This is a genomic window from Micromonospora sp. NPDC003241 (assembly GCF_053589795.1).
In genome coordinates, this window is record NZ_JBSFSO010000001.1 from 169,906 (window position 1) to 226,562 (window position 56,657).

Genomic DNA, 56,657 nt, shown 5'->3' on the forward strand with positions numbered 1-56,657 from the left:
CGACGCCCTTGGCCCACCGGGGCATCTGGTCCGCGAGGGCGCCTCGGGTGCGGGCACCGTCACCAAGGACCATGTCGACCTGGGACGCCTCGGTCAGGCCGAGCGCGATGCGGGTCGGGAACAGGTCCCGGAACGGCAGCACGTCCTTACGCGGGTCCTGCAACGCGGCCACCACCAGGACGCCGACGCCGGCCCCTTGGGACAGCAGCAACCCCAGGGACGAGGCGATGCGCTTACGCAGCTCGACATCTTGCAGGTACGCGGTCAGTGCGGCCATCTCGTCGACGACGACCACGACCAGGGGGTCAGCCTCGGTCGGCGTGTGCACCCGCACCGTGCCCGCCAATCGGGTCTGCCGCTCCCGCATCACCGTCACGGCCTCGTCGAGAAGGTCGGCCATGGCCTCGAACGACTTGCAGGCGAACCGGGCGAACATCGGACGGCCGAGCGCGAACTCCATCCCGCCCTTCGGGTCGATCACCCAGAGCCGGACGAGACCGGACGCGATCCCGCCGCCGAGGACCCGCACCAGCGACCACAGCACCGACCCCTTACCGGAGCGGGTCGCCCCACCGACGAGGACATGCGTGGCGAGCAGGTGCAGCGACCAGGGACGCAGATCCTCCCGCCGGGCCAAAGGCAGCGCGGTGAAGTCCGGCACCGCCGGCACGTCGAACGGCGGCACCACCGTGCGCAAAGCGTCGGTCCGCACCACCGCCAGGTAGACCAGCGTCGGCCGATCCCGGAACCGCACCCGATCCACCAGCCGCAGCAGCCAGGCCGCGTGACCGGTGCGGGTGGGCGGGTCGCCGGGACGTTCCGAGTAGACCCGGACGTGTCGCCGGCCGAACGCGTACGCCAAGTTCGCGGAGACCGCCTGGAACTGTTCCGGCGTCTGGCCCCGCACCATGCGGACGGTCAGCACGTCGAGCGCCTGATCCGAGCGCACCCGCAGCAACTGCGGCAGGACCGGCCGAAGGTCGTAGGTGTCGGCGAGCCCGCACAGCGTCATGGCCTCCCGCCACACCCGCCGGTACACGAACACGCGCCGGAACGAGCCGAGCAGCGGACCCGCCAACCAGGTCCACCAGGACGACTCGTCCCGCCACCGCCACACCGCCGAGGCCGCCGACCCCAGCACCAACGGCACCACCAGCCCGGACCAACCGAACTCGACGAACAGCCACAACGCCAGCACCGCCGTACCGGTGGCCACCGGATGCCGCAGACACCACCAGATGGCCCGGCCGGACCAGCGCAGCACCAGCCCGAGCAACACCGCCCAGAGCGGCAGCGCAAACCGCTTCGGCCGGAACACCACCAGATCCCCGGCCGAAGTCATCACCACGTCACCGCGAGGCCGCCCGAACATCAGGCACCCCGCAACGACACGAACCGGCCCGCCGCGTCACGCACCGGCGAGAACGGAAGAACAAGCTGCCCGGCGCAGCACCCACACCGACCGTCAACACCAGTAAATAGTGCGAACCGGACCTGACACGCGACACACCGAGGCCAGCCACGGCCAGCCCGACGCCTACCCTTGGACACGTCACGACCTCTCTCGACAGAGCAGGGGAAGAGACACCAGGGGGCGGGGCTGCCGTCCGCCAAGACCAGACAGCCCCGCCCCCACCAGATGCGGCTACGCCGCCGCCTTCTTGCCGCCGACCACCGGTGCCCGCAGCCCGGTCGCCCGCAGCGAATACGCCATCCGACCGTTGTTCGCCACGTACGGCGTCACCGTCATCCCGTCGAACTCCACCGCCTCGAACGGCGCACCCGACGGCGGCACCGGCTGATAGTCAGCCGAGATCTTCACCGTCGTCTCCCGCGACCGCTTCCCCAGCTCAGGGTCAAGGTCCATCACCCGGACCTGCCACACCCGCTGACCAGTCAATTTGTCCTTCGTCGGGGACCGCCGGCCCGTCTTCTCGTCGTAGTCCTCGACCTCACCCAACGACTCGGGCACCAACGCGCACCCCGCCGGGAACACGTCCTCGAACCGCACGGCGAACCTCGTACCGCCACGCAGAGCCATCGCTCAACCTCCAACTTGTTGACTTGTCTGCCAAGTTGCAGGGTCCAAGGTAGACGGCACTTGGCAGACAAGTCAACAAGTTCGCCCGGTGGCATCCGCACACCCTGCGGCGACAGCACGTCTAAAAAATCTTGGGGCGGAAGCCCCAAAAAATCGGTCTGGTTGCCGTGTCATACGCAGCGGGCAAGTGCCCTCAGCTCCAGCCGCTGGAGCTGGAGCGCAACCGAAGGAGAGAGCACTGAGTGCTCTGAGCCATCCGGGGGGCCGCTATCACCCCTCGGGGAGCCGGCGGCAGCCGGACTCCGACGAGCTTCTGGTCGATGCTGCGGGCCTCGTCCCTGAGCAGCGGCGTGTCGGCGACCAGCTGGCACACAGATGGGAGGGCCTTGACGCTGAACAGCGTCATGATCTCCATGATGAGTTCGAGCAGTGGTACCGGGAAACTGGACAGTCTTCACTGATGCGGGCCGGTCACAGCATCTGCGGACGCGAGGGCTACAGGATCGCCTGCGACGCTGCGGTCAAGATCTGGGCGCGCTGGCCGGACGAGCACATGCGGAAGTCGTTCACGACGAGTCCCCGCTACATCTATCGATTGGTGCGGAACCTCTTCCTGGATGACCTTCGCTTGAGCCACAGCCAACACGAACGGACGGCTGGGCTTCCGGGAGGCAGCGAGGACGGGATTTGGGAGGACGGAGCTGGGGCGGACCCCGGCTGGGAAGTGAGGCACGCCATAAATCTCCTTGATCAGGAGAAGGCTGAGCTGATCTTCCTCCTGTACTGGCTGCGGATGAAGTTGAGCGAGGCGTCTCGACACATGGGCGTCACTCGCAGCAAAGCCGAAAGGCTGCACAACTCCGCAATCAGCGAGCTGAGGTGCCTGTTGAGAGAGGAGGCCTGAGTGAGCGTTGAGGAGCGCTTGCTGAACCTGGGCGCCTCCTTCGCGGATCAGGTGTCCAAGGAGGACGAGGACCGGTTCACGGCGCAGGTGTTCGCCCGCATCGGCGTAGCTGCGCCATGGACCAACGGGTCTTCGTATAACGCCGAAGGGGCCGGCCCCATACGGGTCGGCCCCTCCGGGGGTGGTCACCGCGAAGGAAGGTAACAGTCGGACCTTTAAAATGGGTCATATGGGTAATGACCGAACTGGCTTGCAATCTGGATCTCATTAACCGGAGTGCGACCCAGGTGGCAACACCGCCGGTTTGATAGCAGCCGGCTGAGAAATCGACACCTCATCCAGCGGGAGGGGTCGAATGCGAGACAGACTGATCTGACCCGTGACGAAGGGAAGAAATGAAGACATGCTTGAGAGATCGTGACCGAAGGAGGGTTGCGGACCGGCGAGTGCGGCTAGAGCAAATGCCGGCAGTGTTCTTGACAGCGCTTGTGGCAGCCCTATCGCGTGGCAGGATGTTCGGGGAGCCTGCTATCCGCGAAATGGGCCTTTCGCTAACCCTCATGCGATAGGAAGCAGTTGAAGCGAGGCCCCCCGGCAGAGTTGCCGGGGGGCCTCGCCCTGTAAACAGCGCCACCTAAAGTTGCCCCATGGCGAAGAATCAGCCCTCACCATCGTCTCGCATATGAGACAGCCGCCTGTCACGGATATCCAGCGATCCCAACCGGGAGACACTAAATGCGAGACAGAATCTTTTTCTTCTCACTCGTCACATTCGCTGCCTTGACGACATCTCCCGTTCTTGGCATCTTTGCAGTATCAATAGCCTATCTGGCAGGCATGCGAGATGAAGGCCTGGTCGTCCTGTTCGGTACCGCAACAGCAGGAACGTTCGGCGCACTCATGATGTTGTCCGGGTTGGCAGCCACGCTATTCTTTGGACCCCAGAGAACACTAGACGAAAAGCCTGACTAAAGACTCTCGAAACTGAGTCAAAGCCTGGACTAAGGAACAGGCCGATGGTTCAACGGCACATCTACCAGGCAGAAATCAGCGATGCTGCCGGCACGTGGCATGCCAGGGGCAGAGGCTACGCCAAAGGAGCGACCGACAGTCCACTCGGAAGCATCGAGGCTAAAACCACAGCTCTGGCTTCGATGATTTTCATGCGGCCTTCGTACTCGGCGGGTTCGCGGTGGGCGGCTTGGCTGGTGACCTGTCCGGGCCACTTGCGGTACAGAAGGCCGTGCTCGCGAGTGAAGTAGCCCTCGCTAACCGCATTGGCGGCCAGGAGGAGGCCCGTGTCCTCGGAGGCCGGGAGTGCCATCCAGCCGCCGAGGGCTAGGAGCAGATCCCGGCGGATGCAGAGGGTGGCGGGGTGCACTTGGGCGCGGTAGCCGTTGGCTTGCCAGAAGGCGAGGACGGCACCACGGCCGATCGGTCCGCCGTCCGGGTCTTTGTCCCATCCGACGGTTGACCCGTCGGGCATCAGGTCGAGGACGCGGGAAGTCGTCCAGCCGATCTTCGGGTGGGTGTCGAAGGCGACGATGTCCCGGGCGAGTGCGCCATCGGTGAGTTGGTCGTCCGCGTCGAGCACCTTGACCAGGTCGCCGGTGACGCGGGAGAGAGCCAGGGTTCGTGCGACGCCGGGGCCGCCGGGGCGACCACCGCCGAGACTGATGCGAGGGTCGTCCGACAGAACCCCGTTCAACGCGCCGGTCTGCCCGTCCTCCTGGACGAGCCACTGCCAGTCCCACCCGTCGGGCATGTCCTGCTTGACCAACGAGTCGTACGCGCCGGCCAGGTACTCGATGCTGGGCGCGTGGACCGGGGTGATGACCGAGACGAGGTGCGTCAATTTTTCCACCGTTGAAGTTTGTGGGAGTACACCAGCTCGGTCCGGTCCCCCGGCATCACCACGTCGGCCACCTCGACGACTCGGCCAGTGGTGTCGATGGAGGTCTTCCGCACGGTGAGCACGGAGACGCCGGGGTCGATGTCGAGAAGTTCGGCCTCATCCGGCGACGGCGGACGCGCCCGCACCTCGTCCTCGATCCGGTCCAGCTCAACGCCGATCGTGTAGAGCTGGTGTTGTGAGCCGCCGGGCCACGGCTCGTTGCTGGCGTCGAGCAGGTCCGGGTTCGCGGCCACCAGGTCATAGGGCAGGTACGAGTACGACATGGTTAGCGGCGCGTTCTCGTGCCGCGACGAGGTCCAGTAGACCCGGCGCAGCAGCGTCGTACCCGGCTCCACCTGCAACGCTTCTGCCATTTCCGCATCGGCCTCGACGCGGGTGTACTCGGCGTGGAACTTGAGGTCATCGACGGTCAGGCCGGTGTCATGCTCGGTCGCGCCGGTCTTGAGTCGCTCGTCCTGGTCAAGCAGGACCCGGTCCTTTTCCCACTGGTACCGCTCCGCGTTCCGACGCCGTACGCGCTGGCGGGGTGCTCGTACGTAGGTACCGCGCCCCTGCTCCGCGCGGACCAAGCCCCACTCACGGAGCTGGCGGATGGCGTTGCGGACACTCGTCCGTGACAGGCCCGACGTGTCGGCCAACTCCGTCTCGGATGGCATCAGCGTGCCGGGGGCGAGTTCCCCGCTCGTGATCTTGGCCCGCAACTCTTCGGCGAGTTGCAGGTAACGAGGGCGCCAGTCCCGGCCATGCACACCGGTCACCGTACCCCCTAGACGTTCCAACGACTGCCAGGTGGTCCCACCCGCCGGCCGCTCCGGGACCGGTTCCACGGCCACCACCGGCCGTCGCGGTCGACGCGCGGGCACCGGAGTACGGCGGGAGCTACGGTCAGTGGTGGTCATAGTGTCCCTCCAACGGTTGTCCCTTGGTCATGACCCGCCACCGGGCGTAGGTCAGTTCGTAGATCAGCCGATCGAGCTGCACCCGCGACAACAGCACCGATTCCGTGCCGCCGGAGCGGGTCGCGCTGACCTTGACGGCCGGTTCACGCCGCCGAAACCGGTCCAGGAGCAGTTGCAGACTCACCCAGCCGCCACCCTCACTACCGATCGTGGCCAGCAGCCCCCGATGCATCGGATCGTTCGGCCCGCAGCCCCGGCACCAGTCAGGACACGACACCTCGTCGGCAGTGTTGCGCGTTCGGGCGTTGGTCGGCTCGTCACTGGCGCCCATGCTCGCCCTCCCCCCGACTGGCAGCTTGCGTCAGGAGCGAGCCGAGCTGGCCAACCAGCTGCACCGCTTGCGGAAGGGTGAGTTCGGCCCAGCCAGCGCCAGCACGGCAGGAGGCGTGCACCGCGACCGACGGCGGTTCGTCGTCGGAGCCGATCAGGTACGACACGACCAGCCCGGACGACCGGACCTCACCAACCCGCAGCAGCACACTCCGATGGCGTCGCGCCATGTGCGCCAGCACCGGCGGCACCAGATGCCCGCACCGATCCGGCGCACACCACGAAGGATGCTCCACGGCAGGCCGCCGACCCGTCTGACTCATCGCGGCCACCGCCCACTGTTGCCCCGAAAGATCTGGCCACGGGTCAGCAACGGCGCATGACGCAGCGCCGGCAGCTCACGGGTCCGCTCCATCGCCCAGCACAGCGGAGCAACGTTGCGAGCAGGAGCGGAATCGCTGGATCGGCTACCGGCTCCGGATCCTGCCTGGTCCGGCTGTCGGCGGGACCGCCAGAACGAGAACCAGAGACGTCGACGATGAGAGCCAGGCATCGCACCTCCAGGTATTAGGAGAGCCTGCAACCGACCAAGGGGAATCAGCCGACCACCGGCCCGACAGAGGCACGGCGCAATGCCCCGACACCGGACGGGTCGGATATCACCGGGCCACCTCGCACGCGCGACTACCGCCACCGGCCCACCAGGACGCCGCGCCTCACCCACGACCAGGCCGACGCAGCACCACCCCTGATACGCGCCGTCATCCCAGCCGCACAGTGAGAAACGTACCTACAAGTGGATGACTTGTCCACACGACAAAACGACCCCTCGGTTGGCAGTTGGTAAGACAAGTGCCAGGTACGGTAAGCGGGTGCCCACCCCGAGTTACGGACTGCCACGTTATAGATCGATTGCTGACGAGTTGCAGCGGCGGATCGACGAGGGGGAGATACAAGCAGGAAGTCTCTTGCCATCCGAGGCGGCGCTGTCTGCCGAGTTTCGAGCAAGTAGAGGAACAATCCGGAAGGCAATAGCCATTCTGCGCGATACCGGCAGTGTGACCACAGACCACGGGAGAGGGACTTGCCTAAAGGCCCCTCTTCCTGAGCGAATCGTGAACGATCCCCTACCCGAAGTAGTGCAGGCCAGGCAAGTCAGTGCCCCACCTGAGGTGGCTCGGCTGTTTGGCATTCAGCCAGGCGCTTTCCTATTAGAGGAAGTGACTGTTACCCAACGTAGCGGAAGAGTGGAGGTCGTGTCTAAAACCTACCGACGCCCGCGTGAGTCCACTACTTAGAGTAAGTCCGCTGTGCGGAATCGAGAATCTGCAGAACGAAAGACTGAGCCTTTTCCTGTTTATGTGCTCCCTTCCTTAACGCCGCCGGTAACCACTCCTTCCCTTTAGCGACGTCAAGACTCTTCGCAAACCCCTCAAGTTCACCAACAGAAACGGGAACGACTCCGCACTCAGAAAAGTCAGAAAGAAGGCGTCTGGCAGCCTGCTCTGCAGCCCCACTGAAAGCCTCAACCCCGAACCGCTTGAGCAATGCCCATCGGCTTTCCCCTGCCCTCATCGCGTAGCTCAGCTTTTCCTTGAACTTCTTATCATGCTGCGCATGGGGATTCTCTTCGAGTCGTTCATCGATCAGCTTATTCAGTGCCTCCCGAACATATTCCAACGGAATCCGATCGGGCGGTTGCCGAAAAGGTTCAGTGGACCTTCGATAATCAGCACTCATAGAGGCCCAGTCACCTCCCATGACTTCCACCAGTCGCTCAGTCTTTGTCTGCTCGTTCAGAATATCCATATCCGGGCACACAACCACTGGAACGGCAGCAGCTCGCAGTACCGACGCAAGCCGGGCCATTCCATCCTTGCCGTTAGATGGCACGAATAGCACATCAGAAGAAGGGATTGTGGCGGCACTTCCAGAGCGCTCGTCGCAGAAATGCTCAAGAGCAGCTTGATAGAAGCGACAGTCTCGCTCACCCTCCGCCACAACCACCAGGCGATGAAAAAGCCCATCGAGAACATTACTATACTGCAGAACAGGGTCGCTCCACAGCATTGCTAGCTGATCGCCCGACAACTGAGAAGCTGCGGCCGACTGACCATCACGGTTAAGTCGTATTACCGAAAGGGGCACACTGGACGCGACTAAGCCACCAATCAGGTTTCGGTCATGGGTAGCCAGGACAATTTGCGCTTTAGAGGTGACCGCCAATTCCCCCAGCGCCAAGCCTAGAGAATACGCTTGCGGCGGATGAAGGAAAACCTCCGGCTCATCAATGATGAGCATCGGATAAGCTGAGGCAACCACCGGAATCATTATCCCGAGAAGGGACTTCATTCCGTCGCCCTGAAACTCAAGGGGTGACAACCTACCCAAAGCATCGCGGTACGCACGCTGGCTTTCAGCTGGCCCCGGAGGCGGTACGTCAGGAACACCCACCCGGAGTCTGACACTCCGACTATAATCGTCTAACGTCAGCCCCTGCTGGAAGATGCGGCGGCATATGGCATCGAGCCTAGCAAGTACAGTGACATCGTCTTGAAAATGATGAAATGGATGCTCGGGCAAGTCCGCCGAATTTTGCCGCTGCTCGACACCTTGCACATAATGAAACCTACCCTCCGAGCGAACAAGGAATACTAGGGCGCCAGTTGGCAGCGACCTAGAGCTACCACCTGACTTCCAGCCACTCACTAAAGACTCGACCGGATAGCCCTGCTCTCCGATATAGAAGTGCGGACTGCGATCGTAACCTAGTCGATATTCTGCCCGCGTGGCGACCCAGGAAAGAAAATCTTCCACAGTTCCACCACGCTTGATCGACACATCGGATACAACTTCTACACTGTCAACAACTTGATGCCCGCGCATCTTCGTATCGAGTTGCTGGAGCAGAGTTGACTTGCCAGCATTATTTCCGCCAACAATAGCGGTCACACCGGGCGCAGGCAGCTTGAAATGGTGCCGACCGAATAGCTGAATAGATTCCGCCCAATAAAATACCTTACCTGGATCACCTGGCTGCATGTCCAAACTTTGCGCCCACTCAGGCCGAGCCTCCGTGTCATCGGTCTCCATGTCTGGATCCTATCCGCAGGGTGAGACACAGTTCTGACTCAGATCTAATCGGATCGAAGGTTGCCGAATAGCCCTGTTCTGGATCAAGGCACCGCGCTCCGCGCGGTGCAGGGCGGTGAGCCCGGCCGGCGGCAAGCCGCCCCGGCCGCCTGCGGCGCCGGGGCGGTCAGCCACCGACAGCCGCCGGGCAGCCGCCCCCACGACAGAGATCCCGACAGCGCCGCACCGGCTCCAGGCGGTACGGAAGCCAACCACTGGGCCCAGGAAGCCGCTCAGGGCTTCCGGCTGCCGCGCCAGTCCACACCCCGGACTGGCTTGCCACCGGTCCGTCTCCCGCAGCCACAGACCGCCTCAGCCGTCCAGGCAGCGCCGCGCGCAACGCCAGCGCCGAACCACCGAACACCTTGATCAACCCGCCCACGGTGTGCCCACGGCGAGTCGCAACGGGCTGGACTCAGCCGGACTCGGCTAGATCAACGACAACGGCCCCCGATCAGCATCTCTGCTGGTCAGGGGCCGTTGTCGCACCTGGTGGCGGGTAGAGGATTCGAACCTCTGAAGCTTTCGCGACGGATTTACAGTCCGCTCCCATTGGCCGCTCGGGCAACCCGCCAGGGCGTGCCACCGCGCCGTGGCGCAGCAGCGGAAGCAAGGATAGCGGCTACCCCCGGCTCGGCTGCAACCGGGTACCGTCAGGGAGTCGTACCCCTGGGCATCGGGGGCAAAGGATCACAAACCAGCCAGACAGCAGGAGCATGAGCATGGCAGCGAACCCGTCGTTCGACATCGTGAGCAAGGTCGACCGCCAGGAGGTCGACAACGCCCTTCGCCAGGCGGAGAAGGAGCTCGCGACGCGGTTCGACTTTCGGGGGACCGGCGCGGAGATCTCCTGGTCGGGCGAGGAGGCGATCAGCCTTCAGGCGGAGACCGAGGAGCGGGTGAAGGCCGCGCTGGACGTCTTCAAGGAGAAGTTGGTCAAGCGCAACATCTCGATGAAGTCGTTGGACGCGGGCGACCCGCGCCCGTCGGGCAAGATCTTCAAGATCGATGCCAAGGTGATCCAGGGCATCGACCAGGAGAAGGCCAAGGCGATCAGCAAGAAGATCCGCGACGAGGGCCCCAAGGGAGTCCAGGCGCAGATTCAGGGTGACCAGCTTCGGGTCACCGGCAAGAAGAAGGACGACCTGCAGGCCGTCATCACGCTGCTCAAGGGCGAGGACTTCGGCGTCGCCCTGCAGTTCAACAACTACCGCTGAGGCAGCGGCCCACGCTGTCGGCCGCCCCCGAGGAATACCCGGGGGCGGCCGGCGGGGCCTGTTCCGCCGAGCCGGTGCCGCGCCCACACCGCCGACGGCGCCGCTCAACCGGTCGGGCCGGCGAGGTCGGCGTCGACTGTCCCGCCATCGCACCGCACCGCCGACCCGGCCGGACGCGAGGCGTCGCCGTGGGGTCAGGTGTACGCGGCGGGGTCAGCCGGGTGCCTGGCGGCTGAGAGTCTCCCACGCCCGGTACTCGTCGACTCTGGCCTGTTCCATCTGCCTGACGATGTCGTAGGAGCTGCTGCCGACGATGAGGCGTAGCGGCGGCTCGGGCAGGTCGACCAGCTTCATGATGACCGGTGCGGCGGTCTCGGGCGGTGGGCCGGCGTCGTCGCCCCAGAGTTCGGCCAGTTTCGCCCGCAACTGTGCGTACGCCGGTTGGGGCTCGGTCGTGGTGGTGCCCGTCGTGTAGAGGCCGGTGTCGTAGCCGCCGGGCTGCACGATGCTGACCCTGATGCCGAAGGGCGCGAGTTCCATCGCCAGAGATTGGCTGAGCGCGTCGAGTGCGGCTTTGCCGGCCGCGTAGAAGCCGACGGAGGCCACGCCGCCTCCGCTGCCCATCGAGGTGACCTGGAGCAGGCGGCCGCCGCCCTGGGCGCGCAGGTGCGGGATGACGGCCTGGGTGACCCAGACGGCGCCGAAGAAATTGACGTCGAAGTGCTGGCGGATCTGTTCCTCGGTGGCTTCCTCCAGCATGCCCAGCAGCATCCCGCCGGCGTTGTTGAGGACGACGTCGAGCCGGCCGTACGTCTCGGCTGCGCAGTCCACCGCCCCCGTGACGGCGGCCCGGTCGGCGACGTCCAGTCGCAGCGTGGCCAGCCGGTCGGGGTGGCGCGCGACCAACTCGGCCAGCGGCCCGACGTCGCGGGCCGCTCCGACGACCCGGTCCCCTGCGGCCAGGGCGGCCTCGGTGACCGCCCGGCCGAGGCCACGGGTGGCTCCGGTGATGAACCACACGCGAGAATCCGCCACCTCGCACCTCCCCTGATCAGATGAGACGAGACGGATCGTCTCGCTTGACGGTTCGAGTGTGCTCGGCCAGAACCAATCCGTCAAGACGGACCGTCTCGTCTCACTGTCGATATGCTCAGGCCCATGTCTCCGGCCCCGAGAAACACCGACCCAGCACCCGAGACGGCCCCGAAGCGCCCGGACCCGGCGCGCCGCAGTGAACGGTCCCGGCAGGCCGTGCTGACGGCCACCCGGGAGCTGGTCTCCGAGGTCGGGTACGCGAAGCTCTCCATCGAGGCCATCGCGGCGCGGGCGAGGGTCGGCAAGCAGACGATCTATCGATGGTGGCGGTCCAAGGGGGCGGTGGTCTTCGACGCGTTCCTGGCGTTGAGCGAGGAGGCCGGCAGTGTGGTGCTGCCGGACACCGGTGACATCGAGGCCGACCTGAGGACGGTGCTGCGGGCCACCGTCGCGGAGTTCGCCGACCCGGCGTTCGAGGCGCCGATCCGGGCGCTCAACCTGGAGATCGCGGCCGATCCGGAGTTGGCCGCGCAGTACCGGGAACGGCTGGCGGCTCCGGTGGACGAGGCCAAGCGGGAGCGGCTGCGCAGCGCGCAGCGGGCCGGGCAGATCCGCGCCGACGCCGACCTGGACCTGGCGCTCGAACTGCTCTACGCGCCGTTGTACCAGCGGTGGCTGCTCCGCCTCGGGCCGCTCACGGACGAGTACGCCGACGCGCTGGTCACGCACGCGCTCCGTGCGTTGCGCCCCTGACCGTGAGCGAGTGCCCGGGACTGGGTCAGACGGCGGCCGGGGCTTCCAGGCGTACCGTGTCGGCTTCGGCGCGGGCGATGGGGCCTGCGGGCAGGGCCGCGACCCCGGCCCCGACGGCGACCGCCGCACCGGCGAACAGGAAGGCCCAGGGCACTCCACCGGCCTGGTCGACGATCAGGCCGGCGACCGCGCCACCGGCCGCGCTCGCGCCGACCGACATGGTCACCACCCAGGTGTACGCCTCGTTCAGCATGCCCAGCGGCGCGATCCGCCCGACCAGGGTGTTCTCCAGGGTCAGCGCGGGTGCGATGGCGGCACCACCGATCACCAGGGCGACGCCCAGCGCGCCCGCCGTGGGCATCACGGCGAACACCACGAAACTGCTCGCCACCCCGCCCAGCAGCCAGGCGAACTGGCGGGTCATGTTGAGGGCCGGACGGCGCAGGCCGAACCAGAACCCACCGATCGCGCTGCCGATCCCCCAGACGGCCAGCAGCACACCGGCGAGGCTGTCCGGATCGTCGGCGGCGTAGCGGGTGGCGAACGCCGGCACGGTCACGCCGGTCGCGCCGAACGCGATGCCGAGGCTGGCCACGCAGAGCAGCAGCGCAGGGAAGCCGGGGACCCGCAGCGGGCCGAGCCCTCGGGTGCGGTGCTCACGGGAGTGCGGCTGCCAGCCCCGCATGGTGCTGCCGAGCGCCACCGCCACGGTGCCGACGAGGGTGACCACCGCCGCGCCGATCAGGGCCGCCCCGGCGTCGGCGAACAGGATGAACCCGGCGACGAGCAGCGGGCCGAGCACGAAGACGATCTCGAACAGCGTCGTCTCCGCGGCGAGGGCCGTGTTGCGCAGGTGGTAGCGGCCCGAGGAGACGCTGGTCAGGTCGTTCCAGGCGCCCCGGATGGCGGCGGTCAGCGGCGGGTACGACCCACCGGCCAGCGCCGAGGCCACCAGCACCCACGCGAAGGGCAGAGTGTCGGAGCGGGCCGACAGGAGCAGCCCGATCAGCGCCAGCGGGTGGGCGATCGCGGTGCCGACCAGGACCGGGGTGGGGCCGATCCGGTCGGCGATCCGTCCGGCGACCGGACTGAGCGCGGCACCGGTGAGGGCGTAGCAGCCGCCGGCCAGGGCGGCCAGCGAGTACCGGCCGGTGACCTGCTCCACGACGAGCAGCAGGGCCAGCGGCGTCATGCCGATCCCGAGTCGCCCGAGGATGCCGGTGATCAGCAGGGTCGGTGCCCCTGGGATCTGCCAGACGCTCAGATACCGGCGCAGCCCGACCACCGTTGACCCCCACCGCAGATGTAATGAGCAAGATTCGTTTAGACCCTAACGCCCCGGTGGTGGCGCGCAACATGGTTATCGCGCTCACACGGGCGTACGGAAGCGCCGCCCGCGCCGGTGACCCGGCGCGGGCGGCGAAGGGGTTGGGTGGCGCGTCAGCGCTGGTAGCGGACCGGTCCGGTCTGGGCGGCCATCCGCTCCAGTCGGGCCACGCGCTCCTCCATCCGGGGGTGCGTGGCGAACAGGGCGGAGATGCCGCCGCCCTTGAACGGGTTGTCGATCATCAGGTGGGCAGTGCTGGTGAGCTGGCCCTCGGCCGGCAACGGCCGACGCTGGGTGCCCATGTGGATCTTCCGCAGCGCGCTGGCCAGGGCCAGCGGGTCGCGGGTCAGCGCGGCGCCGGAGGCGTCCGCCTGGAACTCCCGGCTGCGGCTGATCGCGAGCTGGATGACGGTGGCGGCGATCGGGCCCAGGATGATGGTGAGCAGCAGCACGATCGGGTTCGGGCCGTCCTCGTCGCTGTTGCCGCCGAGCGGGATGAACAGGGCGAGGTTCGCCAGCATGGTGATGATGCCGGCCAGCCCGGCCGCCACGCTGGAGATGAGGATGTCCCGGTTGTAGACGTGGGACAGTTCGTGGCCGATCACGCCCCGCAGCTCGCGGTAGTCGAGGATCTCGACGATCCCCTGGGTCACGCAGACCGCCGCGTTCTGCGGGTTACGGCCGGTGGCGAACGCGTTGGGCTGGGCGGTCGGGCTCACGTAGAGGCGGGGCATGGGCTGCCGCGCCTCGGCGGCCAGTTCCCGCACCATGTGGTATAGCTCCGGGAACTGCGCCTCGGTGACCGGCTGCGCCCGCATCGAGCGCAACGCCAGCTTGTCCGAGTAGAAGTAGGTGAAACCGTTCATCGCCAGCGAGACGAGGACGGCGACGACCAGTCCGCCACTGCCGCCGAACCAGTAGCCCACCGCCAGGATCAACGAGGTGAGCAGGCCGAGCAACGCGGCGGTCTTCAGACGGTTGTGGTGCACGATCACTCCTTCGGTGCACGGATGACGGGATCCGCTGACCGGTACAACAACCCGGTACCCGTGAACCATCCGCTTCATGACTGAGAGTTACCTGAGTGGCAGTCATGACCAGGAGTGCGATCGCGATCAGCCTCCGGCGAGATCCAGCACGACCTGCGGTGCGAACCCGACCACCACGGCGAGGAGCGTCGCCACCGCCAGCGCGGCGATCACCGCCCGTCCCGGCCGGACGGCGGGCGCGGCGGTGTCCCCGGGCGGGCCGTAGAGCGACGCCGCGACACGCAGGTAGTAGGCCAGGCCGATGACCGCGTTCACCGCCACCACCAGGGCGAGCCAGTTCGCCTCGCCGCCGAGCAGCGAACGGACCACCGTCACCTTGGCGAACAGCCCGGCCAGCGCCGGTGGCAGGCCCGCCAACCCGACCAGCGCGAACGCCAGGCCACCGCCGATCCACGGGTGCCGGCGAGCCGCACCCCGCAGGTCGTCCAGGGTGCCGCCGTCCGCGCCGGCCGGGCGCAGCGCCACCACCCCGGCGAAGGCCGCCAACTCCAACAACACGAAGAAGACCGCGTACGCCAGGGCGGCTGCGTACGCGCCGGTGCGCGCGTCCGGATCGGCCAGGGCCAGCGCGCCGAGCGGAGCGAGGATGTACCCGGCCTGCGCCACCGAGGACCAGGCCAGCAACCGCACCGTACGCCGCTGACGCAGCGCCACCAGGTTGCCCACGGTCATGGTCAGCACCGCGACCGTGGCCAGCACCGGGCCGGTCACCTCGGCCGGCAACGCGTGCTGCACGACGGCGAGCAGGGCCACCACGCCACCGAGCTTCGAGGCCGTCGACAGGTACGCGGCCACCGGCAGCGGCGCACCGTCGTAGGTGGCCGGCGCCCAGACGTGGAACGGCACCGCCGCCACCTTGAACGCCAGTCCCGCCACCACGAGCGTCACCGCCACCGTGGTCAGCGGCACGTCGAGCAGCGCCCCGTCGGCGAGCAGCCCGCCCAGCCGTTCCAGGTGCAGCGCGCCGCTGACCGCGTAGAGCAGCGCGGCACCGAGCAGCGTCAGCGTGGTGGCCACCACGCTCACCACGAAGAAGGTCACCGCCGCCTCGGCGCTGGCCAGGCTGCCCCGGCGCAGCCCCACCAGCACGTACAGCGGCAGGGTGAGCACCTCCACCGCCACGATCAGGGTGATCAGGTCGCCGGCCGCGCCGAGCACCACACCACCGGTCATCGAGCAGGAGAGCAGGAAGCAGTACTCCCCCACCGGAGTCCGCCCGTCGCGCAGCAACGACCCGGACAACGCCAGCACCCCGACCATCAGCAGCGCCACCAGCGCCGCGACCAGGGCGGCCCGACCCCCGAAGACGTACGAGCAGTCGGCGCCGACGCAGAACGTACGCCGGTCCGACAGCGTGCCGACCGCCGCCGCTCCCACGGCGGTGGCGACCGCGCCGGTGACCGCCGCGGCCACCGTCGCCGCCGGACGGGCCAGCAGCAGGTCCACCAGGAGCACCAGGACGGCGGTCCCGGCGGCCAGGTACGCCGGAAGCAACGCGACGTGGTCCACACTCTGCACCATGCTCATGCCGGCACTCCGCTCATGGCAGCACTCCTACCAGGGCGGCCACCGGTGCTTCGGCGACGCCCAGCACCAGGGTCGGGGCCAGCCCGACGGCGAGGGTCAGCAGCACCAGCGGCACCCAGGCCGCCAGCTCGGGCCCGGCGATCCCCGGGCCGAGGGCGCGCACCGTCGGTGTCGGTGGGCCGTGGGTGACCCGGCGCAACAGCCGCAGCAGGTACGCCGCCGTCAACGCCCCGCCGAGCGCCGCCAGCACGGCCAGCGTGGTCCAGAGTGCGCCGCCCACCTGGATCGCGGCGACCACGGCGAACGCCTCGCCCCAGAAGCCGGCCAGGCCGGGCAGCCCGAGCGAGGCGACCGCCGCGAAGGCGAGCAGCCCGGAGAGCCGGGGCGCGGTCTCCCGCAGCCCGGACAGCTCGCTCAACGCGCCGGTGTGGGTCCGGTCCTTGATCGCGCCGGCCAGGAAGAAGAGCAGGCCGGTGATGATGCCGTGCGCCACGTTGCCGATCAGCGCCGCCTGGATGCCGGTGGCGGTGAGGGTGGCGATCCCGAGCAGCACGAAGCCCATGTGCCCCACGCTGGAGTACGCGATCAGCCGTTTCAGCTCGGTCTGTGCCAGGCAGACCAGCGAGCCGACCAGGATGGCGGCCACGGCGAGCACGCCGAGCACCGGCGCTGCCCAGCGGGCACCCTCCGGGGCCACCCCGACGGCGACCCGGATCAGGCCGTACGTGCCCATCTTGAGCAGCACACCGGCGAGCAGCACGCTGCCGACCGTCGGCGCCTGGGTGTGCGCGTCGGGCAGCCAGGAGTGCAGCGGCCAGAGCGGACTCTTCACCGCGAAGGCCACCGCGAGCAGGGTGAACGCGGTGAGCTGGGTGGTCCTGGACAGTTCCGTGCCGCCGGTCAGCGCCACGATGTCGGCGGTGCCGGCGGCGGCCACCACGACGTACACGCCGACCAGCAGCAGCACCGAGCCGAACAGCGTGTAGAGGGCGAACTTCCGGGCCGCCCGCCGCCGCGCGTCGACCGCCGCCAGGTCGGTGCTGTCGCCGCCCCAGCCGACGATGATCGCGTACATCGGCAGCAGGACGACCTCGAAGAAGAGGAAGAAGAGGACCAGGTCGAAGGCGAGGAAGGTGCCGAGGATGCCGACCTCGACCACCAGCAGCAGCGCCACCAGCGCTTTCCCGCTGCCGCCGGTCGGCACCCGCCAGAGGCTGTAGCCGCAGCAGAGCAGCGTGAGCAGGGCGGTGAGCACCACGAGCGGCCAGGAGATGCCGTCCACTCCGAGGTGGAAGCGCAGGTCCAGACCGGGTACCCAGGGCAGGTCGACGGTGTGCCAGGGCAGCACCGCACCGGCGTTGCCGTCCGGCCGGTACGCCGACCAGCCGGCGTCCCGGCCGGCGAGCAGCGCGACGGCCACGACCAGGGTCAGCGCGGCGACGACGGTGCCGAGCACCCGCGCGCCCCGGTCGTGCGGCGTGGCCGCCACCGCCAGGGCACCGAGGGCCGGCAGCGCGAGAACCGCCACCAGCAGGACTTCCCCGGACGTCATGCCGCTCCTCCGATCAGGACGGCGGCCAGGCCGAGCAGCAGCGCACCGGCGAGCACCGCGACGACCGCCCGGGGCAGTGCCGACCGGTGCAGGGTGCCCAGCCCGCCGCCGAGCGCTCGGGCCGCCCGCCCGGTGCCGGTGACCGCGCCGTCCACCACCCGCTCGTCGGCGGTACGGGCCAGCCGACCCAACGCGGTCGTCGGGCGTACCACCAGGGCGTGCTGGACGTCGTCGAGCCGGAACGCGCGGGCGAGGACCGGCCGCAGCGGACCCAGCGTGGTGGCCGGGTCGACCGCCGGGTCACGCCGCCAGGCCAGGGCGACCCCGACCAGCAGCAGCGCCAGCGGCAGCAGCATCAGCGGCCCGACGTGCACCAGTTCCGGAACGCCCAGCCCGCCGAGGGCGCCGGAGAGCAGCCGGTCGGTGAACCAGGACGAGAACCCGGCCAGGCCCAGCAGGACCGTCGGCACCGCGAGCAGCAGCAGCGGCCAGCGCAGGGCGGCGGGCGGGTCGTGCGGACGGAGCTGCGGGGTGCGCAGCGTGCCGAAGAAGGTCCGCAGCAGCAGCCGGGTGGCGTACCAGGCGGTGATCGCCACCCCGACCAGCCCGGAGACCAACACCAGCCACGCCACCCAGGTCGGGGCCGGGCCGCTCTCGGAGGTCGCGTCGGCGGCGGCGGCCAGCACGCCCTCCTTGCTCCAGAACCCGGAGAGCGGCGGTACGCCGGCCAGCGCGCCCAGCCCGATCAGCATGCACCAGAAGGTGACCGGCATGGTGTGCCGCAACCCGCCCATCCGGGACATCAGCGCGGTGCCGAGAGCGTGGATCACCGCACCGGCGGCGAGGAAGAGCAGCGCCTTGAAGGCGGCATGAGTGAGCAGGTGGAACAGGGCGGCGGACGGCGAACCGACGGCCAGCGCACCGGTCATGTAGCCGAGCTGGGAGACCGTGGACCAGGCCAGCACCCGCTTGATGTCGTCCTGCGCGGTGGCGGCCAGCGCGCCGAGCAGCAGCGTCACCGACGCCATCACGCCGAGCACGGCCAACGCGACCGGCGTGGCCTCGAACAGCGGCCACAGTCGGGTGACCGCGTACACGCCGGCGGCGACCATGGTGGCGGCGTGGATCAACGCGGAGATCGGAGTCGGGCCCGCCATCGCGTCGGGCAGCCAGGTGTGCAACGGGAACTGGGCGCTCTTGCCGGCCACCCCGGCGAGCAGCAGCAGGCAGGCGGCGGTGAGCGTGGCGGTGCTGTGCGAGTGGACGAGCACGTCGTGGATCCGGAAACTGCCCGCCGAGACGCCGAGCAGCGCGATACCGAGCAGGAAGCCCACGTCGCCGACCCGGGTCACCAGGAACGCCTTCGTCGCGGCGGCCGGGGCCTCCGGCAGCCGCCGGTCGTGCGCGATGAGCAGGTACGAGCAGAGGCCCATCACCTCCCAGCCGACCAGCAGCAGGATCAGGTCCCCAGAGACCACCACCAGCAGCATCGCGGCGGTGAAGAGGCTGATCTGGGCCGCGTACGGCGGATAGCGGTGGTCGACGTCCCCGTCCTCGCGCGGGCCACCGGTCAGGTAACCGGTCGAGTAGACCTGCACGGCCAGGGCCACGGCGGTGACCGCGACGGCGACCAGCGCGGCCGCGCCGTCGAGGCGTACTCCGAGGGTGACGGCGAGACCGCCGAGGTCGATCCAGCTGGTCGACGCCTCCACCGGGTCGTCCAGCGTGACCAGCAGGGCCACCGCCAGGGCGAGAGCACCGGCCGCACCGGTCACGCCGAGCGCGACGGCCGCCCGGCGGGCCGGGTCCGCACCGAGGGCGGAGCCGCGCGGCGAGGGCGGCAGCAGCAGACCGCTCAGGCCGGCGACCAACGGGACGACCGGCAGCAGCACACCCAACAGCGTCGTGGTGCTCACCGCTCCCCCTCCGCGACCACGCCGCCGGCCGGACCGGCCGTCACCGGCGTCGGCTCGTCAGGAGGGCGCTCGGCCAGCGGGATCTCGTCCACCGCCACGCTGGCCCGCATCCGATAGAGCTGGAGCACGATCGCCAGGCCCACGCCGATCTCGGCGGCGGCCAGCACGATCACGAAGAGGGCGAAGACCTGCCCGCCGTGCGGCAGCAGCGCCTTCGCCGTGGTGTCGGCGGTGATCAGGATCAGGTTCACCGCGTTGAGCATCAGCTCCACGGCCATCAGCACCAGCACCGCGTTGCGCCGCCGCAGGACGCCGTAGACGCCGAGGCCGAACAGCAGGGCGGCGGTGACGTACGGGATGACCGGTCTCACCGCGACCGCCCCTGGGCCGTGCCACCCTGCGACGCCCCGCCGTCGGACGTCTCCGCCCGGTCGCGTGGCACCCGACCGATCTCCGGGCGGGACAGCACGATCGCGCCGACCAGCGCGGACAGCAGCAGCACGGAGAGCACCTCGAACGGCAGCACCCAGCTCCCGAAGACCTGCTCACCGATGCGCTCGGCGTTGCCCGGCTCGGGCAGTTCCACCGCGGTCCAGCGGTACGCGTCGACCAGCAGGGCGGACAACCCGAGCCCGACGCCGCCACCGATCAACGCGGCGGGCCAGCCGGGACGGTCCAGGTCGTCGGAGGCGCCGATCGGCGCTCGGGTCAGCATCACCGCGAACAACAGCAGCACCACCACCGCGCCGACGTAGATCAGCACCTGCACCCAGGCGACCATCTCGGCGGAGAGCACCAGGTACATCCCGGCCAGCGCGCCGAGGCAGACCACCAGATAGAGCCCGGCCCGGACCAGGTGACTGGTCGCCACCACCAGCACCCCCGACCCGACCGCCACCGCACCGAGGGCGAGCAGCAGGGCGTCCACCCCGGTCACGCGGGAGTGCCTTCCCCGGCATCGGTCTCGGGCGTACCCGCACCTGCGGCACCGGGCTCCGCGGGGGGCTCGGCGGCGGGTGGGCGGGCGGCGGGGCGGGGCTCGGGGCGTACCGCCGGGGCGGTCGGCCGGGCGGCGGACGCGGCGGGGACCGCGGCCTTGCGCGCGGCGGCGGTCTCCTCCTTGGCCGGCTCACCCTGCGGGTCGTGCGCGGGCGGCGGCGGCACGGTCGCCACCCACTCGCCCAGGTGCTCCTTGTCGTGCAGCAGGTCCTTGATGTCGTACTCGGAGTACTCGAACTCCGGCGACCAGTGGAGCGCGTCGAAGGGGCAGACCTCGATGCAGATGCCGCAGTACATGCAGAGCGAGAAGTCGATGTCGAACCGGTCGAGGACGTTGCGCTGGCGGGGGCGGGCCGCGCCAGGCACCGCCACCTCCTCCTTGTGCGAGTCGATGTAGATGCACCAGTCCGGACACTCGCGGGCGCAGAGCATGCAGACCGTGCAGTTCTCCTCCATCAGCGCGATCACCCCGCGCGAGCGGGGCGGCAGATCGGGCGCGACGTCCGGGTACTGCTGGGTGGTGGAGCGCTTCGTCATCGTCTTGAGCGTGACCGCCAGCCCCTTCACCAGGCCGCTGCCGGGTACGCCGGCCGACTCGCTTCGCTCGCTCATGCGCAACATCCTGCCCTGTGGCCACGGCGCGCGCGACCACCACCCGAAGGATCTCCACCGTCCGGCCCGGACCGTGGCGTCCGGCGGCTCCCCGCGCCGGCCCGCGCATGATCGGCCATGATGGGAGCCAGGACGACGCGGCGACACCTTGGGGGCGGGATGGGCGAGGGCGGTACGAGCACCGGCGGGAAGTACGTCGAGCAGGGCGAGTTCAACCGGGACCAGAACTACATCACCACCCGGATCACGGTCGACGCCCGGGACGGCTACCCGGTCGAGTCGGGCCGCTACCGGCTCGCGGTCAGCCGGGCCTGCCCCTGGGCGAACCGGCTGATCATCGTCCGGCGGCTGCTCGGGCTGGAGGACGCGATCTCGATGGCCGTCGCCGGGCCGACCCACGACGCGCGGAGCTGGACCTTCGACCTCGACCCCGAGGGGCGCGACCCGGTGCTCGGCATCGAGCGGCTCCAGCAGGCGTACTTCGCCCGCTACCCGGACTACCCGCGCGGCATCACCGTGCCGGCGATCGTCGACGTCCCGACCGGTCAGGTGGTGACCAACGACTACAGCCGGATGAGCCTGGACCTCTCCACCGAGTGGACCGCGCACCACCGTCCGGGCGCGCCGCAGCTCTATCCCGAGCACCTGCGCGACGAGATCGACGAGGTCAACGCGCTGGTCTTCAGCGACGTCAACAACGGGGTGTACCGGTGCGGCTTCGCCGGCAGCCAGGAGGGGTACGAGAAGGCGTACCACCGGTTGTTCGACCGGCTCGACTGGCTCAGCGAGCGCCTGGCCGGGCAGCGGTATCTGGTCGGGGACACCATCACCGAGGCCGACGTGCGGCTGTTCACCACGCTGGTCCGCTTCGACCCGGTCTACCACGGGCACTTCAAGTGCAACCGGCAGAAGCTGAGCGAGATGCCGGTGTTGTGGGCGTACGCGCGGGACCTGTTCACCACGCCCGGCTTCGGCGACACGATCGACTTCGACCACATCAAGCGGCACTACTACGAGGTGCACCGGGACATCAACCCGACCGGGGTGGTGCCGGTCGGCCCCGACCTGTCGAACTGGCTCGCCCCGCACGACCGGGAGTCGCTGGGCGGTCGGCCGTTCGGCGACGGCACTCCCCCGCCGCCTCCGGCGCCCGCCGAGCGGGTCGACCCCGCTCACACCCCGCTGCGCTGACCGCCCGCCCGCATGGCGGCGGCGTGCCGTCGTGCGGCGAGAGATGTTAGGAAGGGACCCCTGCTATACCGGAGACGGTAGTAGGGGTCCCTTCCTTACAGCGCCACCCGTACGGCGGCGGTCAGCACGAGCTGGGCCAGTGCGGTCGGCACCAGCACCAGCCAGCAGAGCCGCTGCAACTGGTCCTCGCGCAGCCGGGGGTAGGAGACCCGCAGCCAGATGATCACGAAGCTGACGGCGGCCACCTTGAGCAGGGTCCAGAGCCAGCCGAGCTGGTCGTCGGCGAACGGCCCCTGCCAACCGCCGAGGAACAGCACGGTGGTCAGCGCGGCGATCACCACGATCCCGACGTACTCGGCCAGCAGCAGGAACGCGAACCGCAGGCCGGTGTACTCGGTCATGTACCCGAACACCAGCTCGGAGTCGGCCACCGGCATGTCGAACGGCGGCCGGCGGATCTCGGCCAGGCCGGCCACGAAGAACACCACCATCGCCGGGGCCTGCCAGATCAGCCACCAGGGCTGCCACGCCTCGACGATGCCGGAGAGACTCAACGTGCCGGCGGCCATCGCCACCGACGCGGCGGCCAGCACCAGCGGCAGCTCGTAGCCGAGCAACTGGGCCGCGCCGCGCAGCCCGCCGAGCAGGCTGAACTTGTTGGCCGAGGCCCAGGCGGACATCAGCACGGCCAGCACACCGACGCCGACCACCGCCAGCACGAAGAACAGACCCACGTCGAGCGGCTGACCGACCAGGTCGTTCGGGCCGAGCGGGATCACCAGCAGGGCGAGCAGGTACGGCACCAGGGCCACCGCCGGAGCCAGCCGGAACACCGGCCGGTCCGCCGCGCGCGGGGTGACGTCCTCCTTCTGCACGAACTTCACGCCGTCGGCGACGAGCTGCGCCCAGCCGTGGAACGCGCCCGCGTACATCGGGCCGAGCCGGCCCTGCATGTGCGCCATCACCTTGTGCTCGGCCTGCCCCACCAGCAGCGGTAGGACGAGGAAGGCGGCCACCACCCCGCCGATGCGGATCACCAGTTCCAGCCAGAGCGGCATCAGGGCGTACCCTCCTCGCCGGCCCGGGGCTCCGCCGGGTCCGCAGCGGGGCCGCCCCCGGACGCCGCCGGGTTCGCGGGGCGGGCTTCAGGCGCCGCCGGGCCCGGGGCAGGACCGGCTGCGGGGTCTGCGGCGGCGTCGGCCGATCGGGGGGTACGCGGTGGACGCGTACCCGGTGCCGGCCGGGCCGGACGCTCCCGGGCGGGCCGCGCCGGGGTCCCGCCGCGCGGCCCCTCCCCGGCACCGCCGGCCCCGGCCGGGGTCGGCACCACACCCCACTCGCCCGGTGCGGGTACGCCCGGTGGCCGGATCGGCCGCCGACCGCCACCGGCCTCGGACTCGCCCGGCTCCTTCGCCCCCGGCCAGGGCTTCGCGACCCGGGAGGCGAGCACGAACTCCTTGCGCAGCGGGTGGCCCTCGAACTCCGGCGGCAGCAGCAACGGCCGCAGGTCGGCGTGCCCGGCGAAGTCGATGCCGAACATCTCGTGGGTCTCCCGCTCGTGCCAGGCGGCACCCGGGTAGACCGACACCACCGAGTCGACCGTGGGCGTGGCCCGGGGCACCCGGGTACGCAGCAGCACCCCGTGCCGGTGCGTGGTCGACCACAGGTGGGCCACCACGTCGAAACCGTCGGCCAGTTCGTCGACCGCGGAGAGCCAGTCGAAATAGTCGCAGGCCAGCTCCGGGTCGTCGCGGACGGCGAGCAACGCCGCCCGCCACTGTTGCGGGGGTACGTCGACGGTGGCCCGGGAGTGCGCCTGACCCCCGGAAACCGTCGCGGTGGCCTCGACGGGGGCGAGCAGCGTGACGAGCCGCCGGCCGACCTCTTCCGGTGTCATGCCGCTGATCCTAGGGCGTGTCCGGCCGCCCGTGCCCGGCTGCGAGCCCGGTCCTGCGGTCGGTGCCCCGGCCCACGGCCCGGCTGGTGGTGCGCGGCCGGGTGGAGATCCCGGCTTTGCCGGCGGTGGCCCGTCGACGCCCGACAGGATGGGCCCGTGCGCGCTGTGACCGTGACCCCGGGAGTGCCCGGCTCGCTGCGACTGCTCGACGACTACCCGGAACCGGCCACCGAGGAGGGGGCGGTCCTGGTCGAGGCCGTCGCGGTCGGCGTCTGCGGCACCGACATCGAGATCATCGACGGGCAGTACGGCGAGGCGCCGCCCGGTGCCGAGCACCTGGTGCTCGGGCACGAGTCGCTGGGTCGGGTGCTGGAGGACCCGACCGGCACCTTGCAGACCGGTGACCTGGTCGCCGGGATCGTCCGGCACCCGGACCCGCTGCCCTGCCCGAACTGCGCGGTGGACGAGTGGGACATGTGCCGCAACGGCCTGTTCACCGAGCACGGCATCAAGGGGCTACCCGGGTTCGCCCGCGAACGCTGGCGGCTGCAACCCCGGTTCGCCGTCGGGCTCGACCCGGAACTGGGCGAGGTGGGCGTCCTGCTCGAACCGACGAGCGTGGTGGTCAAGGCGTGGGACCACATCGACCGGATCGGCCGGCGGGCGGAGTGGCAGCCGCGTACCGCCCTGATCACCGGTGCCGGGCCGATCGGCCTGCTGGCCGCCCTGCTGGCCAGCCAGCGTGGTCTGTCGGTGCACGTGCTGGACCTGGCCACGGACGGGCCGAAGCCGGCGTTGGCCGGTGCACTCGGTGCCACGTACCACTCGGGGCCGGTCGAGGAACTCGACTTCGAGCCGGACGTGATCGTGGAGTGCACCGGCGCGCCGGTGGTCGTCCTGGAGGCCATGTGCAAGGTCGCGCCGACCGGGATCGTCTGCCTCGCCGGGGTCTCCAGCGGTGGCCGCATCATCGACTTCGACGCGGGTGCGCTCAATCGCACCCTGGTGCTGGAGAACAACGTCGTCTTCGGGTCGGTGAACGCCAACCGGCGGCACTGGGACGCCGCCGCCGAGGCGCTGGCCCGCGCCGACCGGGACTGGCTCGGCGCGCTGATCACCCGCCGGGTGCCGCTGTCGGAGTACGCCTCGGCCTACTCCCCCGGCCCTGAGGACATCAAGGTCGTCATCGACTTCACCGCCTGACCCTTCGGTTCCTACACCCCCGGCAGTTCGCCGTTGCGGAACAGGTCCACGAAGAGCTGGTGGTCCTGCCGGGCCCGTACGCCGTACGCGTGGGCGAAGTCGACCAGGTGCGCGACGAAGCCGGCGGGGTCCGCGTCGACGGCCGCGACGATCGCCTCCTCGGTGGAGTAGTCGACCAGGTCGTGGCTGGACTCGTCGTCGGCGACCGAGTGCATCCGGGCGACCGCCCGACCGAGGTCGGCCAGCACCCCGGCCAGTTCCTCGGGTTCGTTGACGTCCGCCCAGTCGAGATCGGCGGCGTACGGGGAGACCTCGGCGACGAGTTGACCCACGCCGTCCAGCTCGGTGAAGCCCACCCACGGGTCGGCGTGTGCCTGGAGGGCGCGCTGCGACTCGGCCGTTCGGTGACCCTGGTGGCGGAAGTAGCCCCGGACGCGCTCGTCGTCGATGTGGCGGGCGACCGCCGGGACCTGGGCCTGCTTCATGTAGATCAGGACGTCGTTCTCCAGCGCCTGGGTGTGCCCCTCCAGCAGGAGGTTGTACGACGGCAGCCCGGCCGACCCGATCCCCACGCCCTTGCGCAGCACCACGTCCTTGATCTGCGCCGCCACCGGGCGGGTCCGGGTGCTGGCGGGCAGCGTGTCCAGGTAGTCCTGGAAGGCCGCGCAGACCCGGTCCCGGACGTCGCCGTCGACCTCGTACACGCCGTCGCGCAGCGAGAACCGCCGCTCGTACTGGTCGACGGTGGTCTGCTCGCGCAGCAGGTCGACCCGGGTGTTGAGGCGGGCCTGCTGGAGCACCCGGCGCAGTACGCCGTCGGCGTTGTCCAGCGTGATCGAACCGATCGCGTCGTCGCCACCGGCGGCGATGGCCCGCAGCTCGGTCAGGTAGTGCTCGGCGAAGGTGGTGACCAGGTCGCTGATCACCCGGTCGGAGAGCGCCTTGGTGTAGCCGATCAGGGCCACGCTGGCCACGAAGCGCCGCAGGTCCCAGGTGAACGGCCCGACGTACGCCTCGTCGAAGTCGTTGACGTTGAAGACGAGCTGGCCGGAGCCGTTCATGTAGGTGCCGAAGTTCTCCGCGTGCAGGTCGCCGTGGATCCACACCCGGCTGGTCTGCTCGTCGAGGAAACGCTCGTCGGTGAAGTCGCCGCGCTGGTCGGCGTAGAAGAGGCTGGCACTGCCCCGGTAGAACGCGAACGGCGACGCGGCCATCTTGCGGAACTTGCGCCGGAAGGCGGCCGGGTCGAGCGCCATCAGGGTGCCGAACTCCTCGGTCAGCACCTTGACGATGAAGGCGGAGCGCGGCTCCGCTGAGTCGGTCATGACCGGCACGCTAGCGCCTGGACGCCACTGCGGCGGCGACCGCGCCGAGCGGGGTGCCGCGTCGACCCCGATCGGTCGTCGCCGCGCGTTTCAGGAGGTCGGAGGCCGTACCGGCGGGGCGGTGAGGGAAGCCGCGTCGCGCGGTGGCGCGCCCTCGGCGGGCCGCGCGTCGGCCGATGGCGCGCCGGCTGCGGGCGGCGCGTCGGTCGGCGGGGCGAGCAGGTCGGGACGGGATACGCCGCCGATGCCGGACTGCTCGGCGGCGATCTTCTCCTGTAGGCGGAGGATGCCGTGCAGCAGCGCCTCCGGCCGGGGCGGGCAGCCCGGCACGTAGACGTCGACCGGGATGAGCTGGTCGACACCCTTGGTCACCGAGTACGAGTCCCAGTAGGGGCCGCCGCAGTTGGAACAGGCACCGAACGAGATGACGTACTTGGGCTCGGGCATCTGGTCGTAGAGCCGCTTGATCGCCGGGGCCATCTTGTCGGTGACCGTGCCGGAGACCACCATCAGGTCGGCCTGGCGGGGCCCGTGCGCGAACGGGATCACGCCGAGGCGCATGAAGTCGTGCCGGGACATGCTGGTCGCGATGAACTCGATGGCGCAGCAGGCCAACCCGAAGTTGAAGACCCAGAGCGAGTAGCGCCGACCCCAGTTCAGCACGAACCGGATCGGCTCGCCGAGCACCGCTGGTAGCTGCACCTCGGCCTCCCTCGTCTGTCCCCGATGTGACAGTCAATCACAGCACCGAAGCCGCCGACCTCCGCAACCCTCGCCCGTGCCGCAGCGTGTGATCGGACATCGAGCGCCGACACTGGTCCGGGACGGGGAGGAAGCATGATGGTGAGCAGGACGCCTCGGCTCGGGGAGCCACCTCCGGACGAGGCGGAGGAGCCGCCGCCACCGGCCGAGGGGATCGGCTTCGACGAGCTCTACCACAATCACTTCCGGTCCCTGACCCTCCAGCTCGCCGCGTACTGCGGTGACCTTCCGCAGGCGCAGGACCTGGTCCAGGAGGCGTTTTGTCGGGCGTACGCCCGCTGGTCGCGGGTGTCGCGGTACGACGATCCGGTGGGCTGGGTACGCCGGGTCGCCTGGAACCTCGCCACCAGCCGCTGGCGGCGGGTACGGACCGCGCAGTCCTGGTTGCGTCGGCAACGGCCGGAGCACGTGGCGGGACCGGGGCCGGACCGGGTGGCGCTGATCGCCGCCCTGGCCCAACTGCCTGCCGCCCAGCGCCGCGCGATGGTGCAGCACTATCTGGCGGATCTCAGCATCGCGCAGATCGCGGAGCAGGAGGGGGTACCGGTGGGCACCGTCAAGTCCTGGCTGCACCGGGGACGGGCGGCACTGGCCGCGCAACTCAACGACAACAGGGCGGTGAGCTCATGACCGAGTCCGAGGAGATCCTGGTCAGCAACGAGTTCGACGCGTTCCGTTCGGAATACGGCCCCGCGGTGCGGCCGGCGGGGACGGACGCGGTTCGGCGCACGGTGCGCCGACGGCGGCGGGTGGCGGTGGCCGTCGCGGCGGCGGCGGTGCTCTCCGTCGTGCTGCCGGTCGGCGCGTACGCGGGATTGAACCGCACCGGCCCGGCTCCGACGCCGGGGCAGACCGGCGAGCCGTCCGCCCCGCCGACCCCGTCGGGGTCGCCGACGCCGTCGGCGACCCCGAGTTCGGCACCGACCACCACCGGTTCCCGCACCGACGGGCCGGACGGCCGGATCAGCCGGACCCAGCTCCTCGCGGCCCGTGTCGACCTGCCCGACTGGTCGTCGTCCGTCCCGCCGACCTGCACCACGGACGGCGTCCGGCTGCGCGAGCCGGACCAGGAGAGCCGGCCGGAACTCGGGGACGGCATCCACCACGGCGACGTCGACGGGGACGGCGGCACCGACACCGTCGCCCTGGTCGCCTGCCGGCTCGGGGAGGCGCTGGACAAGCAGGTGGTCGCCTTCTCCCGGGACGATGCCGGCCGGATCGTCACCCTCGGCCAGGTGGTGGGCACCCGGGAGGGGCTGGACGACATCACGGGTGTCGCGCTGACCGCCGACGGCAGGGTCCGGGTGGAGGTGGCCGACATCCAGCCGTGCTGCGGGGTGCCCGACTGGTGGCCGCAGAAGCAGTGGCGGACGTACGCCTGGAGTGGCGGAGGTTTCGACCAGACGGCGGGGCCGACGAGGTTCGAGGTCGACCCCCGGCTGACCGATCTCACCCTGAGCGCGGACGAACTGGTGCTCGACCCGCCCGACGCCGACGGCGACCGGTACGCCTCGGTCACCGTCACGGTGACCAACAAGGGGCCGGTGGACGTGCCCCGGCTCGGTTTCGACAACCTCTCCACCATCGGCGAGCCGGCCGGCGGTGACCTGTCGGAGTGCCGGACGGTGCAACCGTACGAGTCCTGCTCGCTGGACGGGCTCGCCGCAGGCTCGCAGCGGAGCTTCACCTTCCGGTTCCGGCTCGACGCGACGTGGGGGGAGGTGACACCGAGCCTGCTGGTCGAGCACCTCGACGAGCAGGACCGGAACTGGCCGGACCGGAAGCGGTCGGACAACTCCGTCACACTGCGGACGAGCCGCTGAGCGCGGGCGTGGCGGCTCCGGCCGTCACGCCCACCGCCCGCGCAGCGCGACGCCCGGCCTACCAGGTCGGGCGTTGCAGCAGCCCGACGAACTCCACGAGCAGCCGCTCCCGCAGCCGCACCGGGGCGGCGTCGAGCAGGGTGTTAACCACCGCCATCCGGTCCGGCGGGCCGGCCCGCCCGGCCAGGTCGAGCCCCTCGGCCAGCCCGGCGACCAGCTCCGGGGTGAGCGCCTGCGGGGTGAGGCTGCCGGCGAGCCCCAGCAACTCCGGTGGCAGCACCACCGGGCCGGCGGCTCGGGCGGCGGCCGCCGCCTCGGCCAGGGCCGGTCCGAACTCCGCCACCCGGGAGGCCACCGCCGCGGTCACCGTCAGGTGCACGCTGCGCGGCAGTCCGGCGTACGCGAGCTGCGGCTGGGTGTGCCAACCACGCGCGGTCAACTCGTCGACCAGGACGAAGAGGTCGAGCGCCGGGTCGGTCGAGGTGAGGCAGACGACGGTCGACTCCGGCTCGGCCACCAGCCGGAGCCCGTCGACGCCGCGCACCGCGTCGGCCAGCACCCGCACCGCGTCCCGGGTCCGGCGGGCCAGTTCCAGGTAGCCGTCGTCGCCGAGGTGCCGCAGGGTGGCGTACGCGGCGGCGATCGGGCCGCCGGACCGGGTGGAGGAGATCACCGGGTTGACCATCGTGTACCCGGGCCAGTCGGCGTACGCGAAGTACTGCGGCGCGCGCAGCCCGGCATCGCGGTGCAGCAGCACCGAGACGCCCTTCGGCGCGTACGCGTACTTGTGCAGGTCCACCGAGATCGAGGTGACCCCGGCGACGGCGAAGTCGAACGCGGGCACGTCGACGCCGAGACGACGCAGGTACGGCAGGGTCCAGCCGCCGAAGCAGGCGTCCACGTGGCAGCGCACCCCGGCGGTGGCCGCCGTCTCGGCGATCTCGGCCACCGGGTCGACCACGCCGTGCGCGTACGAGGGGGCGGAGCAGACCACCAGCACGGTCTCCGGCCCGATCGCGGCGGCCACGTCGGCGACCGAGGGCCGGAGCGTGGCCGGGTCGACGGGGACGGTGTCGAGCGCCACCCGCAGGTAGTGGGCGGCCTTGGCGAACGCGGCGTGGGCGCTGGCCGGCACCACGATCCGGGGAGCGGTGATCTCGGGCCGGGCGTCACGGGCCGCCTTGACGGCCAGGATCAGCGACTCGGTGCCGCCGCTGGTGACACTGCCGACCACCTCCGGCGCGCTCGTGCCGGGTCCGCCACCGAGCACCCGTGCCGCCGCGCCGACCAGCGCGTTCTCCATCGCCAGCAGCGAGGGGAAGGCGGTCGGGTCGAGCCCGTTGACGTGCGCGCTCTCGGCGTACGCGGCGGCGGTCAACTCGTCCAGCCCGGCGACGGCGGGGTCGTACACGTACGCGAACAGCCGTCCGCCGTGCGTCGGCCGGTCGGCCTCCCGCAGGCTGCGGATCTCCGCCAGCACCTGTTCCGCCGGTACGCCGTGCGTCGGCAGCGCCGACCCGCTCTCGTCGATCATGGAGTAGTGGTGCCCTTTCCGTGGTTCTCGACGGCATTCGTCCCCACCACAACTCCATGATCGGCGCCGGAGTCGCGGGGAGCGTCGGGGGCGTCGGGGGCGTGGGAGGGGTGGAGGGTGGCCAGGAGGGTGGGGGTCAGGTCGTAGGGGCGGAGCAGCAGGGTGGCCAGGCCGATCAGCAGGGCCGGGAGGAGGGTGAAGCCGAGCAGGACGCCCAGGCGGGCGGTGTCGGACTGGACGGCGGCGGTGCCGGTGGTGGAGGAGACGTAGCCGGTGAGCGCGAGCACCAGACCGAAGACGCCCGGCCCGAGCGCCAGGCCGAAGGTCTCGCCGGCCGTCCACAGGCCGGTGAAGACGCCCGCCTGCCGTCGGCCGGTGCGCGCCGTGTCGTACGCGATACAGTCCGGGAGCATGGCCAGCGCGAACACCTGCTGACCGGCGTACCCGACGCCGAGCATCGCCACCAGCAGATAGACCACGACGGCGGGCAGCACCGGCGCGGCGACCAGCGCCAGTCCACCGGTGGCCAGGATCAGCGAGGCGGCCACCAGCGCGGCCAGCTTGCCCAGCCGGGCGCCCACCCGCGACCACAACGGCATCACCACCAGCGCCGGCCCGACGAAGCAGAGGAAGAGCAGCGTCGGACCGGTCGTCGGGTCGCGCAGGATCTGGTCCGCGAAGTACTGCACCCCGGCGAGGATCGTGGCCACCCCGGCGGACTGCACCACGAAACAGAGCAGCAACGCCCGGAACGGTCGGTTGCGACCGGCGACGGCGAGCTGGGCCCGCAGACTCGGCTCGCTCTCCCCGACCGAGCCCTGCGGAGCCGACCGGGTGCCGAGGAACGCGCCGACGGCGCCCACCGCGATCAGCGCGGCCACGAACACACCCATCCAGCGGTGCCCCGGCACGCCGCCACCGGCCGCGTCGCGCACCAGCGGGGCCACCGCACCGGCGACCAGGATGGCCAGCGCCAGCACCGCGATCCGCCAGGTCATCATCCGGGTACGTTCGGCGTAGTCGTCGGTCAGCTCGGCCGGCATCGCCACGTACGGCACCTGGAAGAAGGCGAACGCGGTGGCCGTGGCCAGGAAGGCGATCGCCACGTACGCCCCGGCGGCCGGTCCGGCGCCGAACGGCGCGGCGAAGATCGACCCGAACAGCACGGCCAACGCCAACCCGCCGACGAGCAGGTACGGCCGTCGGGCCCCCCATCGCGACCGGGTCCGGTCGGAGATCCGCCCGGCCACCGGGTTGACCAGCACGTCCCACGCCTTCGGCAGCAGCACCAGCAGGGCCGCCACCCCGGCGGCCACGCCGAGCGTGTCGGTGAGGTACGGCAACAGCAACAGCCCCGGCACGGTGCCGAAGGCTCCCGTGGCCAGCGAACCGAGTGCGTACCCGGCGTGCACCTTGCGCGGCAACCCGGCCGCCCCTGACCCACCCGGCGACGCGTTCATGGCGCCGAATGTTACTCACGTTATGGCGCGGGTCACATCCCCTCTCCGGGCTGCCACTGCGCCGCGCGCATGTCGACCCGGCCCGCGCGCAGCGGCGTACCCTCGCTCAGCCAACGGGCCCGCGCCTCGGCGACGAGGCGGGGCGGCATCGTGCCGGTGGCGTTGACCACGCGGTGCCAACCGACGGCCCCACCGTGCCGCGCCATGATCGATCCGACCAGTCGGGCGGAGGCCCGTCCGGAGCGCTCGGCGAGCGCGTCGGCCACCCCGCCGTACGACATCACCCGGCCCGGCGGTATCCGGTCGACGAGTTCCAGTACCGCCTCGACGTACTCGTCTGGTGTCACAAGCGGCCAGACTATGGGAAGGCCGCCGGGCCGTACCGCGCCGACCACGCAGAATAGGCGGGTGCGAGACGCGGTAACGGCGGCCCGGCGGGTCGTTGTCAAGATCGGTTCCTCCTCGTTGACCACCGCCACGGGCGGTCTGGACGACGGGCGGGTGGACGCGTTGGTCGACGCCCTCGGGTCACGGACGGCCGACGGACGTGAGGTCGTGCTGGTCTCCTCCGGCGCGATCGCCGCCGGCCTGGCCCCGCTCGGGCTCTCCCGGCGACCACGGGACCTGGCCACCCAGCAGGCCGCCGCGAGCGTCGGCCAGGGCCTGCTGATCGGGCGGTACGCCGCCGCCTTCGCCCGGCACGGCCGGACCGTCGGGCAGGTGCTGCTCACCGTCGACGACGTGACCCGACGGGCGCACTACCGCAACGCGTACCGCACCCTGCGCAAGCTGTTGGATCTGCGGGCGGTGCCGATCGTCAACGAGAACGACACGGTGGCCACCGAGGAGATCCGTTTCGGCGACAACGACCGGCTGGCCGCGCTGGTGGCCGCGCTCGTCGACGCCGATCTGCTGGTGCTCCTCTCCGACGTCGACGCGCTCTGGACCGGTAACCCGTCGCGCCCCGGCGCCCGCCGGATCGCCGAGGTACGCGACGAGTCGGACCTGGCCGGAGTCGACATCGGCGGTGCCGGGCGGGCCGGAGTCGGCACCGGTGGCATGGTGACCAAGGTCGAGGCGGCCCGGATCGCGACCGGATTCGGCATCCCGGTGGTGCTGACCTCCGCACCGCAGGCCCTCGCGGCGCTGGCCGGTGAACCGGTCGGCACGTTCTTCCACCCCAGTCTCAGCCGCCCGGCCGCGCGGCTGTTCTGGCTGGCACACGCCACCGCGCCCCGGGGACGGCTGCACCTCGACCCGGGCGCGGTCGCTGCGGTGGTGGGCCGCCGCAAGTCGCTGCTGCCGGCCGGGATCACCGCCGTGGACGGGGCGTTCACCGCCGGTGACCCGGTCGACCTGGTCGACACCACCGGTGCGCCGGTCGCCCGGGGACTGGTCAACTACGACGCGGTCGAACTGCCGGGTCTGCTCGGCCGGTCCACCTCGGACCTTGCCGCGGCGCTCGGTCCGGCGTACGAACGGGAGGTCGTCCACCGCGACGACCTGGTGTTGCTGTGAGCGGACGATCCGCCGGCGTGAAGTGATTGCAGGGGGCCCTTCCTATGCACGAGGCGTTAACAGGGGGCCCTTCCTTACATCGAAGGAGCGTGTAATGAGCGTGAGCGAGCAGGCCCGGCGGGCACGTACGGCGGCGGAGGCGCTGGCCGTGGCGACGCGTACGGCCAAGGACGCAGCGCTGCACGCGATGGCCGACGCGCTGGTGGCGCGTACGCCGGAGATCCTCACCGCGAACGAGGCGGACCTGGCGGCCGGGCGGGAGGCCGGGCTGAGCGCGGCCGTGCTGGACCGGCTCGCCCTCGACGAGTCCCGGGTGGCCGGCATCGCCGACGCGCTGCGCCAGATGGCCGGGCTGCCCGACCCGGTGGGTGAGGTGGTCCGTGGCTCCACCCTGCCCAACGGTCTGGAGCTGCGGCAGATCCGGGTGCCGTTCGGCGTGGTCGGGATCATCTACGAGGCCCGGCCGAACGTGACCGTGGACGCCGCCGGCATCTGCCTCAAGTCGGGCAACGCGGCGCTGCTACGCGGTTCCTCGTCCGCCGCGCACTCGAACGCGGCGCTGGTGACGGTGCTGCGGGACGCCATCGACGGTGCCGGACTGCCCGCCGACACGGTGCAGTTGCTCGACGCCGCCTCGCGCGACTCGGTCAAGGAGCTGATGCGGGCCCGGGGCCTGGTGGACGTGCTGATCCCGCGCGGCGGCGCGTCGCTGATCCGGACCGTGGTCGAGGAGTCGACGGTGCCGGTGATCGAGACCGGGGTGGGCAACTGCCACGTCTATGTGGACGCCGCCGCCGACCCGGTCAAGGCCGTCTCGATCGCGCTGAACGCCAAGACGCAGCGACTGTCCACCTGCAACACCGCCGAGTCACTGCTGGTGCACCGGGAGGTGGCGGACGCCGTACTGCCCCCGATGCTGGCGGCGTTCGCCGAGGCCGGGGTGACGGTGCACGGCGACGCCCGGACGGCGGCGTACTCGGACGCGGTGGTCGCCGCGACCGACGAGGACTTCGCCACCGAATACCTCTCGGCCGACATCTCGGTGGCCGTGGTCGACTCGCTCGACGCGGCGGTGGCGCACATCCGGCGGTACGGCAGCGGCCACACCGAGGCGATCGTCACCGACTCGCAGTCGGCCGCCCGGGAGTTCGTGGCCCGGGTGGACTCGGCGGCCGTGATGGTCAACGCGTCGACCCGGTTCACCGACGGCGGCGAGTTCGGCTTCGGCGCCGAGATCGGCATCTCCACCCAGAAGCTGCACGCCCGTGGCCCGATGGGCCTGCCGGAGCTGACCAGCACGAAGTACGTGGTCACCGGGGACGGTCACCTGCGGAGCTGACGCCGACGGCGGCCGGAGGTCATGCCCGGCACGGCCAGCGGCGGTCGGAGCCACGCCCGGCACGGCCGACGGCGGTCGGAGGTCACGCCCGGCACGGCCAGCGGCACCAGGACGGCCCGCGCCAGGCCGGATCAGCGGAAGGCGCGGATCACCGCCAGGGTGGCGTGCACGTCGAACTGGTGCCCGTCGTCGCTGCTCCAGCCGCCGTCGCTGCGTTGGGTCTCGGTGAGCCGGCGACGGGCCGCGACCATGGTCCACTCCTGCTCGTCGACCTCGACCCGACGCAGGGTGGAGGCGAGCCAGGCGGCGTCGGCCGGGGACGCCTCCGGCATCCGCTCGGCGAGCAGGGCCTTGATCCGCGCGGACTCGTAGAACAGCTGCTGCCGGTGCAGGACCGCCGCGCTCAGCCAACCGGCGGCCAGGAAGGACGGCCAGCTCCCGTCGGGGCGCAGCTGCGCGGCGAGCGCCTGCCCGGCGGCGTGCACCACCCCGGCGTACGCGCCGCCGACCCGGTGGTCCAGCGGCCCGGCGGCGCGGGCGTCCAGCCCGGCCACGGTGAGCCAGAAGGCGGCGTTGGCGGTCAGGTAGAGCCGCGCCTCCGGGCTGCCCGGCCGGGCCCACTCGGGGGCGGTCTCGGCCAGCGCCGGATCCTCCTCCCAGCAGCCGTCCCGCTGCTGGCCGGCGGCGAGCCAGTCGAGCGCGCGACGGGCGGCCGGGCGACCCAGCGCACCGAGGTCGTCCAGCTCGGCGAGACGGAAGCAGGTGGCGTCGACCGAGGCGACCGGGTCGCCCCAGGAGGCGGGCCAGCCGCCGCCCGAGGTCTGGCCGATCTCGGCACTGTCCAGCGTCTCCGGTGGCGGCGGCGTGCCGGTGCGCAGCCAGGAGAGGCGGGCACGTTCGACCGTGTCCCCGTGTGCCACCACGAACCCGATCGCGGCGTCGATGTCGACCACGGCGGTCACGCTACCGGCGGAAACATGATCCCGCCTCGGTACAACGGGCAGGTGGGACCGGCCGTCGGCCGGGTGGCGTGACCGGCCGTCGACCGGGTGTTAGCAGGGGTCCCCTGCTATACCTGAGGCGTTAGCAGGGGACCCTTCCTTACATCAGTACGCGGGCAGGGAGGGATCGATCTGCTTGATCCAGGAGAGCACGCCGCCCTGGACGTGCACGGCGTCCCGGAAACCGGCCGCCTTCACCGCGGCGAGCGCCTCGGCGGAGCGGACCCCGGACTTGCAGTGCAGCACGATCTGCCGGTCCTGCGGGAGCTTGGACAGCGCCTCGCCGGAGAGGAACTCCCCCTTGGGGATCAGCGTCGCGCCGGGGATGCGGACGATCTCGTACTCGGCCGGCTCCCGGACGTCGACCAGGAAGATGTCCTTGCCGGCGTCCTGCCACTCCTTGAGCTCAGCGGCGGTGATCGTCGCGTCGACGGTCGCCTCCTGGGCCTCCTCGGAGACCGCCCCGCAGAAGTCCTCGTAGTCCTCCATCAGGTCGGTCAGGGTGGCGTTCTCGCCGCAGAGCACGCAGTTCGGGTCCTTGCGGACCTTGATCTTGCGGTAGCTCATCTCCAGGGCGTCGTAGACCATCAGCCGGCCGACCAGCGGCTCACCGATGCCGGCGAGCAGCTTGATCGCCTCGTTGACCTGGATCGAGCCGATCGAGGCGCAGAGCACGCCGAGCACGCCGCCCTCGGCGCAGGAGGGCACCATGCCGGGCGGCGGGGGCTCCGGGTAGAGGCAGCGGTAGCAGGGGCCGTGCTCGGCCCAGAACACCGACGCCTGGCCGTCGAACCGGTAGATCGACCCCCAGACGTACGGCTTTCCGAGCAGCACCGCCGCGTCGTTGACCATGTACCGGGTGGCGAAGTTGTCCGTCCCGTCGACGATCAGGTCGTACTGGGCGAAGATGTCCCGGACGTTGTCCCGGTCCAGCGCGGTGTTGTGGATCTCGACGTTGACCAGCGGGTTGATCTCGCGGATGCTCGCCGCGGCGGACTCGGCCTTGGACCGGCCGATGTCGGAGACCCCGTGGATGATCTGCCGTTGCAGGTTGGACTCGTCGACGGTGTCGAAGTCGATGATGCCGAGCGTGCCGACACCGGCGGCGGCCAGGTACATCAGCGCGGGCGAGCCGAGACCACCGGCGCCCACACAGAGCACCCGGGCGTTCTTCAGCCGCTTCTGCCCGGTGACTCCCACGTCGGGGATGATCAGGTGACGGGAGTAGCGGCGGATCTCGTCAACGGTCAGCTCGGCGGCAGGCTCGACGAGCGGGGGCAACGACACGGTGGACTCCCCGGGATCGATGTGGCGGTCAACCGAGCCATTGTTGCTCGCCGCCCCACCCGCCGACCATGAGCAGCGACACGTCGCCCGGCATGCGGGAGCGGGAATAACCCGGATCGGGTGACGGCCGAGGTCAGGTGGCCGGGTCGCCGACGTACCGGACGCCGTCGAGGAAGGGCCAGGCGTACGCCAGGCAGCCGTCCAGGCCGTACGTCTGCTGCTGCATCACCGGTGCCGGTCGGCCCGGGCCGGGGCACGTCTGGTGTCCCTCGCCGAACTCGTGGCCCACCTCATGGTTGATCACGTAGGCCCGGTACACCGCCAGCGGCGCCCCGTAGTCGGGTACCGCCTCCGCCCAGCGCGCCAGGTTGATGATCACCTGTCCGGGCAGCCGGCACGAGGTGTAGCCCTCGGTGGTCAGGCCACCGGTCGCGCACATCGCCTCGGAGGTGGCCGGGGTGGCCAGGTAGACGGTGAAGTCGGCGTACTCCGGGTCGTCGATCCGGCGTACCCGCAGCTCCCCCGAGCCGATCCAGCTGCGCGGATCGGCGAGCACCGCGTCGACCTCGGCGGCGAAGGCGTCCGGGTCCCGGCCGGTGCCCTGCTCGACGGCCACCCGGTAGTACACGACCGGGCCGTCCAGGCCGTGCACCGGGGACTGGCCGCCGGCCGCCGCGAAGCTGCCCGCGCCCACCATCGGGTACGCGGCTCCCGGTTGCGCGGTCGTCGTGTCGTACGTCCGGCCGGCCGGTGCCGTGCCGGTCGAGCGGTCCTCGGCCGGGGCGATCCGCAGCACGAGCGTGACCGCCAGGGCCAGCACCACCGAGAGGGTCACGGCCAGCCGACGTCGACGCCGCCGGGCCGCCGGACGGTGCCGTGGCGGCCCCTCCGGCCGGGATTCCGGCGGATCGTCCGGCAGCCCGGGGCGGCCGTTGAGGGGCGAAGGCGGCATGACGCCATCGTCGCACTATAACCGGGCATATCGGCGCATTACCGTGCGGTCGGCTCACTTTTACAGTGGCGGACCGGCGTACCGCTTCCCGTCCAGGTACGGCCAGGGATTGGCCACGCACCCCTTGAGGAAGAGGGTCTGCTGCATCATCACCGGGGCCGGTTCACCCCGCCCTGGACAGCGCTCGTGGCGGTTGCCCAGCTCGTGCCCGACCTCATGGTTGATCACGTACGCGCGATAGACCGAGAGCGGCACCCCGGCCTCGACGAAGTGCGGCACCGACTGCCGCCACCGGTCCAGGTTGATGATCACCTTCCCGGGTGCGCGGCACGAGGTGTAGGGACGGCCTCCGACCCGGATGTCGACCCCACCGGCGGCACACATCCGACCCGCCGTGGTGGCCGTGGCCAGATAGACGGTGAAGTCGTACCGGGAGGCGGTCTCCACCTGCCGCAACCGCAGTCGCCCGCTGTCCACCCAGCTCCCGGGGCCGGCCAGCGCCGTCCGCACCGCCAGCGCGAACTCACCCGCGTCCACGCCCGCACCGGACTCCACCGCCACCCGGTACCGCCGGGCGTCACCGGCCGTACCCAGCACCGGCCCGGTCCGGTCGTCGTAGTCGAACCGGCCCGGCCCGGCCGACGGAACCGGCCCGGACTCCCGCAACACCGGCTCGGGCGACGGGACGACCGCCGACGGCGACACGGGTACGGACGACACGGGTACGGGCGACACCGAGGGCGACACGTATTCGGATGGCGGCGAGGGCGACACGTGTTCGGGTGACGGCGAGGGCGGCACCACCGGCGGGGACGTCACCGCCGCCACCTCGTCGGCGGAACCGGCCGAGGGCCGGGTCCCGCCGGCCACCAGCGCCGCGCCCGCCCCGAGCGCGACCACCAGCACGGTCAGCCGGCGCACCACCGCACGCCGCGACGTGGTGGTCGTGACCGACTCCGGCGAGCGGCTGTGTCGGCCGGTGGCGTGCGACCGTCGACGACCACCAGGACTGCGCATTCGCGTCATCCTGCCAGGTCGGACCGCCCGGACCCATTGACCGACTCGGTAAGAAGCCCGACCACGGCCCGCGCCACCACACGCGGCACCTCCAACTGCGCGACGTGACCGACGCCGTCGAGCATCAGCAGCCGACTGTCCGGGATCACCCGCGCGGTCTGCGGTGCCACGCGTACGTCGACCAGCCGGTCCTGCCGGCCGCCCACCACCAACGTGCGGGCTTGCACCGAACGGGCCATCCGCCACAGCGACCCCGACCCCGGCAGGTACGACCGCAGGAAGCTGGAGACGATCCCCCGGAACGTCCGCACGTACGCGGCGGCGTAGTGGGTCGCCTCGTACCGCACCCGGATCTCCTCCACCGCCTCCTGCCGGCGCTGCTCGGAGATCCGGCTGAGGTCGGCCACGCACGCCTCCATCGTCTGCTGCGCCATCACCTCCGGCGCGAACTGGGCCAGCCGCCAGGCGGCCAGCCGCTCGGCGCGGGGGATCGCCAGCAGCGGCAGCATCCGACCCTGCAACGACCGTCGGAAGTCGAGGAACGGCAGGGCCGGCGACACCAGGGTCAGCGTGCGCACCAGATCCGGCCGCAGCGCGGCCACCCGGACCGAGATCGCCCCGCCCAGCGAGTTGCCGAACAGGTGCACCGGGCCCCGGTCGGAGTACTCGATCCACCGGATCACCCGGTCCGCGAAGGACGGCACGGTGTAGCGCAGGCCCGGCTCGCTGCGCCCGAACCCCGGCAGGTCGATCGCCTGGCCGTCGAGGCGGTCGGCGAGCAGGCCGGCCAGGTCCGTCCAATTCTGCGAGGACCCGCCCAGGCCGTGCACGTACAACGCCGGCTCCGCGTCCGGGCCGGTGGCCGGCGTCTCCCGGACGTAGGTCACCGTGCCGTCCAGGCGTACCTGCCGACCCGGCCAGGGCGGCGGCATCGAGGGCGCGGGCAACAACCGATCGGGCCAGAGGGTGGCAGGCTTCACCACTCCAGTCTGCCCCGAACGGCTCAGGCCAGCAGAGCCTCCAACCGTCGGTTCACCGCGGCCAGGCTGGCGCGCACCACCGCCTGCCGGGGGTCGCCGGCCACCAGCGCGGACCCGGCCAACTGCTCGACCCATCCGTCGCAGACCAGCAACACCACGACGGTGGCCACCTCGCAGTTGCCGAACGGCACCACGGCGGCGTGCTCCACGAAACAGCGTCCCCGCTCGGCGGTGGGGTCGGCGCTGCGCAACAGCTCGTCGATGGCCGCCGCGGCGGCCACCGCGCACAGCCGCAGCACGTACCCGTCGACGGCCGGACCGGTGGCGTACCCGGCGGCGCTCTGGTCCCCGGCGAGCAGGCGGACCTCGACGGTCGCGTCGAGACCGAACGTGCTGACCTGGACGTGGTCGAGCACCACCCGGGGGCCGGGCACCCCGCCGGTGTCCAGCGGCCGGGACGGCGCGGACTCGGTCGTGGTGAGCTGGCCGCCCGAGTAGGAGGCGCCGAGCGTGGCGGGGCTGCCGGTCGGGCCGGGTTCCTCGACGACGGCCCGTCCCCTCGGCGGGGCGGGCGTCGGGCGTCGGCGGCGGGCGGGCTCCGGCTCGGTCCGGGCCGGCGGGGCCTCGGTCCGGGCCCCTGCCGGGCGGGCCGGTGGGGCCTCGGTCCGGGCCCCTGCCGGGCGGGCCACCGGGCGTCGGGGCTCGGCGGGCGGACGCGACTCGCCGCCGTCGCGGGTCTCGGGAGACCGGCGGCGCACCGGCGTGGCCGGTGGTCCCGGCACTCCGCTCGGCGCGGCGGCCAGCCCCATCCGCTCCTGGAGCAGGCGGGCGACGTGCCGGCTCACCTCGGCCGGGTCGGCGCCGTCGGCCAGGTCCAGGCGCAGGCTGTGGGCGCCGGCCGGGGTCCGCCGCAGGGCCGCGTCACGGACTCCCTCCACGCCCCGCACCGCGTCGAGGATCGCGTTGACGTCGAAGCCCTCGGGCCGCTCACGCAGCGGCGCCGGTTCGTCGTCGCGACGCAGATGGGTGGCGATCCGGGCGAGTTCCGGGGTTTCGGCGGGTGGGTCCACGGCTGGCGGCTCCGGCACGACGGGCACGTCCGGCTCGGCGGGGACGCGCTGCGGCAACACCGCCGAGGTGCCGTCCAACGACCGGTCGCCAGGCGTTTCGAGGTCGGGGGCGGATCGGCGGGCCGCGTAGGGGGCAGCGCTCGTCGGGGCGGGCGCGGACGGGGTGCGTTCACGGTGCGTGGGCACGTCGGACGCCCGGGCTCCGGGCGCCGGCTCGGTCGGGGCCGGGGCGGCGGGCGGGCAGGGCGAGGCGGGCGGCGGAGCGGTCGGCCCCGGGTCGCTGGGCACCGGTCGGAGCCGGAACGGCCGGTAGGCCGGGCCACCGCCGGAGGCGCTCGCGGCCTCGGTGACCGGCGGCGTGGACGGCTCGGGTGGAGTCGTCTCGCGTGGTCCGGCCGGTGTGGCGGCCGGTGGCGCGCTGGCCGGGCCGAGCGCCCAGGGCAGGCGGTCGTCGGCGGGCGGCGGACCACCCACGCGCGCCCCCCAGGGCAGCCCCTCCTCGGTGCGGGCGCCCCAGGGCAGACCCTCGTCGGTACGCGCACCCCACGGCAGACCCTCGTCGGCCGGAGCAGCGCTGACCGGGCGGGCTCGCCAGGAGGCGCGCTCGTCGGCGGGGACACCGCTGACCGGCGAGGCCGACCAGGCGGGCGGCTCGTCGGCGGGCGCGCCGCTCACCGGCGACGTCGACCAGTGCGGCCGCTCGTCGGCCGCCCACGCGGGGCGCTCCCGGGCCGGTGGCGCGGCGGTCGGTTCGCCGGGCTCCCGCACGGGACGCCCGTCGACCGGCGGCGCACTGGTCGGCGCGGCGGCCCACGAGGGCCGGTCGGTGGACTCGGGCGATTCGGCCGGGGTACGCGGCGCGACGGCCTCCGGCCGGGTCGGCTCGTACGGCCGGGGCCGCTCGACCGGCACCGGCTGGTAGGGACGGGTCGGCTCGGCCCGGACCGGCTCGTACGGCCGGCTCGGTTCGCTGGACCAGCTCTGCCCCGGGGTCTCCCGCCCACGTCGGCCGCTCTCGTCCTCACCGCGCGCCCAGGACGGCGCCCAGTCGCTCGGCGGGCCGGATCGGGCCCAGCTCGGCCGCTCGTCGTCGGCGGGATCGGCGTCCGCCGTCCAGCCGCCGCGTCGACCGGTCCCCGGTGGCGGCCAGCCGGCGTGGTCGGCGCCGTACCCATGGTCGCCGGACGGCCCGGAGGTGTCGGCGGGATGGGACGGACCGGTCGACTCGGCCGGGTACGGCTCGTCCCAGCCGTGCGACCGGCCCCCGGCGGACGAGTCGTCCCCGGCCCGCTCGGCGGTGGGCGCGTGCACGCCGGGCGGCATCTCGAAGCCGGAGGCGGCGGTGCCGACGGGCGGCACCTGGACGGCCGGCGGTGCCGAGGTGGGCAGGCCGGAGGTCGAGGTCACCGGCTGCTCACCGGCGGGGGCGGGACGCGGCGCGGGCACCACCAGCCGGTCGTGACCGGCGTCGCCGCCGGACTCGCGCAGGCCGGGCGGGGCGCTGACCGGAGAGTACCGACCGGCGGACGTCTCGTCCTCGGGGTGCACGCCGTTGACGTGGTGTCCGTTCGTGCGCGTCGCGCGTTCCGGCTCCGGCTGGTCACCGGCGGGAGGCGGCAGGTCGGCGTAGCGTGGTGAGGCGGTCGCCCAACCGGAGGGCGACTCGGGGCGACGCCGGGGCGCGCCGAGGTCGCGGGGACCTTCCGCCCCCCACGACCAGTCGGCCGCCGACGGTGCCCACCCGTTGCCGGAACGGGCCAGGTCATCCCGCTGACCCGTCCCGTCGCCGTGCTCTCCCGGGGTGGCCGCACCGGGTTGCCCTGCTTCACTCACCGCGCGCTCCTTGGTCGCCCCCGCTGAGGCTACCGTGTGGCGACAGTGGCGATAAGTTACAGCGGCGGGCCAATTCCGCACGGGGCCATGGCGGCCCTGAGCGGTTCGGGCGAAATGCGGCCCGTCTACAGACTCGGAGGTTCCCATGACCGCTGTGGGGAACGGCGCCCAGACCACCGGCAGGCCGACCCGCCTGCCCCGTTCGGCACGCCGCAAGCAGCTACTCGCCGCTGCTCAGGAGGTGTTCGTCGCGCAGGGCTATCACGCCGCCGCCATGGACGACATCGCCGAGCGGGCCGGGGTCTCCAAGCCCGTGCTGTACCAGCACTTCCCCGGCAAGATGGAGCTGTACCTCGCCCTGCTCGACACGCACTGTGACGCAATCGTCGCCAAGGTGCACGACGCGATGGCGAGCACCGCCGACAACAAGGAGCGGGTCAGCGCGTCGGTGCGGGCGTACTTCGACTTCGTCGACCACGAGAGCGAGGCGTTCCGCCTGGTCTTCGAGTCGGACCTGCGCAACGACCCGGCCGTGCGGCAGCGCGTGGAGCGGGTCGAGCAGGGCTGCATCGCGGCGATCACCGACACCATCATCTCGGACACCGGGGTCAGCCGGGCACACGCGGAGCTGCTCGCCTCCGGCCTGGTCGGCGCCGCCGAGACGGCGGCGCAGTTCTGGCTGGCCCGAGGGCGGCAGGTGCCCAAGGCCGAGGCGGAGGCGTTGGTGGCCGCGCTGTCCTGGCGGGGCATCGCCAGCTTCCCGCTGCAAGGTGAGTCAGCCTGAACTCCCACCTTGTGATCGGATAGCCTTCGCACGGCGACCATTTCGCCCGACGGAGGAGGCACAGTGGAGGTCAAGATCGGGGTGCAGTACGCACCACGCGAGCTGGTCCTGGAGAGCGCGCAGTCGCCGGCCGAGATCGAGCAGATCGTGACCGAAGCGATGGCCAGGAGCGAGGGCGGCACGCTCTCCCTGACCGACGAGAAGGGCCGGCGGGTCATCGTGCCGGTCAGCAAGGTCGCTTACGTCGAGATCGCCGAGGCGTCCCCTCGGGCGGTGGGCTTCACCGTCCGCTGACGATCAGTTGTTGAGGCCGGCGGCGGCCATCCGCGCGGTGTGCGCGGCGGTCAGCCGCCGGAACAATCCGGGTACGTCGGTCCGCCCGTCCGCGACGATCAGGGCGGTCAACGCCCCCTGGTCGGCGGCGACCACCCGGCCCGCCTGGGACAGCGCCTCGCCGACCAGCCGCCGGGCCCACATCGACAACCGCCCGGCGACCTTCGGATCCGCCGCCACGGCGTGCCGGATCTCGGCGGCGGCGAACTCCGCGTACCGCGACTCGTGCAGCACGTCCAGGACCAGTTGCCGGTCCGGCTCCCGCAGCGCCTCGGCGGTCTCGCGGAGGAAGTCCTCGGTGATCCCGTCCCCCACGTACGCCTTGGTGACCGCCTCGGCCCAGTCCCGGGGCTCGGTCGAGTCGTGGTATCCCTGCAACGGCTCGACGTAGGCCGCCATCGCCTCCTCGACCGGTACGCCGAGCACCTCCAGCCGGTCGGCCAGCCGCCGGTAGTTCGCGATCTCGGCGGCGGCCATCTCGCCCAACGCGGCCCGACGGCGCAGGTCCGGGGCGAACCGGGCATCGGCCGCCAGACGTTCGAAGGCGAGCAATTCGCCGAGGGCCACCAGGCCGAGCAGGTCGGCGATGGGATGCTCGGGCGCGACGGGGGCGGACATCCGCGCAGGCTACCGCTCGCCGGCCCGCCCGAGAGCGCCCGACGGGACGCCGTCCGACCGGTTGACCAGGCAAGGTCGACCGCATACGTGTGATACAGCTCACACAGAAGCCCTTCCGGTGACTCTTGCCGGGCTGGAATCGGGACGGCCTCACGCCCGTTCAGGTAACATGGACGAGTTGCCGTAGGCGCCGATCCCGACCGGATTCAGATCCAACCCGGTCGACGTCCGACCCACGGCGCGCGTGCGGCCCGGTCCGCCCGGCATCTCTGCCGCCGACCGTGTGGCCCGCGCCAAAACCGAACGCGCCCTGAGGACATGATGGGGCGCACCCACGAGAGGGCACCCCCACATCCACATGAGTGAGCCGATTCAAGACCTCACAGACGGCCAGGAACTGGCCCCGACCGCCCCGGTCCGACCGGAGGCACCGACCTTCGCCGAGCTGGGCGCACGCGCCGAGACCGTCGACGCGCTGGCCGCGTCCGGCATCACCCGCGCCTTCGCCATCCAGGAGTACGCGCTGCCGATCGCGCTGCGCGGCGCCGACCTGATCGGGCAGGCCCCGACCGGCACCGGCAAGACCCTCGGCTTCGGCGTACCACTGCTGGAGCGGGTCTTCGCCCCGAACGAGGGCAGTGACGGCGTGCCGCAGGCACTCGTCGTCGTACCCACCCGTGAACTGGGCATCCAGGTCGCCAAGGACATCGCCGCCGCAGGCCGCACCCGGGGCGTCCGGGTGCTCCCGATCTATGGCGGCGTCGCGTACGAGCCGCAGGTCGACGCGCTGCGCAAGGGCGTGGAGATCCTCGTCGGTACGCCGGGTCGCCTGCTCGACCTGGCCAAGCAGAAGCACCTGCGCCTGCACGGCGTACGCGCGCTGGTGCTGGACGAGGCCGACCGGATGCTCGACCTGGGCTTCCTCGACGACGTCGAGCGGATCCTGGCGATGCTGCCGGAGGACCGGCAGACCATGCTGTTCTCCGCGACCATGCCGGACCCGATCGTGACGCTGTCCCGCCGGTTCCTGCGTCACCCGATCACGATCCACGCCGGGCACACCGCCGAGACCGGTCCGTCCCCGCAGACCGAGCAGTTGGCCTACCGCACCCACTCGATGAACAAGATCGAGATCGTCGCCCGGATCCTCCAGGCCGAGAGCCGTGGCCTGACGATGATCTTCACGCGGACCAAGCGGGCCGCCGACCGGGTCGCCGAGGACCTCGACTTCCGGGGCTTCGCGGTGGCGGCGGTGCACGGCGACCTCGGGCAGGGTGCCCGGGAGCGGGCCCTGCGGGCGTTCCGCGCCGGCAAGATCGACACTCTGGTCGCCACCGACGTCGCGGCCCGGGGCATCGACGTCAGCGGCGTGACCCACGTCATCAACTACGACTGCCCCGAGGACCAGGACACCTACACCCACCGGATCGGCCGGACCGGCCGGGCCGGGGCGACCGGTGTGGCGGTGACGTTCGTCGACTGGGACGACATGCCCCGCTGGCGGATCATCGACAAGACGCTCGGGCTGGACATGCCCGACCCGCAGGAGACGTACCACACCTCTGCGCACCTCTACACCGACCTGCACATCTCGACCGAGGTGACCGGCACGCTGCCGACCGCCGAGCGGACCCGCGCCGGGTTGGCCGCCGAGGTCGAGGAGGACCTGGGCGGCGGTCGTTCCCGCCGGGGCAGCGAGCCGCGCGGCGCCGGACGGCGCCAGGGTCGCGGTCGCGGCGAGGGCGGTGGACGCGGCGAGGGCGGTGGACGCGGCGAAGGCCGTGGTCGGGGCGAAGGCCGTGGCCGCGCCGAGAGTGGTCGCGGGCAGGGCGGCGACGCCGGGCCGGAGTCCGCCGAGACCGGAGCCGAGCTGTCCGGCGAGGCCGGCGAGGGCACCCGCACGCCGCGTCGCCGTCGGCGCCGCCGCGCCGGTGAGGTCGTCGCCGCCGGTGTCGACCCGACCAACCCGACCGAGACGGGTACTCCCGCCGAGGCCGTAGCCGGCACCGAGGGTGGCGCGGAGACGCCCCGCCCGCGCCGCCGCCGACGTCGCCGGGCCACCGCCGGCAGCTCGACCGAGGCGAGCACCGACTGATCCCGCGCCGCCCACCGGGCGGCCACGGGAGACCAAGCACCGTCATCGCGCCGACGACCCACCCGGTCGTCGGCGCGATGCCGTCAGCACCAGCCAGGGGCCGCCGATTGCGGCGTACCCACGGCCGACGTGGAAGATGGAGCGATGCCCGAACCGTTGGACTCCGCCCTGGCCGAGGTCCGCTCGATGCTGCTGGACCCCGCACTGACCCGGGCCGTGGCCGCCGGTCGCCGACGCGGCCAGCGTCCCTCCGTGGTCCGGGCCGAGTTGCGGCCGGTCGCGCTCAAGGCCGGCCCGAGGTTGCAGATCTCCACCTCCGACGGCGAGCGGCCGTACACCCGCAACGTGGCTCCCGGGCAGGAGGCGGACACGGCGGTCGAGGCGCTGCTGGCCGAGCCGTTCGGCAACTGGCACGTGGAGACCGTCGGGGCCACGCTGCAACTGCGGGTCACCAAGTCGGGCGAGGCACAGGTGCACCGCAGCGCCAGCACCCGCCCGGCCGCCGCTCCGGCCGGGCACGACCGGGCCAAGGAGTACCTGCTCGACCCCGGCGACCCGATCTTCACCGAGATCGGCGGCTCGGCGGCCAAGCGTCGGCAGGTGGACGCGTTCCTGCGGGCGCTGGCGGCGACGCTGCCCGACGAGCCGGGTCCGCTCCGCGTGGTGGACCTGGGCTGCGGAAACGCGTACCTCAGCTTCGCCGCGTACCGCTATCTGTCCGGCCAGGGTTGGGACGTCGAGCTGGTCGGCGTCGACGTACGCGACGACCAGCGCCGCCGCAACACCGCGCTGGCGCAGCGGCTGGGCTGGGCCGACCGGGTGCGCTTCGTGGCCGGCACCATCGCCGACGCGGTCGTCGAACCGGCCCCGGACCTGGTGCTCGCCCTGCACGCCTGCGACACGGCCACCGACGAGGCACTGGCCCGCGCGGTGCGTTGGGGTGCCCGGTGGGTGCTGGCCGCGCCCTGCTGCCACCACGACATCGCCGCGCAGCTCCGCGCCCGCCCGGCACCCGCCCCCTACGAGCTGCTGACCCGGCAGGGGATCCTCCGGGAACGCTTCGCGGACGTGCTCACCGACGCGTTGCGGGCCGGTCTGCTGCGGCTGCACGGCTACCGGGCGGAGGTGGTCGAGTTCGTCGACTCGGCGCACACCCCCCGCAACCTGCTGATCCGGGCACGTCATACCGGCGCCGAACCGACCGAGGCCCAACGCGCGGAGTACCGCGAGCTGGTGACGCAGTGGCGGGTCTCACCACGACTGGAGACGCTGCTCGCACCGCCGCCCGAGAAGCGTTGACCTGACTCGGTTCCGCCGTCACTGTCGTCTGGTCGATCAGTCAGTTGCTTCCGCAACTTCGCGTACTAGTCTCGAAGAACGCACCGTCGGGTGCCGGTCGGGAGGGCATACCCACCGGATGGGTTCGGCAGAGGTCTCGCCGCAGATGGCGTTCGCGCGCTTCGTGCGCCGTGCCATCGACGACGCCCGGGAGGAACGCGGCTGGACGGTCACCGACCTGGCCGGGCACACCGGGGTCGGTCGATCCACCGTCTTCCGCTGGCTGGCCGGCGACTGGCAGGACTACCCCGAGTTGGCGAAGGTACGCGGCTTCTGCGCCGCGCTGGACCTGCCGGTGGCGGCGGCCTTCCGGGCGCTCGGCCTGCCCGACGCCGGCCCCGGGCCGTGGCGGCGCGGCGACGAGGGCCCGGTCGAGGCCGACGTCCGGGTGATCCTGCAACGGCTGGCCGATCCGACCGTCCCGGCCGAGGAGAAGCACCACATCCGTGACCTGCTGCGGTACCTCGCCCGCCGACCGATCCGCCGGGCCGGCTAGCCGACGGTCACCGTGAACTCGGCGGTACGGACCTCCCCGCCGGTGGCGAAGTCCAGATAGAGGCGGTAGCGCCCCGGTCCCGGTGTGGTCAGCCAGAACCGGATCGTGCCGTCGACCAGCTCCGTCTCGGGGTGCACGTGCAGGTACCCGAGGTCACCCTCGCGCAACGCGACGAGGTGCCCGTACGCGCCGAGGTACCGCTCCAGCGTCGGGGCGGTGCCGTCCGCACCGGTGACCCGGAAGCTCAACGGCACCGTCAGCCCGGGTTCGGGGCTGCCCTGGTATCCGACGGTCCATCCGTCGACCGTGTCGGTGGTGGCCGGGGCGGGCAGGTCCCGAGGTTGGTAGGTGCCGGGGGCGACCAGGTCCACGCCGAGCGTGGTGGCGTTCTGCCGCCCGTCGTCGGCGAGCGCGGTGAAGTCGGCGTACGCCCGCCACAGGCCGGGCTGTGCCAGGGTGAGCGGCACCGACCAGGTGCCGTCCGACGCCATGGTCGGGTGCAGGTGCTGGTAGCCGCTCAGGTCGCGACGCACCACGATGACGTGCATCGGCTTGTCGTGCACGATCGCGAACCGGGTGACCGTGCGGCGCTGCCCGTCCTCGATCCGGAACCGCAGCTCGCCTTCCCGCCCGGCGGTGAACTCGGCGGACAGCGGGGCAACGGTGTAGCCGTCCCGGCTGATCGCCAGCCCACCGGCCTCGGCGGCGGCGTCCTGGTCGGCGCCGTGCGAGTGCGCGCCGACACCGGGAGCGTGGCTGTGGTCGGCCAGCGCGCTGTCCCCCGTACCGCCGAGGGCCGCCGCCGGACCGCCGCCGTTGATCCGGCCGAGCCCGAAGCCGAGCAGCACGGCCAGCACCAGCCCGCCGACCACCAGGGCCAGCCGCAGCGTGGCCCGGTCCGGCGTCGCGGAGACCCCGTCCGGGTCGCTGCCCACCGCCGGTCGCTCGGCGACCCGCACCGACCCGAACGCGGGCGCGTCGGGTTCCTGGTCAGCCATGCGCCCACCGTACCGCCGGGTGCTCCGGCGTCCCGGCGGGTCCGCCCGGTCGTGGCTCCGGTCGCACCCGCAGCCGGTCACGGTCGGGCCCGGCACGCGCGCCGAGGTGTCAGCCGGCCGTGTGCCGAGTGTCAGCCGGCGACCGCGAGCGCCAACGGCAGGACGTCGGGGGCACCGGCGCGGCGCAGTTCCCGGGCCGCCATCGTCATCGTCCAGCCCGAGTCGACCAGGTCGTCGACGAGCAGCACCGGGCCGTCCAGCCCGCCGAGGTCGTCGGCGAGCGGGTCGGGCACGGTGAGCGCGCCGTGCAGGGTGCGTACCCGCTGGGCGCTGTTGCCGCGCGGACCGGCCGGCGGACCGGCCGAGACGACCCGGCCCAGCAGCGGCAGCCGCCCGACGGCGGAGATCCGCTCGGCCAGCGACCCGACCAGCACCGGATGGGTCCGCGAGTCGACCACGACCACGCCCGCCGGGCGGCGGGGCCACGGGTCGTCGCCGTGCGCCCACGCCTTGAGCACCTCGATGACGGCGGCGGCCAGGTCGTCCGGGAGCGGGCCGTCCGGCGTGCCCGGCCCGACCAGACCGCGCAGCCGGCCACCCCAGCCGAGGTCGGAGAGCCGCCCCACGGCACGACCGGCAAGCGCCTGCTCCGTCGGGGCGATCCGGCCCTTCAGCGGTACGCCGACCGCCTCCAGCCCGGCCGGCCAGAGCTTCTTGGGCGCGAGCGGCACGCCGGGGCGGCCCAGGAACGTCTGTGCGGTGGTCAGCGCGGCCGGTGACACCTCGGCCGTGAACAGCGGCGCGGCACACCGGTCACAGCGCCCGCAGTCGGTCGCCTCCGCGTCGTCCAGACAGTCGCGCAGGTAGCGCATCCGGCAGTCGGTCGTCGCGGCGTACCCGAGCATGGCCTGTTGCTCGTCGGCGCGAGCGGCGGCGACGCGCCGCAACCGGGGCTCGTCATAGACCCAGGGTTCGCCGGTGGCCAGCCAACCACCGCGCACCCGGCGGACCGCGCCGTCCACGTCGAGCACCTTGAGCATCAGTTCCAGCCGGGCCCGGCGCAGGTCCACCAGGGGTTCCAGGGCCTGGGTGGAGAGCGGCCGGTCGGTGTGCAGGGCGGCCAGCACCGCGCGGACCTGCTCCTCGGGCGGGAAGGCGAGCGACGCGAAATACCGCCAGATGGCCTGGTCCTCGACACCGGGCAGCAGCAGCACCTCGGCGTGCTCGACCGCGCGGCCGGCACGCCCGACCTGCTGGTAGTAGGCGATCGGCGACGGCGGTGCGCCCAGGTGCACCACGAAGCCGAGGTCCGGTTTGTCGAAGCCCATGCCGAGCGCGCTGGTGGCGACCAACGCCTTGATCTTGTTGTCGAGGAGGTCCTGCTCGGCGGCGCGACGGTCGGCGTCCTCGGCCTGCCCGGTGTACGCGGCCACCGTCCAGCCCCGCGTGCGCAGGAACTCGGCGGTCTCGGTCGCCGACGCCACGGTCAGCGTGTAGACGATGCCGGAGCCGGGCAGCCGGTCCAGGTGGTCGGCGAGCCAGCCGAGCCGGTGCGCCGGGCTCGGCAGGTCGAGTACGCCCAGCCGCAGCGACTCCCGGTCCAGGCTGCCGCGCAGCACGAGGACGTCCGGTCGCTGCTGCCCCCGCGTGACCGCCTCGGTGCCGAGCTGCTCGGCCACGTCCCGCGTCACCCGCTCGTTGGCGGTGGCGGTGGTGGCCAGCACCGGCGTCTGCTCGGGCAGGTTGCCGAGGAAGGTACGCAACCTCCGGTAGTCCGGCCGGAAGTCGTGCCCCCAGTCCGACACGCAGTGCGCCTCGTCGACCACCAGCAGGCCGGTGGTGGCGGCCAACCTCGGCAGTACGCCGTCCCGGAAGTCCGGGTTGTTGAGCCGTTCCGGGCTGATCAGCAGCACGTCCACCGCCCCGGCGTGGATCTCGCCGGTGATCTCGTCCCACTCGTCGAGGTTGGCCGAGTTGATGGTGCGTGCCCGGATGCCGGCGCGAGCCGCCGACTCGACCTGGTTGCGCATCAACGCCAGCAGCGGCGACACGATCACGGTCGGCCCGGCCGGCTCCCGCCCCTCCACCTGCTGCCGCAACAGCGCGGTGGCCACGAAGTAGACCGCCGACTTGCCCCAACCGGTGCGCTGCACGCAGAGCACCCGCCGCCGGTCGACCACCAGCGCCTCGATCGCCCGCCACTGGTCCTCCCGGAGCCGGGCGTCCTCGCCCGCCAGCCGCCGCAGCACCGCCTCGGCCCGCTGCCGGATCGCCGTCCGTTCCTGGCTCATCCGGCCTTTCTACCAGCACCGTCGGACGAACGGCCCGTCACGGCGTGCGCTCGGCGGGCTCGGCGGGCTCGGCGACAGGGTGCCCTGCTGCCGGCGGTGCGGTGTTGTCCCCCGGCGTCCTTTGCTCTGCTTCGACTGGCGCAACAGAATCCGGGCGTGTTCGGTGCGTGGGGTGAAGCAGAGCAAAGGACGCATGGTGAGGTGACCGACGGCCCACGAGAGGCGCCGCGGACCGGTGCTGATGTGGGGGTGAGTGGGTGGCCGAGCGACGTGGTGGCGGGCCACGGTGGCCGGGAGTCTGGCATACGATTCCGTTCGATCCACGGGGGAGAGAGAGACGAGATGACTCAGCGAACCGGCACCACCGCCACGACTCGGCGCTTCGCGGTCGCGACGATCGCTTTGCTGGCCGCGACCCTGGTGGCCGGCTGCGACGACAAAGACGCACCGGAGGCGGCCCCGCCGCCGCCCGACCCCAAGCAGGAACTGCTGAACGCCGTCCCCGGCGAGGAGGACCCGGCGTTCCGCTTCACGACCTCGGGCGACGTGTCCGGGGTGGTCGACCCGGCGAACCGGGGCATGGACATCGACACGGTCACCAAGGACAAGGACTTCACCCTGGAGATGTCCTTCCGCATGGTCGAGTCGCGTACCTGGATGAAGGTCACCTTCAAGGGTGACAAGGACATCCAGAAGCTCATGAAGCTGCCGACCAAGTGGATGGAGCTGGACCCGACGAAGATCGAAGGTCCGGACGCCCTGCCCACCTACGAGGGCACCGACCCCGGCAACGCCGAGGTGATCATCCAAGCGGCCAGCGACATCCAGGCCGGCGAGGGCGGGACGTACACCGGAACGGTGGATCTGTCCGCCCAGCCCGAGCTGGCGGACGCCCTGGAGGGCGTGGCCACCCTCGGCGACGCCGTCACGCAGATCCCACTCACCGCCGTGGTGGGCGCGGACGGCAACCTCACCTCGCTCACCCTGGCCATCCCGGCCGCCGGAGAGCAGAAGGCGTCGGAGTACGTGGTCGAGTACTTCGACTTCGGCACGGCCCCCGCGATCGTCGCGTTCACCGACGACGATGCGCAGAAGGCGCCCAAGGCGGCGTACGACCTGCTCAACGGCTGATTCGTGACGGGGCGGCACGTCGCCGTGCCGCCCCGTCGTCCGCACCGGACAGTGGCGCCCGGAGGGTTGTCACCGTGCCGTTCAGATCTTGACGCCGGCCTTACGGCGCAACCGTGAGGTGCCGACCAGGAGGCCGCCCGCGGCCAGCAGGCCGCCACCCAGTGCGAGCGTGCCGGTGGTGTCGTCGCCTGTCACCGGAAGGTGCTTGCGGTGGTTCCAGTCGTGCTTCTTGTCGTCCTTGCGGTGGTCGTACTTGCCGTCCCGGATGCAGATCGTCACGACGGCCTGGTCGGAGACCACGGTCTGCTCACCGAACTTGCCGGTCGCCCGGGCCTTGTTGACCACCTTGCCCTTCTTGACGTCGGCCCAGGTCACCACGTACGGGTTCACGGCGTGGCAGTCGGTGCTGGTGCCCGGCGCCAGGGTGGTGCTGTTGCAGACCACCGGTCCGGCGGTCGGGTCGTCGACCCGCACGTCGGTGATCGTCACCGTGCCGGTGTTGGTCACCCGGTACGTGTAGAAGATCTTGTCGCCCTTGGCCGCGTAGCCGTCGTTCTCGCACTTGTTCCGGCAGTCCGACTCGACCCGGGCCTTCTTGTCGATCGACAGGCTGACCTGCGGCGTTCGGGTGGTGACGGTGAACGTCGCCTGGTTGGAGGGCACGGTCTGCTCGCCGAAGAATCCGATCGCCTGGGCGGTGTTGATGATCTTGCCCCTGGCCACGTCCTGCTCCGTGACCGTGTACGTACCCGTGCACGTGGTGCTCGCCCCCGGCGCCAGCGACGTCGCCACACAGGTGATGCCCGTGACCACGTCGTCGGAGACGGTGATCCCCGTGATCGGGTCGGTGGTGCCCGTGCTCTGGTTCGTCACCGTGTACGTGTAGGTGACCACGTCACCGACCTGCAACCCGCTGGCCGGCTTGCCGGTCTTGGTCAGCCCCAGGCTCGGGGTTCGACGCGGCGCAGGTGTGGGTGAGGGTGAAGAACCTCTCGTCACCCGTGACCACCGCCGTCGCCCCGGTCAGCGTCCAGCCGGCCGGCAGCCGGATCCACGCCTTGCTGGTGCCCTGGTTGTTGACCAGCGCACTGTTGGGGTCGGTGGGAATCGTCCGGGTGACGGTGCCGCTGGGCGTGCTCCAGGTGCCGGTGACCGACACGAACGCGTCAGCCGGCGGGTTGCTGCCCGGCAGGTTGAAAACCCAGACGTCCTCGTTCGGGTACGGCCCGCCGCCCAGGTTCGGGTCGCAGTTCTGGGTGAAGTGCGCCGCCGTCGTCGGAACGTTCCCCGGGTTGATGCTGATGACCGTGTCGGCCGCAGCGGGCGCGGCACCGATCAACGACAAGGCGCCGGCCAGCAGCGCGCCCGCGGTCAGACGCGCCCAGGAGCCGGCCGTCTGGAAGGTGCAGAAATGCTCATCTCATCCCCGTGTGGTGAAAGCCAACTGACGCCGGGAGCAACGATCACCGGGAAAGAATCGTGATGTCGGTAGGTGACATTTACCTCTAAAAGGTGTATTGACTGTATTTCGGGCGCAGGTCGCGGCGGTGCCGTTCCTCAGGGGCGGGGTCACGACCTGGGCGGCAGGCAGGGCCCGTCGTGATCGGCCAGGCGCGAGCACCGGACACCACCGTCGAGTGGTTGATCGCAGAACACCCAGTGCCGGATGAACTGGGTGTCCTCCTCGGAGACCGTCGCACCGACCGCCTCGACGTTCGGAAAGAAGCTCAACGCCCGGGTGACCGTCCGGGCGAACCGCTTCGCCGCAGCCAGGTCCCTGACCCGCACCGGCAGGTGCACCACGAACCGCTGCGCACTCACCGCCGCACCCCCGGCGCGAACCGCGCCTGCCAACTCCGCAGCGCCCGCTTGATCCGTACGTTCTCCTCGGCCACCATCGCCAGATCCCGGCGCGCCACGGCCAACTCGGCCGCGACACGGCTCAGGAAGGCATGCACCTCGGCCGGATCACAACCCCGGCGTACGGAACGGAAGCGCTGGTCACGGACCTGCCCGGCGGTCAGTGGCGGGCGCGAGTCCGACCGGTGCCACCCGCCGCCGGGTGACGGCACCGCCGCCTTGGGACGGAACAGTCTGAGTACCGCACGCATGGGCCGTCTCCTCCTCGTCGACACAGCACCCGTCCGGAGGGTGAAGCTGGAGACGGCCCGGTCGCCGGACGGAGACGCCGACCGGGCCGCCGGCTCCGCGATCGCAGCCCTGATCGGCGGTACGACCCCGGAGCCCACCTGAGGTCCGACCCGGAGGCTTGCCGAACCAACCGGAGCCGGACGACAGCAACCTACACCAGTATCTAGAAGTAGTCGAGCGGCGCATGGCGGGGACGTGACAGCTTGTTGCAGTTACTTGTGTAGGTGCGGCAGGATCGGAGACGCCGAACCAACCGGAGTCCTCGCCATGCCCACAGCACCAGCGCCCTACAAAGTGATCGCCAACGACTTCACCGCAAAGATCAAGAGCGGCGAGTTGAAGCCTGGCGACAAGCTGCCCTCGACCAGCCAGATCGCCGACATGTACAAGGTCAGCGTGAACACCGCCTACCGTGCGATGTCGCTTCTGCACGATCGGGATCTCATCATCGGCCAGCCCGGCCGAGGCACTTTCGTCGCCGACCGACCCGAGCGGTAACCGAACCTCCCGCCCGAGGGCCGGCCCGATCGACGACACAGCAACTTCATTGTTATTGCTGTCTCAGGTGGCGACGAGGCAGCAGTATCAATGAAGTTGCGCGGATCTTGAAGCCTCGCGAGCACATCGCCCACCCGGCAACGTCCGCCCGCCCGACACATCCGCCCACCCGGCAACGGCCGCCCACTCCGCGACCCGCCCGGCAGTCCGGCCACCATCCCGCAGACCTTCCCGCAGTCCGGCCACTGCCCCCCGGACCTTGCCGCAGTCCGGCCACTACCCCGCCGACCCTCCCCGCAGTCCGGCCACTGCCCCCGGACCTTCCCGCAGTCCGGCCACTGCCCCCGGACCTTCCCGCAGTCCGGCCACTGCCCCCTAACCTTCCCGCAGTCCGCCCTGGCGCCCTCCCCGCAGTCCTCCCGCAGCCCCTCCACCATCCCGCGATCATGGAGTTGTGGTCGTCACGAAACGGAAATACATCCGCGATTCCACCGCCACAACTCCATGATCGGCGCGATCGGGCG

General features: G+C 71.4%; 52 protein-coding genes, 1 tRNA gene and 2 pseudogenes (1 of these 55 running past the window's edge). 18 read left to right on the top strand and 37 right to left on the bottom strand.

Annotation, left to right across the window (positions count from 1 at the left end):
• A protein-coding gene (locus ACWDVW_RS00835; protein ID WP_449943102.1) for an FtsK/SpoIIIE domain-containing protein crosses the window boundary here: on the bottom strand, positions 1–1,342 show its 5' portion. It extends 251 nt beyond the left edge of the window; 1,342 of the gene's 1,593 nt are visible here — the first part of the coding sequence; its start codon is at positions 1,340–1,342; its stop codon lies beyond the left edge, outside the window.
• A 303-nt stretch (positions 1,343–1,645) separates the two neighbouring features.
• A complete protein-coding gene (locus tag ACWDVW_RS00840) occupies positions 1,646–2,041 on the bottom strand; it encodes a transcriptional regulator (RefSeq protein WP_169596189.1) in 396 nt (131 codons plus the stop codon).
• A gap of 460 nt (positions 2,042–2,501) precedes the next feature.
• On the opposite strand from ACWDVW_RS00840, the gene ACWDVW_RS00845 reads away from it, so the two are divergent.
• Both ACWDVW_RS00845 and ACWDVW_RS00850 read left to right on the top strand, forming a co-directional pair.
• Complete coding sequence (locus tag ACWDVW_RS00845; protein ID WP_449943106.1) at positions 2,502–2,945, top strand: RNA polymerase sigma factor; 444 nt, start codon at positions 2,502–2,504, stop codon at positions 2,943–2,945.
• Positions 2,946–3,149 (top strand): hypothetical protein, encoded by a 204-nt coding sequence (locus tag ACWDVW_RS00850; protein WP_449943108.1) that lies wholly within the window; start codon positions 2,946–2,948, stop codon positions 3,147–3,149.
• Between the two features lie 883 nt (positions 3,150–4,032).
• On the opposite strand, the gene ACWDVW_RS00855 is transcribed toward ACWDVW_RS00850, so the two are convergent.
• The 4 genes from ACWDVW_RS00855 to ACWDVW_RS00870 form a co-directional block, all read right to left on the bottom strand.
• Positions 4,033–4,809, bottom strand: coding sequence for a glycosyltransferase (locus tag ACWDVW_RS00855; RefSeq protein WP_449943111.1), 777 nt, complete (start codon positions 4,807–4,809; stop codon positions 4,033–4,035).
• A complete protein-coding gene (locus tag ACWDVW_RS00860; RefSeq protein WP_449943114.1) occupies positions 4,797–5,618 on the bottom strand; it encodes a GntR family transcriptional regulator in 822 nt (273 codons plus the stop codon). Before ACWDVW_RS00860 ends, ACWDVW_RS00855 begins: the two co-directional genes overlap by 13 nt.
• A 127-nt stretch (positions 5,619–5,745) precedes the next feature.
• Positions 5,746–6,090 (bottom strand): hypothetical protein, encoded by a 345-nt coding sequence (locus ACWDVW_RS00865; protein ID WP_449943117.1) that lies wholly within the window; start codon positions 6,088–6,090, stop codon positions 5,746–5,748.
• Positions 6,077–6,331, bottom strand: a complete 255-nt coding sequence (locus tag ACWDVW_RS00870; RefSeq protein ID WP_449943120.1) for a hypothetical protein — start codon at positions 6,329–6,331, stop codon at positions 6,077–6,079. The genes ACWDVW_RS00865 and ACWDVW_RS00870 overlap by 14 nt, the downstream gene beginning before the upstream one ends.
• A 558-nt stretch (positions 6,332–6,889) precedes the next feature.
• Here ACWDVW_RS00870 and ACWDVW_RS00875 point away from each other — a divergent pair.
• Positions 6,890–7,387 carry a GntR family transcriptional regulator gene (locus tag ACWDVW_RS00875; protein ID WP_449943123.1) on the top strand — a complete coding sequence of 166 codons (498 nt, stop codon included), beginning with the start codon at positions 6,890–6,892 and terminating at the stop codon, positions 7,385–7,387.
• Here ACWDVW_RS00875 and ACWDVW_RS00880 read toward each other — a convergent pair.
• Positions 7,380–9,182, bottom strand: a complete 1,803-nt coding sequence (locus ACWDVW_RS00880) for an AAA family ATPase (protein ID WP_449943126.1) — start codon at positions 9,180–9,182, stop codon at positions 7,380–7,382. The genes ACWDVW_RS00875 and ACWDVW_RS00880 overlap by 8 nt on opposite strands.
• Before the next feature lie 529 nt (positions 9,183–9,711).
• Positions 9,712–9,795 (bottom strand) — tRNA-Tyr (locus tag ACWDVW_RS00885).
• Between the two features lie 148 nt (positions 9,796–9,943).
• On the opposite strand from ACWDVW_RS00885, the gene ACWDVW_RS00890 reads away from it, so the two are divergent.
• On the top strand, positions 9,944–10,438 hold the full coding sequence (locus ACWDVW_RS00890) for a YajQ family cyclic di-GMP-binding protein (RefSeq protein WP_161594942.1): 495 nt from the start codon (positions 9,944–9,946) through the stop codon (positions 10,436–10,438).
• A gap of 213 nt (positions 10,439–10,651) precedes the next feature.
• Here ACWDVW_RS00890 and ACWDVW_RS00895 read toward each other — a convergent pair whose 3' ends face one another.
• Positions 10,652–11,473, bottom strand: coding sequence for an SDR family NAD(P)-dependent oxidoreductase (locus tag ACWDVW_RS00895; RefSeq protein WP_449943130.1), 822 nt, complete (start codon positions 11,471–11,473; stop codon positions 10,652–10,654).
• A gap of 123 nt (positions 11,474–11,596) precedes the next feature.
• Here ACWDVW_RS00895 and ACWDVW_RS00900 point away from each other — a divergent pair, with 123 nt between their 5' ends.
• A complete protein-coding gene (locus tag ACWDVW_RS00900) occupies positions 11,597–12,226 on the top strand; it encodes a TetR/AcrR family transcriptional regulator (protein WP_449943133.1) in 630 nt (209 codons plus the stop codon).
• 25 nt (positions 12,227–12,251) lie between these two features.
• Here ACWDVW_RS00900 and ACWDVW_RS00905 read toward each other — a convergent pair whose 3' ends face one another.
• The 8 genes from ACWDVW_RS00905 to ACWDVW_RS00940 form a co-directional block, all read right to left on the bottom strand.
• Positions 12,252–13,511 carry an MFS transporter gene (locus tag ACWDVW_RS00905; protein ID WP_449943136.1) on the bottom strand — a complete coding sequence of 420 codons (1,260 nt, stop codon included), beginning with the start codon at positions 13,509–13,511 and terminating at the stop codon, positions 12,252–12,254.
• 155 nt (positions 13,512–13,666) lie between these two features.
• Positions 13,667–14,542, bottom strand: coding sequence for a zinc metalloprotease HtpX (htpX, locus tag ACWDVW_RS00910; protein WP_449943139.1), 876 nt, complete (start codon positions 14,540–14,542; stop codon positions 13,667–13,669).
• A gap of 126 nt (positions 14,543–14,668) precedes the next feature.
• Positions 14,669–16,129 carry an NADH-quinone oxidoreductase subunit N gene (locus ACWDVW_RS00915; RefSeq protein ID WP_449943141.1) on the bottom strand — a complete coding sequence of 487 codons (1,461 nt, stop codon included), beginning with the start codon at positions 16,127–16,129 and terminating at the stop codon, positions 14,669–14,671.
• A 13-nt stretch (positions 16,130–16,142) separates the two neighbouring features.
• Positions 16,143–17,681 (bottom strand): complex I subunit 4 family protein, encoded by a 1,539-nt coding sequence (locus ACWDVW_RS00920; protein ID WP_449943143.1) that lies wholly within the window; start codon positions 17,679–17,681, stop codon positions 16,143–16,145.
• Positions 17,678–19,597: an NADH-quinone oxidoreductase subunit 5 family protein gene (locus ACWDVW_RS00925; RefSeq protein ID WP_449943146.1), complete on the bottom strand. Its 1,920-nt coding sequence runs from the start codon at positions 19,595–19,597 to the stop codon at positions 17,678–17,680. Before ACWDVW_RS00925 ends, ACWDVW_RS00920 begins: the two co-directional genes overlap by 4 nt.
• Complete coding sequence (gene nuoK / locus ACWDVW_RS00930; RefSeq protein ID WP_350692923.1) at positions 19,594–19,968, bottom strand: NADH-quinone oxidoreductase subunit NuoK; 375 nt, start codon at positions 19,966–19,968, stop codon at positions 19,594–19,596. The genes ACWDVW_RS00925 and nuoK overlap by 4 nt, the downstream gene beginning before the upstream one ends.
• The gene (locus ACWDVW_RS00935; RefSeq protein ID WP_449943149.1) at positions 19,965–20,534 is read right to left on the bottom strand and encodes an NADH-quinone oxidoreductase subunit J family protein; all 570 of its coding nucleotides are present in this window, start codon (positions 20,532–20,534) and stop codon (positions 19,965–19,967) included. Before ACWDVW_RS00935 ends, nuoK begins: the two co-directional genes overlap by 4 nt.
• Positions 20,531–21,208, bottom strand: coding sequence for a NuoI/complex I 23 kDa subunit family protein (locus ACWDVW_RS00940; RefSeq protein ID WP_449943152.1), 678 nt, complete (start codon positions 21,206–21,208; stop codon positions 20,531–20,533). Before ACWDVW_RS00940 ends, ACWDVW_RS00935 begins: the two co-directional genes overlap by 4 nt.
• 159 nt (positions 21,209–21,367) lie before the next feature.
• Here ACWDVW_RS00940 and ACWDVW_RS00945 point away from each other — a divergent pair, with 159 nt between their 5' ends.
• Complete coding sequence (locus ACWDVW_RS00945; RefSeq protein WP_449943506.1) at positions 21,368–22,399, top strand: glutathione S-transferase family protein; 1,032 nt, start codon at positions 21,368–21,370, stop codon at positions 22,397–22,399.
• A gap of 95 nt (positions 22,400–22,494) precedes the next feature.
• Here the strand turns inward: ACWDVW_RS00945 and ACWDVW_RS00950 are convergent, their stop codons facing one another.
• Positions 22,495–23,457: a complex I subunit 1/NuoH family protein gene (locus ACWDVW_RS00950; protein ID WP_131057418.1), complete on the bottom strand. Its 963-nt coding sequence runs from the start codon at positions 23,455–23,457 to the stop codon at positions 22,495–22,497.
• A 191-nt stretch (positions 23,458–23,648) separates the two neighbouring features.
• A pseudogene (locus ACWDVW_RS00955) lies at positions 23,649–24,296 on the bottom strand (NADH-quinone oxidoreductase subunit C); the annotation flags it as partial.
• A gap of 156 nt (positions 24,297–24,452) precedes the next feature.
• Between ACWDVW_RS00955 and ACWDVW_RS00960 the strand changes: the two are divergent.
• Positions 24,453–25,499: a glucose 1-dehydrogenase gene (locus ACWDVW_RS00960; protein ID WP_449943156.1), complete on the top strand. Its 1,047-nt coding sequence runs from the start codon at positions 24,453–24,455 to the stop codon at positions 25,497–25,499.
• An 11-nt stretch (positions 25,500–25,510) separates the two neighbouring features.
• On the opposite strand, the gene ACWDVW_RS00965 is transcribed toward ACWDVW_RS00960, so the two are convergent.
• On the bottom strand, positions 25,511–26,824 hold the full coding sequence (locus tag ACWDVW_RS00965) for a DUF2252 domain-containing protein (protein ID WP_449943159.1): 1,314 nt from the start codon (positions 26,822–26,824) through the stop codon (positions 25,511–25,513).
• Positions 26,825–26,914: 90 nt separating this feature from the next.
• A complete protein-coding gene (locus ACWDVW_RS00970) occupies positions 26,915–27,526 on the bottom strand; it encodes an NADH-quinone oxidoreductase subunit B (RefSeq protein WP_449943162.1) in 612 nt (203 codons plus the stop codon).
• A 135-nt stretch (positions 27,527–27,661) separates the two neighbouring features.
• Here ACWDVW_RS00970 and ACWDVW_RS00975 point away from each other — a divergent pair, with 135 nt between their 5' ends.
• Both ACWDVW_RS00975 and ACWDVW_RS00980 read left to right on the top strand, forming a co-directional pair.
• Positions 27,662–28,216, top strand: a complete 555-nt coding sequence (locus ACWDVW_RS00975) for a SigE family RNA polymerase sigma factor (protein ID WP_449943164.1) — start codon at positions 27,662–27,664, stop codon at positions 28,214–28,216.
• A complete protein-coding gene (locus ACWDVW_RS00980) occupies positions 28,213–29,409 on the top strand; it encodes a hypothetical protein (protein WP_449943167.1) in 1,197 nt (398 codons plus the stop codon). The genes ACWDVW_RS00975 and ACWDVW_RS00980 overlap by 4 nt, the downstream gene beginning before the upstream one ends.
• Positions 29,410–29,467: 58 nt before the next feature.
• Here ACWDVW_RS00980 and ACWDVW_RS00985 read toward each other — a convergent pair whose 3' ends face one another.
• Genes ACWDVW_RS00985 through ACWDVW_RS00995 form a run of 3 tightly spaced genes read right to left on the bottom strand, consistent with a single transcriptional unit; the run spans position 29,468 to position 32,750 of the window.
• Positions 29,468–30,943, bottom strand: coding sequence for a pyridoxal phosphate-dependent decarboxylase family protein (locus ACWDVW_RS00985; RefSeq protein ID WP_449943170.1), 1,476 nt, complete (start codon positions 30,941–30,943; stop codon positions 29,468–29,470).
• Positions 30,940–32,403, bottom strand: a complete 1,464-nt coding sequence (locus ACWDVW_RS00990) for an MFS transporter (protein WP_449943173.1) — start codon at positions 32,401–32,403, stop codon at positions 30,940–30,942. Before ACWDVW_RS00990 ends, ACWDVW_RS00985 begins: the two co-directional genes overlap by 4 nt.
• A gap of 32 nt (positions 32,404–32,435) precedes the next feature.
• Positions 32,436–32,750: an MGMT family protein gene (locus tag ACWDVW_RS00995; protein WP_350692940.1), complete on the bottom strand. Its 315-nt coding sequence runs from the start codon at positions 32,748–32,750 to the stop codon at positions 32,436–32,438.
• A gap of 13 nt (positions 32,751–32,763) precedes the next feature.
• Between ACWDVW_RS00995 and proB the strand changes: the two genes are divergently transcribed.
• Both proB and ACWDVW_RS01005 read left to right on the top strand, forming a co-directional pair.
• Positions 32,764–33,921, top strand: coding sequence for a glutamate 5-kinase (gene proB, locus ACWDVW_RS01000; RefSeq protein ID WP_449943176.1), 1,158 nt, complete (start codon positions 32,764–32,766; stop codon positions 33,919–33,921).
• Between the two features lie 94 nt (positions 33,922–34,015).
• The gene (locus ACWDVW_RS01005; RefSeq protein WP_449943179.1) at positions 34,016–35,260 is read left to right on the top strand and encodes a glutamate-5-semialdehyde dehydrogenase; all 1,245 of its coding nucleotides are present in this window, start codon (positions 34,016–34,018) and stop codon (positions 35,258–35,260) included.
• A gap of 131 nt (positions 35,261–35,391) precedes the next feature.
• Here the strand turns inward: ACWDVW_RS01005 and ACWDVW_RS01010 are convergent, their stop codons facing one another.
• The 6 genes and pseudogenes from ACWDVW_RS01010 to ACWDVW_RS01035 all read right to left on the bottom strand — a co-directional run bounded on the left by ACWDVW_RS01010 (position 35,392) and on the right by ACWDVW_RS01035 (position 43,400).
• Complete coding sequence (locus ACWDVW_RS01010) at positions 35,392–36,264, bottom strand: prenyltransferase/squalene oxidase repeat-containing protein (RefSeq protein ID WP_449943509.1); 873 nt, start codon at positions 36,262–36,264, stop codon at positions 35,392–35,394.
• A 102-nt stretch (positions 36,265–36,366) separates the two neighbouring features.
• Positions 36,367–37,618, bottom strand: a pseudogene (gene moeZ, locus ACWDVW_RS01015) (adenylyltransferase/sulfurtransferase MoeZ).
• A gap of 63 nt (positions 37,619–37,681) precedes the next feature.
• Positions 37,682–38,500 carry a DUF3152 domain-containing protein gene (locus ACWDVW_RS01020; RefSeq protein WP_449943181.1) on the bottom strand — a complete coding sequence of 273 codons (819 nt, stop codon included), beginning with the start codon at positions 38,498–38,500 and terminating at the stop codon, positions 37,682–37,684.
• A 60-nt stretch (positions 38,501–38,560) separates the two neighbouring features.
• On the bottom strand, positions 38,561–39,517 hold the full coding sequence (locus ACWDVW_RS01025; RefSeq protein ID WP_449943184.1) for a DUF3152 domain-containing protein: 957 nt from the start codon (positions 39,515–39,517) through the stop codon (positions 38,561–38,563).
• Positions 39,518–39,522: 5 nt separating this feature from the next.
• Positions 39,523–40,497 carry an alpha/beta fold hydrolase gene (locus tag ACWDVW_RS01030; protein WP_449943187.1) on the bottom strand — a complete coding sequence of 325 codons (975 nt, stop codon included), beginning with the start codon at positions 40,495–40,497 and terminating at the stop codon, positions 39,523–39,525.
• A gap of 23 nt (positions 40,498–40,520) precedes the next feature.
• Positions 40,521–43,400 carry a hypothetical protein gene (locus ACWDVW_RS01035; protein WP_449943189.1) on the bottom strand — a complete coding sequence of 960 codons (2,880 nt, stop codon included), beginning with the start codon at positions 43,398–43,400 and terminating at the stop codon, positions 40,521–40,523.
• Positions 43,401–43,545: 145 nt separating this feature from the next.
• Between ACWDVW_RS01035 and ACWDVW_RS01040 the strand changes: the two genes are divergently transcribed.
• Entirely contained in the window at positions 43,546–44,184 is a 639-nt protein-coding gene (locus ACWDVW_RS01040; protein ID WP_350692955.1) for a TetR/AcrR family transcriptional regulator, read from the top strand.
• Positions 44,185–44,247: 63 nt separating this feature from the next.
• On the top strand, positions 44,248–44,478 hold the full coding sequence (locus ACWDVW_RS01045; RefSeq protein WP_350692957.1) for a DUF3107 domain-containing protein: 231 nt from the start codon (positions 44,248–44,250) through the stop codon (positions 44,476–44,478).
• A 3-nt stretch (positions 44,479–44,481) separates the two neighbouring features.
• On the opposite strand, the gene ACWDVW_RS01050 is transcribed toward ACWDVW_RS01045, so the two are convergent.
• Positions 44,482–45,135 (bottom strand): ferritin-like fold-containing protein, encoded by a 654-nt coding sequence (locus tag ACWDVW_RS01050; RefSeq protein ID WP_449943193.1) that lies wholly within the window; start codon positions 45,133–45,135, stop codon positions 44,482–44,484.
• Between the two features lie 358 nt (positions 45,136–45,493).
• On the opposite strand from ACWDVW_RS01050, the gene ACWDVW_RS01055 reads away from it, so the two are divergent.
• The 3 genes from ACWDVW_RS01055 (at position 45,494) to ACWDVW_RS01065 (ending at position 49,064) form a co-directional block, all read left to right on the top strand.
• On the top strand, positions 45,494–47,230 hold the full coding sequence (locus tag ACWDVW_RS01055) for a DEAD/DEAH box helicase (RefSeq protein ID WP_449943195.1): 1,737 nt from the start codon (positions 45,494–45,496) through the stop codon (positions 47,228–47,230).
• A gap of 144 nt (positions 47,231–47,374) precedes the next feature.
• Positions 47,375–48,529 (top strand): class I SAM-dependent methyltransferase, encoded by a 1,155-nt coding sequence (locus ACWDVW_RS01060; RefSeq protein ID WP_449943198.1) that lies wholly within the window; start codon positions 47,375–47,377, stop codon positions 48,527–48,529.
• 118 nt (positions 48,530–48,647) lie between these two features.
• Positions 48,648–49,064 carry a helix-turn-helix domain-containing protein gene (locus ACWDVW_RS01065; protein WP_350692964.1) on the top strand — a complete coding sequence of 139 codons (417 nt, stop codon included), beginning with the start codon at positions 48,648–48,650 and terminating at the stop codon, positions 49,062–49,064.
• Here the strand turns inward: ACWDVW_RS01065 and ACWDVW_RS01070 are convergent.
• The gene (locus ACWDVW_RS01070; RefSeq protein WP_449943201.1) at positions 49,061–50,062 is read right to left on the bottom strand and encodes a hypothetical protein; all 1,002 of its coding nucleotides are present in this window, start codon (positions 50,060–50,062) and stop codon (positions 49,061–49,063) included. The two genes, ACWDVW_RS01065 and ACWDVW_RS01070, sit on opposite strands and share 4 nt — an antisense overlap.
• 131 nt (positions 50,063–50,193) lie before the next feature.
• Complete coding sequence (locus tag ACWDVW_RS01075) at positions 50,194–52,353, bottom strand: DEAD/DEAH box helicase (RefSeq protein WP_449943202.1); 2,160 nt, start codon at positions 52,351–52,353, stop codon at positions 50,194–50,196.
• A 342-nt stretch (positions 52,354–52,695) separates the two neighbouring features.
• Here ACWDVW_RS01075 and ACWDVW_RS01080 point away from each other — a divergent pair, with 342 nt between their 5' ends.
• On the top strand, positions 52,696–53,484 hold the full coding sequence (locus tag ACWDVW_RS01080; protein WP_449943204.1) for a hypothetical protein: 789 nt from the start codon (positions 52,696–52,698) through the stop codon (positions 53,482–53,484).
• An 81-nt stretch (positions 53,485–53,565) separates the two neighbouring features.
• On the opposite strand, the gene ACWDVW_RS01085 is transcribed toward ACWDVW_RS01080, so the two are convergent.
• The 4 genes from ACWDVW_RS01085 to ACWDVW_RS01100 all read right to left on the bottom strand — a co-directional run bounded on the left by ACWDVW_RS01085 (position 53,566) and on the right by ACWDVW_RS01100 (position 55,595).
• Complete coding sequence (locus tag ACWDVW_RS01085) at positions 53,566–54,378, bottom strand: DUF7507 domain-containing protein (RefSeq protein ID WP_449943206.1); 813 nt, start codon at positions 54,376–54,378, stop codon at positions 53,566–53,568.
• Position 54,379: 1 nt separating this feature from the next.
• Positions 54,380–54,829: a hypothetical protein gene (locus tag ACWDVW_RS01090; RefSeq protein ID WP_449943208.1), complete on the bottom strand. Its 450-nt coding sequence runs from the start codon at positions 54,827–54,829 to the stop codon at positions 54,380–54,382.
• A gap of 224 nt (positions 54,830–55,053) precedes the next feature.
• Complete coding sequence (locus ACWDVW_RS01095) at positions 55,054–55,305, bottom strand: hypothetical protein (protein WP_396741801.1); 252 nt, start codon at positions 55,303–55,305, stop codon at positions 55,054–55,056.
• On the bottom strand, positions 55,302–55,595 hold the full coding sequence (locus tag ACWDVW_RS01100; RefSeq protein WP_449943211.1) for a DivIVA domain-containing protein: 294 nt from the start codon (positions 55,593–55,595) through the stop codon (positions 55,302–55,304). Before ACWDVW_RS01100 ends, ACWDVW_RS01095 begins: the two co-directional genes overlap by 4 nt.
• Positions 55,596–55,902: 307 nt before the next feature.
• Here ACWDVW_RS01100 and ACWDVW_RS01105 point away from each other — a divergent pair, with 307 nt between their 5' ends.
• A complete protein-coding gene (locus ACWDVW_RS01105) occupies positions 55,903–56,133 on the top strand; it encodes a winged helix-turn-helix domain-containing protein (protein WP_449943214.1) in 231 nt (76 codons plus the stop codon).
• Positions 56,134–56,657 lie beyond the last annotated feature (524 nt).

Coding starts and splice junctions, on each gene's coding strand:
- ACWDVW_RS01100 (WP_449943211.1), bottom strand. CDS start 55,595: ATGCGTGCGGTACTCAGACTGTTCCGTCCCAAGGCGGCGGTGCCGTCA.
- ACWDVW_RS01070 (WP_449943201.1), bottom strand. CDS start 50,062: ATGGCTGACCAGGAACCCGACGCGCCCGCGTTCGGGTCGGTGCGGGTC.
- ACWDVW_RS00840 (WP_169596189.1), bottom strand. CDS start 2,041: ATGGCTCTGCGTGGCGGTACGAGGTTCGCCGTGCGGTTCGAGGACGTG.
- ACWDVW_RS00890 (WP_161594942.1), top strand. CDS start 9,944: ATGGCAGCGAACCCGTCGTTCGACATCGTGAGCAAGGTCGACCGCCAG.
- ACWDVW_RS00880 (WP_449943126.1), bottom strand. CDS start 9,182: ATGGAGACCGATGACACGGAGGCTCGGCCTGAGTGGGCGCAAAGTTTG.
- ACWDVW_RS00900 (WP_449943133.1), top strand. CDS start 11,597: ATGTCTCCGGCCCCGAGAAACACCGACCCAGCACCCGAGACGGCCCCG.
- ACWDVW_RS01020 (WP_449943181.1), bottom strand. CDS start 38,500: ATGCCGCCTTCGCCCCTCAACGGCCGCCCCGGGCTGCCGGACGATCCG.
- ACWDVW_RS00985 (WP_449943170.1), bottom strand. CDS start 30,943: ATGATCGACGAGAGCGGGTCGGCGCTGCCGACGCACGGCGTACCGGCG.
- ACWDVW_RS00845 (WP_449943106.1), top strand. CDS start 2,502: ATGCGGGCCGGTCACAGCATCTGCGGACGCGAGGGCTACAGGATCGCC.
- ACWDVW_RS01040 (WP_350692955.1), top strand. CDS start 43,546: ATGACCGCTGTGGGGAACGGCGCCCAGACCACCGGCAGGCCGACCCGC.
- ACWDVW_RS00865 (WP_449943117.1), bottom strand. CDS start 6,090: ATGGGCGCCAGTGACGAGCCGACCAACGCCCGAACGCGCAACACTGCC.
- ACWDVW_RS01025 (WP_449943184.1), bottom strand. CDS start 39,517: ATGCGCAGTCCTGGTGGTCGTCGACGGTCGCACGCCACCGGCCGACAC.
- ACWDVW_RS01105 (WP_449943214.1), top strand. CDS start 55,903: ATGCCCACAGCACCAGCGCCCTACAAAGTGATCGCCAACGACTTCACC.
- ACWDVW_RS00940 (WP_449943152.1), bottom strand. CDS start 21,208: ATGAGCGAGCGAAGCGAGTCGGCCGGCGTACCCGGCAGCGGCCTGGTG.
- ACWDVW_RS01080 (WP_449943204.1), top strand. CDS start 52,696: ATGACTCAGCGAACCGGCACCACCGCCACGACTCGGCGCTTCGCGGTC.
- ACWDVW_RS00990 (WP_449943173.1), bottom strand. CDS start 32,403: ATGAACGCGTCGCCGGGTGGGTCAGGGGCGGCCGGGTTGCCGCGCAAG.
- ACWDVW_RS00945 (WP_449943506.1), top strand. CDS start 21,368: ATGGGCGAGGGCGGTACGAGCACCGGCGGGAAGTACGTCGAGCAGGGC.
- ACWDVW_RS01075 (WP_449943202.1), bottom strand. CDS start 52,353: ATGAGCCAGGAACGGACGGCGATCCGGCAGCGGGCCGAGGCGGTGCTG.
- proB (WP_449943176.1), top strand. CDS start 32,764: ATGGGAAGGCCGCCGGGCCGTACCGCGCCGACCACGCAGAATAGGCGG.
- ACWDVW_RS00915 (WP_449943141.1), bottom strand. CDS start 16,129: ATGAGCATGGTGCAGAGTGTGGACCACGTCGCGTTGCTTCCGGCGTAC.
- ACWDVW_RS00875 (WP_449943123.1), top strand. CDS start 6,890: ATGACTTGTCCACACGACAAAACGACCCCTCGGTTGGCAGTTGGTAAG.
- ACWDVW_RS01060 (WP_449943198.1), top strand. CDS start 47,375: ATGCCCGAACCGTTGGACTCCGCCCTGGCCGAGGTCCGCTCGATGCTG.
- ACWDVW_RS00965 (WP_449943159.1), bottom strand. CDS start 26,824: ATGACCGACTCAGCGGAGCCGCGCTCCGCCTTCATCGTCAAGGTGCTG.
- ACWDVW_RS01055 (WP_449943195.1), top strand. CDS start 45,494: ATGAGTGAGCCGATTCAAGACCTCACAGACGGCCAGGAACTGGCCCCG.
- ACWDVW_RS01065 (WP_350692964.1), top strand. CDS start 48,648: ATGGGTTCGGCAGAGGTCTCGCCGCAGATGGCGTTCGCGCGCTTCGTG.
- ACWDVW_RS01050 (WP_449943193.1), bottom strand. CDS start 45,135: ATGTCCGCCCCCGTCGCGCCCGAGCATCCCATCGCCGACCTGCTCGGC.
- ACWDVW_RS00950 (WP_131057418.1), bottom strand. CDS start 23,457: ATGCCGCTCTGGCTGGAACTGGTGATCCGCATCGGCGGGGTGGTGGCC.
- ACWDVW_RS01005 (WP_449943179.1), top strand. CDS start 34,016: ATGAGCGTGAGCGAGCAGGCCCGGCGGGCACGTACGGCGGCGGAGGCG.
- ACWDVW_RS00980 (WP_449943167.1), top strand. CDS start 28,213: ATGACCGAGTCCGAGGAGATCCTGGTCAGCAACGAGTTCGACGCGTTC.
- ACWDVW_RS00975 (WP_449943164.1), top strand. CDS start 27,662: ATGATGGTGAGCAGGACGCCTCGGCTCGGGGAGCCACCTCCGGACGAG.
- ACWDVW_RS00920 (WP_449943143.1), bottom strand. CDS start 17,681: ATGACGTCCGGGGAAGTCCTGCTGGTGGCGGTTCTCGCGCTGCCGGCC.